This is a genomic window from Spirochaetae bacterium HGW-Spirochaetae-1 (assembly GCA_002839375.1).
GTDB lineage: Bacteria > Spirochaetota > UBA4802 > UBA4802 > UBA5550 > PGXY01.
Map to the genome: position 1 here is coordinate 173,015 of PGXY01000011.1, position 57,671 is coordinate 230,685.

The 57,671-nt window shown below is 48.6% G+C and carries 50 protein-coding genes (2 of these 50 running past the window's edge); 28 read left to right on the forward strand and 22 right to left on the reverse strand.

The genetic code is table 11. The features are described 5' to 3' along the window. Positions 1–1,043 carry the start of a hypothetical protein gene (locus tag CVV44_21505; protein PKL35386.1) on the reverse strand. It extends 1,441 nt beyond the left edge of the window, so only the first 1,043 of its 2,484 coding nucleotides appear in the window; the start codon lies at positions 1,041–1,043; its stop codon lies beyond the left edge, outside the window. 322 nt (positions 1,044–1,365) lie between these two features. On the opposite strand from CVV44_21505, the gene CVV44_21510 reads away from it, so the two are divergent. From CVV44_21510 to CVV44_21520, 3 genes are all read left to right on the forward strand, one after another. Continuing rightward, positions 1,366–3,156, forward strand: coding sequence for a hypothetical protein (locus tag CVV44_21510; GenBank protein PKL35387.1), 1,791 nt, complete (start codon positions 1,366–1,368; stop codon positions 3,154–3,156). 86 nt (positions 3,157–3,242) lie between these two features. Further along, positions 3,243–3,758, forward strand: a complete 516-nt coding sequence (locus CVV44_21515) for a cupin fold metalloprotein, WbuC family (protein PKL35388.1) — start codon at positions 3,243–3,245, stop codon at positions 3,756–3,758. Continuing rightward, the gene (locus CVV44_21520) at positions 3,616–4,611 is read left to right on the forward strand and encodes a DUF72 domain-containing protein (GenBank protein PKL35389.1); all 996 of its coding nucleotides are present in this window, start codon (positions 3,616–3,618) and stop codon (positions 4,609–4,611) included. The genes CVV44_21515 and CVV44_21520 overlap by 143 nt, the downstream gene beginning before the upstream one ends. Before the next feature lie 29 nt (positions 4,612–4,640). Here CVV44_21520 and CVV44_21525 read toward each other — a convergent pair whose 3' ends face one another. After that, on the reverse strand, positions 4,641–5,183 hold the full coding sequence (locus CVV44_21525; protein PKL35390.1) for a hypothetical protein: 543 nt from the start codon (positions 5,181–5,183) through the stop codon (positions 4,641–4,643). A gap of 156 nt (positions 5,184–5,339) precedes the next feature. Next, entirely contained in the window at positions 5,340–6,977 is a 1,638-nt protein-coding gene (locus CVV44_21530; protein ID PKL35391.1) for a hypothetical protein, read from the reverse strand. A gap of 588 nt (positions 6,978–7,565) precedes the next feature. Between CVV44_21530 and CVV44_21535 the strand changes: the two genes are divergently transcribed. From CVV44_21535 to CVV44_21550, 4 genes are all read left to right on the forward strand, one after another. Continuing rightward, positions 7,566–11,873 (forward strand): hypothetical protein, encoded by a 4,308-nt coding sequence (locus tag CVV44_21535; GenBank protein PKL35392.1) that lies wholly within the window; start codon positions 7,566–7,568, stop codon positions 11,871–11,873. A gap of 66 nt (positions 11,874–11,939) precedes the next feature. After that, the gene (locus CVV44_21540) at positions 11,940–12,137 is read left to right on the forward strand and encodes a hypothetical protein (protein ID PKL35393.1); all 198 of its coding nucleotides are present in this window, start codon (positions 11,940–11,942) and stop codon (positions 12,135–12,137) included. A gap of 183 nt (positions 12,138–12,320) precedes the next feature. Continuing rightward, positions 12,321–17,498, forward strand: a complete 5,178-nt coding sequence (locus CVV44_21545) for a hypothetical protein (protein ID PKL35394.1) — start codon at positions 12,321–12,323, stop codon at positions 17,496–17,498. 122 nt (positions 17,499–17,620) lie between these two features. Beyond that, positions 17,621–19,009: a hypothetical protein gene (locus CVV44_21550; protein PKL35395.1), complete on the forward strand. Its 1,389-nt coding sequence runs from the start codon at positions 17,621–17,623 to the stop codon at positions 19,007–19,009. Between the two features lie 467 nt (positions 19,010–19,476). On the opposite strand, the gene CVV44_21555 is transcribed toward CVV44_21550, so the two are convergent. The 3 genes from CVV44_21555 to CVV44_21565 all read right to left on the reverse strand — a co-directional run bounded on the left by CVV44_21555 (position 19,477) and on the right by CVV44_21565 (position 22,281). Then, a complete protein-coding gene (locus CVV44_21555) occupies positions 19,477–20,070 on the reverse strand; it encodes a hypothetical protein (GenBank protein PKL35396.1) in 594 nt (197 codons plus the stop codon). Between the two features lie 128 nt (positions 20,071–20,198). Continuing rightward, positions 20,199–21,266, reverse strand: a complete 1,068-nt coding sequence (locus tag CVV44_21560) for a hypothetical protein (protein ID PKL35397.1) — start codon at positions 21,264–21,266, stop codon at positions 20,199–20,201. A gap of 187 nt (positions 21,267–21,453) precedes the next feature. Next, positions 21,454–22,281 carry a hypothetical protein gene (locus CVV44_21565; GenBank protein PKL35398.1) on the reverse strand — a complete coding sequence of 276 codons (828 nt, stop codon included), beginning with the start codon at positions 22,279–22,281 and terminating at the stop codon, positions 21,454–21,456. A 336-nt stretch (positions 22,282–22,617) separates the two neighbouring features. Here CVV44_21565 and CVV44_21570 point away from each other — a divergent pair, with 336 nt between their 5' ends. The 4 genes from CVV44_21570 to CVV44_21585 are packed head-to-tail and all read left to right on the forward strand — an operon-like array spanning position 22,618 to position 26,609. Next, positions 22,618–24,681: an HD family phosphohydrolase gene (locus tag CVV44_21570; protein ID PKL35399.1), complete on the forward strand. Its 2,064-nt coding sequence runs from the start codon at positions 22,618–22,620 to the stop codon at positions 24,679–24,681. After that, on the forward strand, positions 24,659–25,606 hold the full coding sequence (locus CVV44_21575; protein ID PKL35400.1) for a hypothetical protein: 948 nt from the start codon (positions 24,659–24,661) through the stop codon (positions 25,604–25,606). The genes CVV44_21570 and CVV44_21575 overlap by 23 nt, the downstream gene beginning before the upstream one ends. A 1-nt stretch (position 25,607) precedes the next feature. Further along, on the forward strand, positions 25,608–26,087 hold the full coding sequence (locus tag CVV44_21580; GenBank protein ID PKL35401.1) for a hypothetical protein: 480 nt from the start codon (positions 25,608–25,610) through the stop codon (positions 26,085–26,087). Between the two features lie 12 nt (positions 26,088–26,099). Then, positions 26,100–26,609: a hypothetical protein gene (locus CVV44_21585; GenBank protein PKL35402.1), complete on the forward strand. Its 510-nt coding sequence runs from the start codon at positions 26,100–26,102 to the stop codon at positions 26,607–26,609. A 14-nt stretch (positions 26,610–26,623) separates the two neighbouring features. Here CVV44_21585 and CVV44_21590 read toward each other — a convergent pair whose 3' ends face one another. After that, positions 26,624–27,754: a hypothetical protein gene (locus tag CVV44_21590; protein PKL35403.1), complete on the reverse strand. Its 1,131-nt coding sequence runs from the start codon at positions 27,752–27,754 to the stop codon at positions 26,624–26,626. On the opposite strand from CVV44_21590, the gene CVV44_21595 reads away from it, so the two are divergent. After that, entirely contained in the window at positions 27,734–28,948 is a 1,215-nt protein-coding gene (locus tag CVV44_21595; protein PKL35404.1) for an isocitrate dehydrogenase (NADP(+)), read from the forward strand. The genes CVV44_21590 and CVV44_21595 overlap by 21 nt on opposite strands. Positions 28,949–29,174: 226 nt before the next feature. Here CVV44_21595 and CVV44_21600 read toward each other — a convergent pair whose 3' ends face one another. Further along, positions 29,175–30,116 carry an RNA pseudouridine synthase gene (locus CVV44_21600; protein ID PKL35405.1) on the reverse strand — a complete coding sequence of 314 codons (942 nt, stop codon included), beginning with the start codon at positions 30,114–30,116 and terminating at the stop codon, positions 29,175–29,177. 405 nt (positions 30,117–30,521) lie between these two features. Between CVV44_21600 and CVV44_21605 the strand changes: the two genes are divergently transcribed. The 3 genes from CVV44_21605 (at position 30,522) to CVV44_21615 (ending at position 33,692) form a co-directional block, all read left to right on the forward strand. Next, on the forward strand, positions 30,522–30,959 hold the full coding sequence (locus CVV44_21605; GenBank protein ID PKL35406.1) for a hypothetical protein: 438 nt from the start codon (positions 30,522–30,524) through the stop codon (positions 30,957–30,959). Positions 30,960–31,068: 109 nt separating this feature from the next. Further along, entirely contained in the window at positions 31,069–32,238 is a 1,170-nt protein-coding gene (locus tag CVV44_21610) for a hypothetical protein (protein ID PKL35407.1), read from the forward strand. A gap of 14 nt (positions 32,239–32,252) precedes the next feature. Continuing rightward, positions 32,253–33,692 carry a hypothetical protein gene (locus tag CVV44_21615; GenBank protein ID PKL35408.1) on the forward strand — a complete coding sequence of 480 codons (1,440 nt, stop codon included), beginning with the start codon at positions 32,253–32,255 and terminating at the stop codon, positions 33,690–33,692. A gap of 6 nt (positions 33,693–33,698) precedes the next feature. Here the strand turns inward: CVV44_21615 and trpS are convergent, their stop codons facing one another. Further along, on the reverse strand, positions 33,699–34,670 hold the full coding sequence (gene trpS, locus CVV44_21620; GenBank protein PKL35409.1) for a tryptophan--tRNA ligase: 972 nt from the start codon (positions 34,668–34,670) through the stop codon (positions 33,699–33,701). Positions 34,671–34,822: 152 nt separating this feature from the next. Here trpS and CVV44_21625 point away from each other — a divergent pair, with 152 nt between their 5' ends. Next, a complete protein-coding gene (locus tag CVV44_21625) occupies positions 34,823–35,065 on the forward strand; it encodes a DUF2892 domain-containing protein (protein PKL35410.1) in 243 nt (80 codons plus the stop codon). 192 nt (positions 35,066–35,257) lie between these two features. After that, positions 35,258–35,518, forward strand: coding sequence for a hypothetical protein (locus CVV44_21630; GenBank protein PKL35411.1), 261 nt, complete (start codon positions 35,258–35,260; stop codon positions 35,516–35,518). Between the two features lies 1 nt (position 35,519). On the opposite strand, the gene CVV44_21635 is transcribed toward CVV44_21630, so the two are convergent. From CVV44_21635 to CVV44_21645, 3 genes are all read right to left on the reverse strand, one after another. Continuing rightward, positions 35,520–36,122 carry a hypothetical protein gene (locus tag CVV44_21635; GenBank protein PKL35412.1) on the reverse strand — a complete coding sequence of 201 codons (603 nt, stop codon included), beginning with the start codon at positions 36,120–36,122 and terminating at the stop codon, positions 35,520–35,522. Between the two features lie 42 nt (positions 36,123–36,164). Beyond that, positions 36,165–36,626, reverse strand: coding sequence for a glycoside hydrolase (locus CVV44_21640; GenBank protein ID PKL35413.1), 462 nt, complete (start codon positions 36,624–36,626; stop codon positions 36,165–36,167). 102 nt (positions 36,627–36,728) lie between these two features. Then, the gene (locus CVV44_21645) at positions 36,729–37,181 is read right to left on the reverse strand and encodes a thioredoxin-dependent thiol peroxidase (GenBank protein ID PKL35414.1); all 453 of its coding nucleotides are present in this window, start codon (positions 37,179–37,181) and stop codon (positions 36,729–36,731) included. A gap of 237 nt (positions 37,182–37,418) precedes the next feature. Between CVV44_21645 and CVV44_21650 the strand changes: the two genes are divergently transcribed. Together CVV44_21650 and CVV44_21655 are read left to right on the forward strand one after the other, a co-directional pair. Next, positions 37,419–38,270 carry a hypothetical protein gene (locus tag CVV44_21650; protein ID PKL35415.1) on the forward strand — a complete coding sequence of 284 codons (852 nt, stop codon included), beginning with the start codon at positions 37,419–37,421 and terminating at the stop codon, positions 38,268–38,270. 68 nt (positions 38,271–38,338) lie between these two features. Beyond that, positions 38,339–38,857 carry a hypothetical protein gene (locus CVV44_21655; GenBank protein PKL35416.1) on the forward strand — a complete coding sequence of 173 codons (519 nt, stop codon included), beginning with the start codon at positions 38,339–38,341 and terminating at the stop codon, positions 38,855–38,857. 80 nt (positions 38,858–38,937) lie between these two features. Here the strand turns inward: CVV44_21655 and CVV44_21660 are convergent, their stop codons facing one another. From CVV44_21660 to CVV44_21670, 3 genes are all read right to left on the reverse strand, one after another. Further along, on the reverse strand, positions 38,938–40,311 hold the full coding sequence (locus CVV44_21660) for a flagellar hook protein FlgE (protein ID PKL35417.1): 1,374 nt from the start codon (positions 40,309–40,311) through the stop codon (positions 38,938–38,940). A 67-nt stretch (positions 40,312–40,378) separates the two neighbouring features. Then, positions 40,379–40,828: a flagellar hook assembly protein FlgD gene (locus tag CVV44_21665; protein PKL35579.1), complete on the reverse strand. Its 450-nt coding sequence runs from the start codon at positions 40,826–40,828 to the stop codon at positions 40,379–40,381. 24 nt (positions 40,829–40,852) lie between these two features. Further along, complete coding sequence (locus CVV44_21670; GenBank protein PKL35418.1) at positions 40,853–42,283, reverse strand: hypothetical protein; 1,431 nt, start codon at positions 42,281–42,283, stop codon at positions 40,853–40,855. Between the two features lie 229 nt (positions 42,284–42,512). Here CVV44_21670 and CVV44_21675 point away from each other — a divergent pair, with 229 nt between their 5' ends. The 4 genes from CVV44_21675 to nifS all read left to right on the forward strand — a co-directional run bounded on the left by CVV44_21675 (position 42,513) and on the right by nifS (position 45,791). Next, a complete protein-coding gene (locus CVV44_21675) occupies positions 42,513–42,743 on the forward strand; it encodes a hypothetical protein (GenBank protein PKL35419.1) in 231 nt (76 codons plus the stop codon). Positions 42,744–42,898: 155 nt separating this feature from the next. Continuing rightward, positions 42,899–43,453 (forward strand): RNA methyltransferase, encoded by a 555-nt coding sequence (locus CVV44_21680; protein ID PKL35420.1) that lies wholly within the window; start codon positions 42,899–42,901, stop codon positions 43,451–43,453. Positions 43,454–43,727: 274 nt separating this feature from the next. Continuing rightward, positions 43,728–44,573 (forward strand): Fe-S cluster assembly protein NifU, encoded by an 846-nt coding sequence (gene nifU / locus CVV44_21685; protein PKL35580.1) that lies wholly within the window; start codon positions 43,728–43,730, stop codon positions 44,571–44,573. A 27-nt stretch (positions 44,574–44,600) separates the two neighbouring features. Beyond that, complete coding sequence (gene nifS, locus CVV44_21690) at positions 44,601–45,791, forward strand: cysteine desulfurase NifS (protein ID PKL35421.1); 1,191 nt, start codon at positions 44,601–44,603, stop codon at positions 45,789–45,791. A gap of 60 nt (positions 45,792–45,851) precedes the next feature. On the opposite strand, the gene CVV44_21695 is transcribed toward nifS, so the two are convergent. The 6 genes from CVV44_21695 to CVV44_21720 all read right to left on the reverse strand — a co-directional run bounded on the left by CVV44_21695 (position 45,852) and on the right by CVV44_21720 (position 51,859). Then, on the reverse strand, positions 45,852–46,430 hold the full coding sequence (locus CVV44_21695) for a tRNA CCA-pyrophosphorylase (protein PKL35422.1): 579 nt from the start codon (positions 46,428–46,430) through the stop codon (positions 45,852–45,854). 174 nt (positions 46,431–46,604) lie between these two features. Further along, a complete protein-coding gene (locus CVV44_21700) occupies positions 46,605–46,958 on the reverse strand; it encodes a hypothetical protein (GenBank protein PKL35423.1) in 354 nt (117 codons plus the stop codon). A 14-nt stretch (positions 46,959–46,972) separates the two neighbouring features. Then, positions 46,973–48,328, reverse strand: a complete 1,356-nt coding sequence (locus CVV44_21705; protein PKL35424.1) for a hypothetical protein — start codon at positions 48,326–48,328, stop codon at positions 46,973–46,975. A gap of 2 nt (positions 48,329–48,330) precedes the next feature. Next, positions 48,331–49,677: a hypothetical protein gene (locus CVV44_21710; protein PKL35425.1), complete on the reverse strand. Its 1,347-nt coding sequence runs from the start codon at positions 49,675–49,677 to the stop codon at positions 48,331–48,333. A 36-nt stretch (positions 49,678–49,713) separates the two neighbouring features. Then, positions 49,714–50,682, reverse strand: coding sequence for a methyltransferase (locus tag CVV44_21715; protein PKL35426.1), 969 nt, complete (start codon positions 50,680–50,682; stop codon positions 49,714–49,716). Further along, positions 50,561–51,859, reverse strand: a complete 1,299-nt coding sequence (locus tag CVV44_21720; GenBank protein ID PKL35427.1) for a hypothetical protein — start codon at positions 51,857–51,859, stop codon at positions 50,561–50,563. Before CVV44_21720 ends, CVV44_21715 begins: the two co-directional genes overlap by 122 nt. A 465-nt stretch (positions 51,860–52,324) precedes the next feature. Here CVV44_21720 and CVV44_21725 point away from each other — a divergent pair, with 465 nt between their 5' ends. Genes CVV44_21725 through CVV44_21745 form a run of 5 tightly spaced genes read left to right on the forward strand, consistent with a single transcriptional unit; the run spans position 52,325 to position 57,241 of the window. Beyond that, the gene (locus CVV44_21725) at positions 52,325–53,290 is read left to right on the forward strand and encodes a 3-oxoacyl-ACP synthase (protein PKL35428.1); all 966 of its coding nucleotides are present in this window, start codon (positions 52,325–52,327) and stop codon (positions 53,288–53,290) included. Position 53,291: 1 nt separating this feature from the next. Continuing rightward, positions 53,292–54,182: a hypothetical protein gene (locus tag CVV44_21730; protein PKL35429.1), complete on the forward strand. Its 891-nt coding sequence runs from the start codon at positions 53,292–53,294 to the stop codon at positions 54,180–54,182. A 49-nt stretch (positions 54,183–54,231) separates the two neighbouring features. Then, entirely contained in the window at positions 54,232–54,543 is a 312-nt protein-coding gene (locus tag CVV44_21735; GenBank protein PKL35430.1) for a hypothetical protein, read from the forward strand. Between the two features lie 15 nt (positions 54,544–54,558). Continuing rightward, positions 54,559–55,590 carry a dehydrogenase gene (locus tag CVV44_21740; GenBank protein ID PKL35431.1) on the forward strand — a complete coding sequence of 344 codons (1,032 nt, stop codon included), beginning with the start codon at positions 54,559–54,561 and terminating at the stop codon, positions 55,588–55,590. Beyond that, positions 55,568–57,241, forward strand: coding sequence for a peptide synthase (locus CVV44_21745; GenBank protein ID PKL35432.1), 1,674 nt, complete (start codon positions 55,568–55,570; stop codon positions 57,239–57,241). Before CVV44_21740 ends, CVV44_21745 begins: the two co-directional genes overlap by 23 nt. A gap of 25 nt (positions 57,242–57,266) precedes the next feature. On the opposite strand, the gene CVV44_21750 is transcribed toward CVV44_21745, so the two are convergent. Further along, positions 57,267–57,671, reverse strand: partial view of a hypothetical protein gene (locus tag CVV44_21750; protein PKL35433.1) — the final stretch only. The gene runs 438 nt beyond the window's last position; only the last 405 of its 843 coding nucleotides appear in the window; its start codon lies off the right edge, out of view — the gene reads right to left on this strand; its stop codon occupies positions 57,267–57,269.

Sequence of the window (57,671 nt, forward strand, 5' to 3'; positions counted from 1 at the left end):
GTGCCGGCTGATGTGGAAAGGTGAGATAGCTCCGCGCCGCTTGCCGGTTCCATGCTGCCGATGAGGGAGCGGAAGTACCCAAGTATGCCGATAAGACCGCCCATCATATCGTTGTCAACGTCAAGGACATTTTCGCCGTTCTCGTCTATGGTCTGATAGCCGTCAATATATGTAGCCAGGTCATCGTAGGTCAGCATGGTATAGTCTTCCCCGCTCAGGAGGGGCACTATCATGATGGAAAAACTTTCACCGGAATACTTCCGCAGTTCTTCAGAAAGGAGAGTGTACCTTTGTACCATATCGTCAAGGGTTGACGGAATGACCTGGGAGCTTATATTGCCGTTCAGGGCCATCTGAAGGGTGTATATTGAGGATTCAAGGTCTGATATGATGCCCTGGATGCTGTCGTCGGCGGCAAAGAACTTGGAAAGGTTGTAAGTCGTAAAACTGCCGATGGAATTCAGGGTGGTGATGATATTGTTTATATTCTCAATCTGCTTGATAATATTGAGTAGACCATCCAGGTTCGACCGTATTTCAGTATTGTAGTCTACCAGCTCCTCCATGTCCATTACATTGCCGAAAATGGCGGCAAAGTTATTGACATAGGTAATGAACTCTTCCATGGCCTGGTCCGCAGCACCGTCGCCGTTGAGGTCAAGGAAATTGAGGCTCTTTAGCGCAATATAAGTGTTCAAGTAATCGTGAATTTTAAGCAGATATCTGGATATGTCAAAAACCATAGTCCTGGTCAGGTCATTCTCTTCCATTTCATGGGTTGCCTGATAGAAGATTTCAGAAATGGCAGTGCGCAGGGCCTGGTCGAGTTGATCTTCTATGACAGCGGGGTCATTGCTGGTGGGGTTCCCGGCTATGGTAGCCAGTTCCTCCAGGGATTTCTCTATCTGTTGCGTGGTCGTTGCTTCCCGTTCGGAGGCATTATTCACACTGTCACTGCCACAGTGAATATTCAGGGTGAAAATCAGCAGGACGAATATTACGGTGGATATGCCTTTTCGGCTCAACTTTAGAAGATGTTTCATGTTATGTGTCCCCACTGGTATAAAGATAGATTACTACAAAAGTACGTCCGGACGGAATTTTTGTCAAGTGGCTATTGACAAAAAGTGCTAAAAAGAGTATCTATATAGTAGGATTTTAGATACAAGAATGGACATCGGACTGGTTGGTGTATATAAAAAAAGCAAGTAAAATGGGAAAAATATAAAATGTGATAAAGTAATCTTATTTTGTATTTTTTTTAAACAAAATGTAATTTATGTATTTACAAAAAGAATGAAATTAAACAGTCTGATCAGCCGGTTATAAAAAAGCCTTTACAGGCGGTACCGGCAGCCTGAATAGATGTATCAGCTCATATGTGTTTTGCCTATGTTAATGAAAGTCACCTATAAGACAATGCTCTTCCTTGCCTGCGCCGTAATTCTTTCATGCGGGGTGAAGGACGAGGATATTCACCTCACGGGGAAAGTGAGCATTCCCGAAGAGGCCGGCGATCTCACCACGCCGCGCTTTGTTGCCGTGGCCCGTAGCGAGGATTTCAGCCGCATATTCACGGACCCCCTGAACAGCATACTCGAGGTCATCCAGCTTGAGGAAAATTCCGAGGATTTCAGCATAGATCTCTCCGATAAGGGGCTTGAAGACGGTTCCGGCGTAATGATCCTTGCCTACACCGACAGGGATTTTACCAACTCCGTCCCCTTTCCGCAGAAGGACGACTACCTGGGCATCTATGTGAAGGAATCGTCCCTGGATATGTTCTACCAGCTCAGTAAGGGTGATAACTACGTGGAGATGGACCTGGACCGGCGTGTTTATGATTTTGACGCGAAAGTGACGGGAACCATAGCGGGCAATGAGAGCGGCGATGTGATTTTGGCCGCATACACCGGTGAACTCACGTCAATAAATTTCAGCGATCTCAACGCATCGAATATTATCGCCTATCAAGTGGAGAAGAAAACCAGCGCGCCGCTATCCTACACGCTCTCCATACTTCCCTATGGCCATAATGTGCCCATAAGCGATGTCTTTGTCTGCGCCATCCTGGACCGGAACAAAAACGGCGTTCCCGATGCGGGGGACCTCCTGGGATTCCATTCCGCCAATTCCTTCGGAACGCCCACGACAGTCACCGTAGATGAGGGAACGCTGGAAGGTATCGATATAAGTTTCGCCGCCGAAATCGGTGAAAGCGTCCCTGAAGACAAGCCCGCCATGTCCATACAGGGCAGTTTCACACCTCCTGCCGAGTACACTGCCGGAACGGGTGCCGTGTATATATTCGTTTCAAAGGCCGATACGGGATCGGCGGTATTCAGCAATGTTTTTGACGGCCTCCAGTATTTTGAAAGGCTCCCTGCCGGCGTGAGCAGCTTCGATATAGACCTGGCGGACACTTCTCTTATACCCGGCGACGCCGTAACGGTCTTCGCCATCTGGGACAAGAACAATACGGGCGGTTTCGTGGAGCCCGGTGCCGGAGACAAGGTGGGTGTGTATCAGAATAAATCCGACTTTTCCATGGCTAAGACCCTGGCGGAAGGGGGGAACACTCTGTCGCTGTCGAGCGGCTGGTCATTCAACCTCGACCGCACCATCTATGACCACAACATGGGTATCTCCTTCAAAATTGAAGCCGGGGATCTGGAGAAATATGATGTCCAGGCTCAACCCGTGACGGTCTTTGCCGTGGCCCGGAGTGGTGTGGATGATGACTGGAGCTTTACAATCGCTGACTGGCCGGATCTTCTTCCCGATTATGGAATCAACGACATGGACAAGATCCTGGGCATGGCTAATATTGTCGTGACGGATTTTTACAGATATTATACATTGAATTTTTTCTCCTTTATCAGCGATTCGCTTGTAAAGGATTCGCTTAATCCCACCAGGGAGTTTGATCCCGTCGCCATGACCATGGACAGCATTTACATTTTTGCCGTGCTGGATTCCAACAACAACGGTCTGCCCGATAACAACGAACGTCTGGGGTATTATTACAAGACGGTATGGCAGAATGTCAAGTATGTCTATTACCCCCAGTTTTACGGCATACCGGCTTATCCGCTCCTAAATGAAATAACCGAGCTTGATGACAAGGCCGTTCGCTTTTCCTCCGAGGAATACTGATACAGTCGCAGCGCATTGCTTGAAATTCCATCTCCTCTCCCAATATTGGATTGACATACACGCCGTTTCTGCTGCAAAATTATCCCATGAAACAGGAACAGCCATACCGGATTGTAAGCCTTGAGGAACTCCGTGAGCTCTCGACACTGGCCGCTTCCCTGCCGCGTCTCAGGAAAAACCTGAACCTTCATAAGCCTGAAGACCGCGTGCAGCGCTTTTTCAATGCCCTGGAGCCCGGAACCTATGTGCGGCCCCACCGCCACCTGGACCCACCCAAAGTAGAAACATTTGTCATTATTTCGGGATCTTTCCTGACCGTCATTTTTGACGATGATGGAAGTGTCACCGATGTATACCGAATCGATCGTGACGGCGGGGCTATTGCGATAGACATCCTTCCCGGGACCTGGCACAGCGTTGTCTGTGAACGCCCCGGCACGGTGTACTTCGAGGTGAAGGATGGTCCTTACGTCGCTCTTACCGATAAGGATTTTGCCCCCTGGGCCCCGGCAGAAGGAAGCGACGGAGCGCCGTCATATCTGGCCCGCCTGGAGCGTGAAGCCTTATTGTTTCTGGAGAGGGAAGGGCATGGCGGCGGATAATCTCTACCTGGGAACCTGCAGTTGGAAGTATCCCTCGTGGCATGGCCTGGTCTATTCGGCGCCGGAGCCGGAAAACTACCTGGAGGAATACGCCCGGGTATACAATACCGTGGAGGTGGACCAGTGGTTCTGGTCCCTCTTCCCCGGCGCGAAAATAAAGCTGCCCGAAGAAAAAACCGTGCATGAGTACGCCGAATCGGTGCCGGAAGATTTCCGCTTTACCGTCAAGGTGCCCAACAGTATTACGCTGACGCACTACTATCAGCGTCACAAGGGGGAAGGGCTCGAGGAAAATCCCCAATTTCTTTCGCCTGAGCTTTTTGCCCGGTTCATGGAAACAATGGATCCCCTGAAAGGTAAAATAGGGGCGCTGATATTTCAGTTCGAGTATCTCAACAAGGCAAAAATGGCAGGGCTTCCGGCCTTCCTGGAAAAGATGGAACGGTTTTTCGACGCCGTTCCTCGCGATGTGGCCTGTCTCGTGGAAACAAGAAACCAGAATTATTTAAGGGACGAATATTTTTCATTCCTGAACCGCATGGACCTGGGCCATGTTTTTCTCCAGGGATATTACATGCCCGATATCACGGAAACCTACCTGTCATTCCAGGGCCTGATACGGAAAATGACCATGCTGCGCCTCCATGGCTATGAGCGCGACGACATGGAAAAGAGGACCGGGAAAAAATGGGACCGTATCATTGAAAACCGCGATGATGATCTGAAAAATATCGCCGCCATGGTGCGGGATCTCCTGGGCAGAAAGATAGTCACCTATCTCAATGTGAATAATCACTACGAGGGGTCGGCGCCCCTTACCATTAAAAAGCTCGAGGCACTGCTGGCCGGGTAGACTGCAGTTTCATGCTGCAGTCAATAATTTCACCGGCAGGTCTGATCGACCACGATGAGCTTGTCGGTATTGAATCCCTTTTCCCGGGCTGACCGGACCAGCATCTCATAAGTTTCCTTTCCCATGGTCCGCTCCCGGCCCAGAATCCAGAGATATTTCCGCGAGGGAAGGCCCACTAGGGCGTAGTTGTAATCCCTGGTGTCCAGGTCGATTATCCAGTAATCACTTGAAAAGGGACGGAAAAAGGAAACCTTCAGTTTTCCCGGTTCTGCCGGATCGGGCGTCCAGGCCCTGCCGCGGGCCGTTTTCGGCGTGCTCCTATCATCCTCCCTGATGCCTCTATTAAGTACTGTTATGACGCTATTATCGATTGAGTAGGTAGCCGTTATACAAACGAGACCCTTCTCGAAGGAGTTAGGAAGCCTGGCTATTTCATACCAGGTGCCCAGGTATCTCTCCAGGTTCACGTTTTTCTCCACTGAGAGCGGCGGGACCGGTTCAGGGGATACACAGGCGATGCTGCAGGCGTTTATCATAACAATGGCAAAAAATAGAAGGGGGTGTTTTCTCATATTATTCCTCCGCTAGAGAGCGTTTCAGCACTGTGGAATATTATAGAGGGGATATCTTCGGTTGTCAATAAAGGAAGCTCTGTATTTATATGTAGCCTGAAATAAAAAAGGGGTGACCCTTTCGGGACACCCCCTGTTGTTCAGTTACTCTTCATGTTACGCTGTGGCCTGCAGCCTTTTTTTGTTATATAAGGATACGGCCATGATGGCGCCTACCAGCAGCACCAGAATCCCCGAGAGCATCATACGGTTGCCCGTTGTTGTTCTGAGGAGGTATGCCGTCAGCGTGGAATCGGCAACTCTTTTTAGCTTGATGGATTTGATGTTTATGTTGGCGTCATATTCATTTTCCAGGTAGCTGTCATTGATCCAGGTAAGATAGATGGTGGCGTTCCCTTCGGGAAGAACTATAGTCGTGGAGCCCTTCATCCATTTTACATCGTGGGCTGGAATCATGACCGTTTCCGATGCGTTGTCGGAGTTCACTTCCAGTTTGAATTCCTTGTACTCAGGTGCCAGACCAAGGGAAGACTTGTTTTTGGCTGTCACGATGAGTTCGTATTTTCCGCCCTTGAGGTTGTTGAAATTGTATCCGATAGTCTGGTCGGCCCAGGCTGTCCATGCCGTTCCCTTTTCAAAGAACCATCGGCCGTCTACATAAGCGTACTGGTCTCCTTTGCGGATAGTTTTTTTCAGCATTTTAGGCTCTTTTACTTTTGTAAGCAGGACCTGTTTGATTTGTACATTGGCGTCATAGGTGACATTGCCTTCTTGTTTGTAAAAGTCATTGGTCCAGAGAATATCAAGGGTTTTCCCTTGCGCCTTGTCCAGTTTAAATACCAGGCGGCCGCGGTTGTAAGCGGTGTCAGAGGCTTTGACTGACAGGGTTCCCAGCATTTTTTCATCGCTCATATCCAGGACGGTAAAGCTGAATTTATCATAGGATGCGGGTATTTTACCCTGGTTCTTGGCCACTATGACCAGCTTATACCAGCCCTCTTCTCCGCCGGTGATGTTGAGACGGAGACTCTGGTTTGCCCATGCGGTGTAAATACCGCTCTGTACGCGTCCACCTTCACCGATCTGGTCGCGAAGTGATGCGATTTCTTCACGCAGGTCCCGTATTTTATCCTGTGCCGCTTCAATGTCAAAGGCTGTCTTGTCGGCTTTTCCTTTATCTTCGGATTTGCCTTTTTCTTCATTGTCTTTCAGGGCTTTTTTTACATCGGCGCTGATTTCTTTGATCTCTTTGTCAAGCTCTTTGATCTTCGCCTGTACGGCCTTTTCAGTGTCCTGAGAGAAGAGTTCCTTTTCCGGGACTGTCATCCATCGGCCCTGCGTGGAGTCGATGGTGTAGGCGAGGTCAGTCTGTACCGGCGTATCGGCTGTATCGGTTTCTTCTGTTGTTGCTGCAACTTCTTCAATTGTTTCTTCCGGTTCTGCTACAGATTCATCATCGGTCGATGCAGTTTCAGATACGGTAGTATCCGTTGCAGCTGAAGATGTTGAAGTATCTTCACTGACAACCGGTTCTTCCGGTACGGGGATCACGGCGTTGTCGACTATGTCGCTCGCCTGTTCGACGGCGGCATTTTGTTCCGCTGCTTCGTCCGTACCGGTTGTAGAGCTGAGAATGCTCTCCAGGTTGGCATTATTGATCACCTGTGCCGCCGCATCCAGAAGGTCCTCGGGTGATTCACCGGGTCCCCCCAGCTGGTCGGTATTGGCTCCTCCGCAGCTTATGACGAGCAAGGCTGCGAACATAAGAGATAAAAATAATTTAATAATTTTCATATAGTTCCCCCTTTTTTAAGTTATTTCATTATAGGCTGGTTTTAAAAATATTCAATATTTATTTTCAGCCTTTTGGCCGTAAATTTAATTAGGGAACCTCTATAAATCATTATATGGATGTTCCCGCAAACATAATGCTGTGATTTACGCTGAATCCAGCCACTGCTCAGAGTATTTTTGACATTATGTAATGAATACAGATTAATAATAGTAACATATGATAAATACGTCAAGCAAAAAAGCCCGCACAGGCGGGCTTTTTTGTAAAAACATTTATTTGTTGGTATCTTCTTTATTAAATGAAGCTTTTTTTACTCTGAGCAAGGTTAAAAGGTTAATCTGCGAGCAGAAAATTTACTCTGAGCAAAGGGGAGAGCAAAGTTGACCAGGGAATAAATTTACTCTGAGCAACATTTTATAAGTAGATTTTACCGGATTCTCTGGATTTTACTCTGAGCAAGAAATTCAGTGTATTGCCGACCATGTAAGAGAAAGTATTACACAATATGAAGGGAAAAACAGGTATAGTATATACTTTTTGTATAGGTTGTTTCATTAATAGCTTGCCAGGATAGACAAAAATATGTTATGTTCATAAAAAGCCCGTCAAGGCGGATTAATGAATTGACGATCGATGAAATTTTTAGTATTTTTTTAGGAGTTGTCAAAAAAACCCAACCGGACGGGTTATATGACAAAAAAAGAAAAATGGATAGATTTTACGCAGTCATAAAATTTTTAAGGAGCGGCACCATGTTGAAACGACTTTACCTTATTATTGCGGTTTCATTCATTTTCGGTTTTTCGGCATGCTCACAATCTGACCTGGGTGTATTCCAAGACAACAATTCTACACCGGATTTTACGATTTTTACCTTGGTGGACGATTATGAGGCCCTGGGAGAAGCATGGGATTCCATCGATGGTGAAGCGGTAAACAGTGCGCTCACTGATGCCATTAAAAGTAATACCGATGAATTCGTTAATTTCTCTCAGCTCATGAGCGAAGTATTCGGTACTGAAGACATAGACGGCAGAAACCCCCTTCAGAACATCCTGGGTGAACTGGGTATAGTTCTGGAATGGATGCAGAGCAGAGATGATTTATATTATAACAATGAAGATATAGGTTCCTATTACTCCACGGCCGGCGGCAATGATTACATGACCGGTTTTTACAGCTTCATGGATACGATTTCCGACGGCTCTTCAGATGATGATTCCGATACGGTTATGGAAATTGCCCGGACTATTATGAACTACATCGTCAACAACTATGACGGAAAGGACCTGCGCAATGTCATGGACTCCCTTGTAAGCTCGCTGGAAGATCCTGACTTTCAGGAGGATTTCACGGATATCGCCAAGACGCTGAGCAAACTGCTTATGAGGGCCGATTATCCTATGTGGATTGACGAGGACGGGAATCTCGCCACCGATTATGATGATATGGGCTCCAGTCCTTACAGCAATTCGGGCATGGGTAATGCCGTACAGGGCGTGGCTAACCTTATTCTCGGCCTCAACGGTCTTTTTGCCGATGAGGATACGCAGAACCTCGTTTTTGACATGATCAGGGAAATGGGAGATATTTTTAATGCCACAGCGAACGGCAAGGATATGCCAAATGTTATGAAAGACCTCATATGTAATGTTGAGGATTATTTTACTGTTGGCGGATCAGTATATGCCGCCAATAGCGATTATAATGCCAATAACGCCACTACCTATATCAATTCAGATATCAAAACATCGTTGAGGGAGTTGTGGCCGGCCCTGCAGCAGCTTTTCATTAAAACCGGCAAATCCGGTTCCATACTTCATGATAGCGATGGTGATGATTCCCCAATCGATGTGATTATAAAATCACTGGGCCAGTTGAAGAATGACGGTATTGATTTCAGCGAATATGATATCAGGGGTTCTCTTGACAGGATGATCCGCTACGACGCTAATGGGAAAGAAAGGACTGTTGATGGGTCTAACATGTCCTATCTCGATCATCTTATTTTTGTCTTAATGGCATCGGGTACTGTTGGATATAAAGATGGCGGCGATACCGGTGAGGGCAATTATGACCACGGTCATGGCGCTGCTACGGGAGGCGTTTTAACTGTCAATGATTGTCTCTTCAGCATGACATCGGGTGAGACCTGTGGAATGAATACTTACACTTTATGTCTTGATTCACCTGATGGAGCTAATATACACAGGAGTAAAACACCCTTCAGTTCAGCTGCCAGAGCTTCATACAGATACTATATGTATTCCAATCATCCCGCAAACCTGCTTCTGAGTGGCAACTGTGTGGGTGATGCCGCCATACCGAACGGCGGCGTCGGTCTGGGGACTGTTGACCATTATGTCACGTACTGGCCCAAAGATCCCATCGGTGTGGGTGAACTCAACACTGGACGTTGGGTTCTTGGATGGTTGGCTCGGGTGGTCTGGTCTGGAGAAGGCCCTTACTATTATTCTCCGGAGAAGGCTGGCGGAGAGCCTGAAACTATTGAATTCGATATCGATAACAGCGGCACCAGTGAAACGTGCAACATATATCGCAGGGCCGACGGCAGGATATATGCCTACATTTATAAGCCGGGTGAAGATCCTGCTGCCTGGACCTATTATTATCCCCTCGATGGTGAGAACGATGCCGATGAAAACAGCGACGGCCAGCGAGACAACCGATATATGGAAACTTGGAATACCGATTATTATATGATCTGGAACAAGTATGGATTTCTGGGAGGAGACAATGGATATTTTGTTCCCGGTAATATGAGTGGAAGTGCCACTAACGCCGCATGTTATCAGATAACTGAAAAAATACCGGAAAAGTCAGCCTCACGCGAATGTTTAAGCCAAGAGGAGGCCATGTTTAAGAATTATCAGTGGCTGGCAAATGAGAAGCGCTTTACCTATGTCATGCCATTGAAAATAGCCGCTCTCGGGCTGGATTATGCGACGGCATTTATTAGAATTCAGGGCAACGGACTTCAGGGGTTGGCCAATGCGCGGAAAGGAGCCTCCAATGGAGCTTGGTGTCGTGGTTCAAATAACAATGCCGGTGATGTACCAGCGGCGGGAAGGGTGGCTGTTGAACTGAAGGCGGGAACAATCGTAACGTCCAGTTTGGTATGGGACACAATCCTCGGTGGAGGTTATGTGCTTCCTGATATCGCCGGTGCGAACTTCGGGCCAGTTCAGCGGATGGGTTTTATTGTTGAGAACATGATCGCCTCGGCTGATGCGGGAGTTGACGGTCCCTACTGGGAAAACAGGAGCAAAATACTGCCCGTCATGGCGGCTCTTATGGGAGAACTTCGCAAGCATACCTATTATGAAAAACCGGCAAGCAGCACCAATTATGCCTTTAATGATTCAGAAGATAACCGTTATCCGTTCAAGACCATCACCGACGGGCTTCTATCTGCCCTGGCCAAGCCCATGTATTATTACCAGAAGAACAGCGGTGACTATCCGCGCAACTGCTGGAAGCCCCGCGTTAACTCAACAACTTCCTATCTGAATCCGGATGATGACGATCCTGGCACTCGAATTGATCCCGAATTCGCACCGAAACAGAACAGGACTCTTCTCAGTCTGCTCAGCGAGAACAGTTATAAATCTCTGGACGGCATGATACCACTGCTTACGGGAACGGAACTGGTTCCGAAGCTGTTTACATTCCTGCAGGATCTGGGCGACAGTACCAATGATGATCCGGTCGATTTTGATATAAATGATACGGCAACCTGGGGGCTGAGACGGAAAATGAGTTACGGCCTGGAACAGATCGTGACTACTGTTAAAACAACAAAGACTGACGCGATGACCAGCGGTTACATTTCTACAAATGCCTACGAACCATGGCAGTTCGCCACGGGCCAGAGTGCCGACGCAGCCGGCGAGTATCAGAGCTATACCGGCGTGCGCGATGTTGATCTTGTTCTTGACGAGGGCCTCTATGCATTGGTGGGGCATAATTATGTAAGTGACCTGTTTCCCGGCAAAGGACTGGCCGCCTATCCCGACAACGGGCAGCGCGTCATTGACGAGCGGCTTCAGACCACCGGTGTGGTGGTGAATGAGGAGCTTTCATGCACGGCTGTCGTGAATGGAACACTCAGTGTGAAGGCCGACGGTGTGGCTATTAACGTCGCTGATTCCGGCGGGGTCATCAGCGGCACTGACGTGAACGGCACCGGTACGCTGGACTATAACACCGGGGAAATATCCTTCATATTGAACGGCATCCATGAAGGCAAGACCATAACATGCTCCTATACTTTCAATCAGGACTGGGTTGCCTTTAATGATGCCATATCGACGCTGGGGGATTTCCTCAGTCCCACCGGTGAGGCCACTATTCTTGAGGATGTGATAGATATTATGAAAACATCGCTGGCCGGAATCACCCTCACGGAAGATGAGGTCAAGGGATTCATCTATACCGTGGGTAAACTTCTTGCCCGTTATGAAGAAGGGACGGGCTGGATATATGCCGGAGAGACGGATTATGACAGCCTGTATAAAATCCTGGCCGTATATCTGCCGGAGATGCATCACATCATCAGGGATGTGGACGGTAAAAATTACGGTGACCTCCTGACCCTTATATCTGATATGATGAAAGAGGGCGGTATGGTGGATGCCGTTATTGATTCAGCCCAATGTTCGGCGGATCTCGAGCAGATCCTTGACGAGACCAGGACTCTGCTGGGTGAAATGAACGATCCTGATTCACGGTTCAATTCCGGTGATCAGACACTCTGGGATGTTCTTGGCAATCTGCTCGAGGACATGGCGCGGACCATTCAGGAAACCAATGACGGCGGGGAAGATGCATTGAGGCAGCTGTATACTGATTATGGATTTCAGTATAACGGTTGATTATAAAAAGGGATATCCGGCGCATCGTCCGGATATCCCGCTTGTTTTCCCTGTTCAGGATGAATTATGAAATTAAATGTTAACAAAAAAAGAGAAGAAAACAGGCAAATACAGAGAGTAAAGAGGGTTTTATTTTCCGCTTCTGGGTATATCGGTTTATCAAAGTTGATTGAACCGGTACCGGTCAATATGATTCACGATAGCGGTACCGTGTTCATTTCGTTGAATCATTTTATGAATAATTTTATCTATTATTTTGAGTAGGATAGGAGTACATTTTAAAAAAGTATTGCCATGGGGAGGTGTTTGTCTAGAATAGAAAAAACCGAACGGTCAGACTTATTTTTATTGACGAATAGTCAGGCGATGATTATTTTTTGATGTAGAATAAAAAACCGTCCGGATGGTTGAATTTATTTTAGATAACACTGTATCAGGAGTGTCGTTATGATGAGAAAAATTATTACACTAATATTTCCCTTTCTTCTGCTCCTTTCCGCCTGCTCGGAATCCCAACTGGGTACATTTCAGCAAAATGAACCGGATCCTGATTTTGTTCTCTTAACCATGATGGAAGACTACGGAAGTCTGCAGGAGATTTTCGACACGGTCCTGAGCAAGGACGTAAATAAAAAACTTTCGGAAACCATTAAAGCCAATTCCGATGAATTTGTCGATTTTCTGGCAATGACCAGAGATATTCTTGGTATCGTCGATGAGGAAAATGACAGAAGACTTATTGACAGTGTTCTTATCGAACTGGAACAGCTCATGGGATACCTTGTGGACAGTTCGCCCCGCCATTACAATAATACCGCTATAGATTCCTATTATTCACAGAACGGTTCGGGCAGTGATTATCTCCTGGGTTTCTATCACTTCCTTGACAAACTTTCGCAGAGTGACGCAAATATCGGCGGTGACGCTTTGGCCGTAGGGCACGCAGCGATGCAGTATATCCTCGATAATAATGAAAATATAGAGGTACAGAATACGGTGCAGGGACTTATCGATATCGTAACCGATGACGACCCTGAAGACGGTTTTAAGGCCGACCTCGTCGATATCTCCGAGACGTTGAGCAAGCTCCTCATCCGCGGCGACTATCCCATGTGGGTCGAGTCTGATGGAGATCTCATAACCGATTATGACGAAATGGTTTCCGGCACCAATACGGGGCTTGGTAATATGGTGAAGGGACTGGTCTCCCTTGTTCAGGGTCTTTCCAAAGTCATGATGTATGATCCCGTGGCGAAGGAATATCTTTTCGATATAATCCGCGAAGGCGCGTCCCTGGTTTCGGAAAACAACGCCGTAAAACTGGAGAAGCTTGCATGCAACCTGGAAAGCCACTTTACCAAAGGCGGTGACATTTACGAAAGCAGTGACTATAATAATCCCAACGAAGACGGCGACGGAATTTATGTCAATGCTGAACTGGGCAATACCCTGCGGGAGATGTGGCCCGGTCTGCTGAAGCTTTTTATCAGCGCCGATAAGGATGAGTACTCGATCTATAAAAATGACAGCGGCGTATCTCCACTGGAATACATAGTACAGAAAATCGGATATCTGAAAGAAATCGGTATTGATTTCTCCTCGGCCGATTACGCCAACGGTGAACTGGAGCAGTCTGTGCTCGATATGTTTACCAGGGACGGCATGGGACGTCTTCGCAAGACCGATTCCGAAGCCTATGATGTTTCATATATCGATCATCTCCTCTTCGCCCTTGTTGCCTCGTATAATTTCGGTTACCTGGCCTCCGACAGCGATGATGATGATCCTGTTTCCAACCACGGATTCGGCCACGGGGAAGTCACGGATGGGATTATAACGACCAATGACTGCATGTATTCCCTGGGTAACGGCTATCTTCTGCTGGAGGATATGACCAACGCGTATGAACTGGCCCTGGCGAAACGGATCGATCAGTCCGGTCATATCGGACGGAGCCACAGTTCTTTCAGGTCTCCGGGAGAAGACGAGGAAATGTCAAGAAAATTCTATATGGGTGCTGATTATCCTCCCATGCTCCTTCTTCCCCCTACCTGCGCCGGCGATTCCGGTATACCAAACGGAGGAAATTCCGGTATAATCCCCACTTCCGATGAGACCGTTGTGGGAGGGGATAACGATTATCGAACCTATTATCCCCGTACCGGCAATGGTACGGGCGAACTGAATACGGCCCGCTGGGTCATGGGTTGGATAGCCCGGGCCTGCTGGGAAGGTGAAGGTCCCTATTATTATGCTCCCGAAAAGGCCGGAAACTCCGCGCCGACCCTGACCTATGATTACGACCGGGACGGCACAGCCGAGCTCTTCCGCCTGTATAATAAAGCCAACGGCGACGTTTATGCCATGGTCCACAAACCGGACCCCAGCGACGCCTCTACCTGGGTATATCTCTATCCCACGAACGACTCTGACGGTGAGGAAGTGGGTGATTATTATGCCGATGAAAACGATATTTCCAATAAAGGAAAGGTGCTGGCAGAGGAAGTGGCAATTAACGGAACAACGGTATCTCACCGGCTGTATAATACTCCCGTGGTACCCGGTTCGGTGAAGATCGAGCGCACGGAGAAAAATACGCACGACTTTAATTCCGGTGACATTACCTGGACGAACAACGGAGAGGGGAACAGGTCTGTGCTTATAGACAGCCAGTTGTCAAATCATCCGGTGATAGAGGGCAGTATCAATCGTATCCGTGTTAAAGAGGCTTATAATCTTTTTAATCTTTATAACGATTCCGCTGACATTTATTTCAAAGTGAATGCCGATGGTACCCTGACACAGACCTATGAAAACGGCACAGCCGTTTCTTCAGCTCACAATTGCATTGCGGCATCCGGTTTTAATTATGCGACCGGCGAATTCTACCTGCTGCTTTCAAATCCCTACTCCTGGGCTGATGAAAATGGAGACGGTCTCATCGAAGAAGACGAAAAGGAATATCTAAATTATAAAGTAACTCATGCCGAGACCTGGTACGAATCCACAAGCGCCAGCGCCGTCGATGATGGAAGCGGTAATATAACCGGAACCGCCTTTTCCGGGACCGGGCATATCGATTACGGAACGGGCAGGATAACCGGTACCCTGACCTCAACTGCACTGGTTTACTGTGATTATTCCATTGCAACGATATCGGCTCCAGGTATGGCCTTCGACGGTAAACGGCAGCGTACAAACCGCTACAGGGCCACCTGGAAAAGCGATTATTATCTGCTGGAAGAAGGAACTAAAGGGAATTACTGTCGGCCTCCTATGACGGAGAACGGCTCTCGATATGTTGAGGGAACAAGCGGTGATGACAAGTATCTGCTTCTTCCCGGTGAACAGCGGGCCAGCCGATTTACCTTTACGGAAAAAATTGCCGAGAATGACGACGTGCGGGAATGTTCTTCCCAGGAAGAGGCCATGGTCCGTAACTTCCAGTGGCTCATGCTGGAGAAGAAGTACACTTTTATCATCCCCATGTGGGTATATGCTTTAAATATGATCCACTCGGGGGCCTTCATTGTAATTGAAGGTAACGGCGTGCTTGGACTGTCCAATGCGAAACCGGGCGACTGGACCGGTAAGTGGCTCTATGACCGGGCCAATGACGGGGAAGGCTCCAGGGAAACGGGAAGATCTCCTGAATACTATGAGTCGGATGTGCCCGGAGACGCCAGGATTATCGTCCTGATGCGGGAGCATAATCTCATCGATATGTTGGGCCTGGCTGTAGGGATGAATCTCGATGTTATCTGGAACAACATTCTTGGCCGCGGTCATGTGCTTCCCGACGCCGTCGCTTCCAATATCCCTCCAATTCCGCGTATGGCCTTTTTACAGGAAAAACTCGTGCCCTCCGATGCGACAGGGAATGAAGTTGAAACCTATTACAATGCTTATGATGAAGATGCGGGGACGTGGCAAAGCGGATCATGGGGCGAGGCATGGTCTCACAGAAGCAGGCTCTTCCCGGCTATTGTTGCCCTGGCCGGGTCGTTGCATGAAACCACCTATTATGAGCCCGCGGCGACCGGTCATGATTATAACTGGGGAGGAAATCATAAATATCCTTTTAAAGATCTTCTTGGAAGCCTGGTGCCGCCGCTGGCGAAACCCATGATGCGCTACCTTGATGTTGAAGGCGGACGCTGGGTCGGACGGATCAATCAGGGGTATGACTCCGGTACGGAGGAAGGTGCACTGGAATATCTGACGCCGATCTGCACCGCTCCCGGCCTTTCAGGCCAGTCGAATGTGGATCCTATCGACATCGACCATCGTCCCCGGCGCGGCCTGCGGATGCTTACCAGCTTCCTGGCCGAAAACGAGACGAAGCAGTGCGACGGGCTGGTGCCGGCCATGGCGGAGAAATCAATTGTGACGAAACTTCTGGCTATGCTTCAGCGCATGGGTGACAGCAGTCTGCTCAACGGTCTCTACAGCAATGCCGACGGTAAAAAACATGCCACCCATGACCTTTTCAGCGGTCTTGAACAACTGGCGACTGCCGTCAAGACCACTAAGGGTGAAGTTATCGAGAAAGAATGGAATGACCAGGGTTTCAATGACAATAAGTGGAAATGGATGTTTGCCGAGGGTGAGGACCTTAATGACGAAGGTGAATACGATAATTTCAGCGGTGTTCGCGATGTTGATATAGTGCTGGATGATCTGATCTATGCTCTGGTGGGTCATGATTATGTCGACGGTTCCGGGTATGAAGGCAAGGGCCTGGCTGCGCTTCCCGATGACGGTCAGAGAGAGCTGGATGAACGCCTTGCTCTTAATGGATTTGTAGTCCAGGACAGTCTGGCCAATGATCCGGTTCCGGGAACTCTGTCTATTACAGTCGAAGGTGTCGGAACTGCTACGGATAACGGAAGCGGCGTTATCACCGGTGATTTTCTGTCGAGCAACGGCACAGTCGATTATGATACCGGTGATATCTATTTCGTTCTGGATAGCAATGTGGTGGGTGATGATGCTTCCGTTCTTAAAGTGAGGTGTGCCTATACTTTTAACAGGAACTGGAATGATTTCTATGAGGATGTGGCCGATATGGAGGAATTCCTCTCAGCCGACGGAAAATACGCCATAGTGGAAAATCTTATCAATGTCCTCGATGGCGCTCTCGCCATCAACGAGGAATTTACCGATAAGGAAGTGGCCGGTTTACTGTATACCGTGGGTAAGCTTTTGGCTCAGTATGATGGCGATTCGGGGAAATGGATATACCACGGAGAGGAGGGCTTTGATTACCTCTATACGATTCTGCACGATTACCTGCCCGTGATACATGAGACGATTAAAGATCCGACGGGCCACAATTACGGTGCAATGATGACGCTCCTGGCGGACATGCTGAAGCCCGGCGGACTTATGGGAGCGGTTATGGATTCGGCTTATAGTTCAGCTGAATATGAAGAGATATTTGATGATCTGCACAATTTTCTCATTGAGGCCTCAACGCCGGGAACCTCGATAAATAGAAATATCTGGCCTGTACTGGTTGACCTTCTGGAGGATCTTGGGAAGGTGGTGCAGGAGACTAATGAGGGCGGCGAAGAAGCCGTTAAAGAAGTATTTGAAAGCTACGGTTTTCAATATAACGGTTAATTTATGCGACTTTTTTTGAGAAATATGAGAAGGACATACAGAAGCAAAAACTATGGGAGACACCTGGAGGAGTAATGAATTACAGGTTTAGAAGAGTAACAGTTAGTTTGGTTGCCATTGTCATGGCTTTTACCGGTCATGTATTTGCCAGCAGTTTCGCCGATACACACGGCTATTCAGCAAAGGGTATCGGGATGGGGAATGCTATGACCGCCATTGTGGATGACTGGTCATCTGTTTATTATAATATGGCCGGTTTGGGAAAAACGAAGCAACTGAAGGGTTCCGCTGACGGACAAAAAGGTGGATCTGACAGCGGTATGGGACTCAAGAAAAAGGGAGCAAAAGAGGCTACATCTGCTGTTTCCAGTGAAAGCAAGGCCCTTCTTAACGAGGTCTATCTGGGTTTCATGTATACCCTGCCCATGCTCTCTATCAATGAAAACAAGAGTATTTCGACTCTTGATGTAGTGGGAGATAAGGACCTTGGATATAGCATCATTACCCTGGGTGTGGCCCTTGATCTGAATATCTTTGTTTCCATGCCGTCATTTATCTCGTCGGCTCGGCTTGGTATCGGGCTGGGAACACCCGCCGATGGCAGTGTGGCTAAGGTTAATGATATAAATCTGGATACACATGATTTTATACGATATGGCCGTGAGGCCCAGATGGCCAAGATAATGGTGGGACTGGGATTCGGTTTCCTTGACGATCTTTTCGGTGTTGGAGTGGGAGTGAACGCTTCATTCGCCGGAAAGGGATCTATGATAATGGGTGATGTCAATATAACAAATGATGAGCAGACTCCGCTTGCTGAAACCAAAATGGATCTGGCTATCAGTCCAAGTATGGTCGCCGGTGTTTATGTCAATCCCGGAAAACTCTTAAGCATTTTGCAAGGACTGGAGTTCGGAGCGTCATATCGGCAGGAGACCGCGATGGAAATTAAACCATTTAACGCTGCCGCGGTAGTCCCTGCGACAATGAATATGAGCCTGAGTCTTGCGATATCTGATTATTACGCACCGCATACGGTAACTGCCGGTGTGGCATATAATATCCTCGGCATGGTCCTTGTATCGGCTGATGTGGAAGTACAGCTCTGGAAATATTACAAGGTATCGCCTGTTATGAATTACCTGTACGCGTCACAGCTTCCTGATGCCAACAATGTTATCATGCCTAAACTGGGAGTGAAGTATGATCCTCTGAGCTGGCTATCCGTTATGGCCGGTGCTTCGTATCGCACTGCAATATTCGATGCCAAAGAAATGAGCGGTGATGTCGATTTGCTTGACGGTCCGACAATTTCAGCTTCCGTCGGTCTTGGATTCAAACTTCCCAGTCTTCCCGGTCTGAAAGGGAATGTTGATATTATTGTTGCATATCAGTACCAGTATATGCTTGAAACATCTGTTAAGAAAGATACCGAGGAAGCGCTGGAACCTAATTATACTTTTGGCGGCATGTGTCATGCCGTTTCTATGGGGTTGTCACTGCACATATAACAGCAGGGATATCTGGATAATTAGCCTCGGGAGGATTCCAATAGTTACATCAAGCTCAGAGTATCTGAATGATACTCTGAGCTTTTCGTTTTAAGTTCGATTTGAACATTATCTTGTAATTTTTTAGAGGAGGGTGCATTGAAACGCAGGCTCCTTTTTTCGTTCCTTAATCATTTATAGCTCATGCTCAGAGTAAGGTGCTTTTGCTCTGCTTTTGCTCAGAGTAAATTTACGGAACAGTAAATTTACTCTGAGCAAAAGCAGAGCAAAATATTTTTCCAAACAGGAGTATCCAGAATTAAAACATATAATTAAGATAACACTGAAGGCAGTATCCAAGTAAATCGAAGGTATTGTTGCAGAGATAAATGGACATATCGATTAATTTTATAATAGTGCATCAAATATGATTGCTACTGCAATAATATTTTTTCATTTAGAGAAGTACTGAAGCGGCATTACAATTGTCACAAAAAATTCAGGCACAGCCTTTTTCTGTATATATCCTCATACTCGAGAAATATCTTTGATCTTTCATGAAATGTTTTTCCCAACTTAAGAAAATATTCATGGTGGGTAATTTTTACCGGTGGTCTGTAGTTTTCATCAAGATAGGAAAGAATACTGCAATATGCATACTTTCTTGGATCATTGACTTTATGTGCACGTACACTATTGTATCCCATATACCAGTTTAACCAGTGAAAATAAAATTCCGGATCTTCAGTTAACTCAATTATTACATCACCAAATCGTTCATTCCAGAAGGAGCCGGTTCTGTTGGCAATTTTGTTATATCGTCGGGCAAATTGAGCTTTGATGAATTGCATAATGCGGGAAATTGTTGGTCCATCGGTGAGAGTCCTGATCAAGAAATGGAAATGATTATCCATTATAGCAAAGGATATTAGTTCAAAATTATATTTCTCCAGGGCAAGATTTAAAACATCAAACATTAATACTTTCATTTTATCCGGTTGAAGGTAATGCTGTCGATCATGACAGCGAGAAAATGTGTGGTAAGTGGAGTTTGGTATACAAATTCGTTTTCTATTGGACATGTAATCCTCTCATCGTTTGGGGCTTTGCTTATAATACGAATGAGAGGGGTGATTAAGAAAAAAATTTTACTCTGAGCAACGAAGTTTAAGCAGAGTAAAAATTACTCTGAGCAAGGGAAGTTTCTAGGTTACTTGATTGATACATCTCCAGCAAACAGTTCGTCAAAAAAATATATCATATATTTCAATTCATTATACAGTCCGGAAACCGTTGTTTTATTCTGGCTATGTTCGAACAATTCCGTTCCAAGAAAATTTACATCAGCGCCCTTTTCCTTTAATGAATCAGAGAGAGCACGACCTTCCGAGAATGGAATTATACTGTCGTTTCGTGAGTGCATGATATGGAATTTGGTCTTTGAGAATTTTGCCAGGGCAGTGGATTGCTTTATATCCAGAATCTGAAAATCCTTTGGATTAAACTGAACTATTGATATATTTTTAAACAAGCCAGCGCCCAGGATTTGTTTCATTTTTGATTCATCGGTTCGTCCTGGTTTTGATGACATCATTGCTTTCTGGATCAGTGACTTTTCTTTTTCAGAATATATATCCATATTGGACGATATTACCAGTTTGACAATGAAATCAATATCAGATGAATTTTCATCCTTAAAAAAGGAGTTAAGTTCTTTCCCGTCATTATACGGTCCAAAGAGAAATAGTTTTTCCGGCATTATATCGGCAGGAACATCACGAAATGAAGAAACCAGAAATGTAGCTCCAAGGCAAGCTCCAAAGGCGCGATATTTCCCAGGATATTTCTGTGCAAGTGTTGTATATATAACACCAATTTCTTTGTTTATTTCTTGAAAATTTTTTCGATCCTTCTTGAAATATGATGGTATATAGGGAATAAACACATTAACGCCTGTTGCGTCACATAACGAAGCAGCCATGAGATGTATTTTTTCGTGTTTGTGGGCCTGGGGGGCAAAGCCATGGATCAGAACATAATAAACGTCAGATTTTACTTTAGGATGATGATAGAACATGACCGGTATGGTTGTATCGTCAATATTTACGGATATTTCCTGCTGAATATAATCCGTTGCTTTAAAATAACCCGCCTGATCCAGGATAAAAGTCAAAGCAGCTTTGTGTGAATGATAGTATGATATACTCACTACAATTAAAACTGCAAAAGCAATAAGCACAAAAAGAACTATTCCCCGGAGCAATTTTTTTATATTCATTTATATTCTAACCTGCTCTAATTGAATATTGTAACTTTCTTATTCTCCCGCACAATCAATGAAATTGTCCAAGAGAAAATATATTTGAGTTGCTCAGAGTAAATGGATCAGGTATCAATTAAGATATCGTTGCTCAGAGCAAATCTTTAACATAAATCTTTAAAAACTGGATGATATAATTTGACGATTACTTCTTGAGGGTTACTATCTCTTTTTTCATTTCATTGAATTTTTTCAGATACAAATCATAAATCTCCGCGGGGGACATGAGTTTCAGCTTGCCATCTACATTAGTCAACTGCTTGGAGAGTTTCTTTTTTTTCAGTAGAAGATACACGGCTTCAAGTATCCCCAGGGACTGGCATGCCCTCATGGTGATATTCTGATAGGTATACCGGGAATATCCGAACCCCTGGAGACCCAGGCTTTCCAGTACGGCTGCATCCTGATTATCCTCTCCCGTATTCATCTTTTTTTCATAATAGTAATCGATGAGAAAATAGTATGTGGGCCTCATGGCGTTGAGAATTTCCATCGATTTGTTGTAAAAATTCTCCAGATTTTTTACTTCAGCATACTCCGGATCGGCGTCTTCAATGAAGTGTTCCTTGACGAGTTGTACGTTCTCTATCTGGTTGACAAAGCTGCCCGCACCGGGATAATATTTATCAAGCATTTTCGTATACCTGTCGAATGAGTGGAGAAATTCCTGATATGCCTTGTTACGCTTCAGAAAATTTTTCCATACGCTGCCGAGCCACTTGAATACTTCAGGGGTCAGCTGCAGCTCCGATTTTGTTTTCAGGTTATAAATTATATTGGAAATATAGAAGAGGACATAATTGCTCCCCACGGACTTGAAGTATTCTTCGCATTGCTTCAGGTTGTCCTGGTCGGTGAGCAGTGTATCGATGAGATCGATTACATTATCAATTTCTTTAACGGGGTAGCATTCATAGCTTATGGAAGCCAGTACTGTTTTCCCTATCCTGTCAAGGCTTTGCTGTATATCCATGTAAAACCCTCTGGAGAAAAATCTATAATACTGAAATATTCAGTCAAGTATAATAAGCCTTCATGGTTCTTGTGGATAAATAATTATTGACCGTATGTTATTATCAGGCTACAGTGCTGTCAAGAAATATAAAAAATAGACTAAACATATAGGTTCTCGTGTAAAATTATCAATAAATCGTTTTCAGAGAGTGACACTATGTTAATATTTTTATATTTTTAATAGATGTCCCGTTGGAATTGTTTGCTCAGAGTAAATAATTTTCTGATTGTTGCTCAGAGTAAACTGTTTGTTGAAGAAAAGCACTTTTTGTACCGATGTCAATGACAGAAGATCATGAAAAGAACAATTGTTTTATCAAAGAAAAGTGAAGCGTATATCGGGACATGTCCGGAGAGTGATTACGCCGTTGTGAGGACCGATGACCCGGCTGAGGAAATCGGCCAATTCCTATCCTCTCCCGAAAGAGAAATGGTGCTGGTCCTTTTCTTTATTCACGTCAGCGAGTACGAGAAGCTGTTTAAGACCCTCAGGAAAATCACAGAGAACAGTCTGTTCTATACCATGGTTGTCTTCGGATCGGTGCAGGATATGCAGTCGGACCGGTTCAGCAAGCTCCATCATATTTCTGAATTCAGAAGCACGGCCCTTGTCCCCGAAGAGATTGGATTCATAATCGAGAAATCTTTTTCCATAGCTGATGCCTACTGCAATGACCGCCAGGTGCAGGACGAATATTTCGCCAAGCTCGTCGATACCAAGCAGGACCAGGATGATCTCATCAATATTGGCAGATCGCTTTCCAGCGAAAAAGACCCGGAGAAGCTCCTCTTCCTGATTCTATTCCTGAGCAAGAAAATCACCGGTGCCGATGCCGGCAGCATATATCTTGTTGAAACCGATGAAAAGGGGAAAAAAAGGATGCGTTTTAAGACCTCGCACACCTTTTCACGGGAGATTCCCCTGAACGAGTTTGTCATGGATCTGGACAAGAAGTCAATAGCAGGATATGTGGCTGTCACGGGCGAGGTTTTGAATATCCCCGATGTCTACAAGCTTCCGGAACAGGAGGCCTTTTCCTTTACCCACAATTCATCGTTCGACAGAACCCACAGCTATTATACGCGGTCCATGCTCGTGGTTCCCATGCGGAATTATCAGGATGAAATTATCGGTGTTATCCAGCTCATCAACAGCAAGGAGGATCTGCATAACCGGGAGAATACGGGGAACGAGGCTTTTACGCTAAAACTCGAGACTATGGATGATTTTGACCAGTATGTCGTTCCCTTTGACGACAAGTACGATAGTCTCCTGGAGGCCATTGCGGGGCAGGCGGCTATCGCCATTGAGAATAACCGCATGATAAAGCAGATTCAGAATCAGTTTGAGGAGTTTGTCAGGGCGTCGGTAACAGCCATAGAATCCAGGGACCCGGCCACGTCGGGTCATTCATTCCGGGTCGCTGAAATATGCAAGGCCATGGTCCTGGCCATCAATGATATCCAGGAAGGATACCTGAAGGACTTCCATTTCTCCGAGACGGCGATCCGGGAGATAGAGTTTGCCGCGCTGCTTCATGACTTCGGCAAGGTCTATGTGGACCTCAACATATTCAAAAAGGAGAAAAAGCTCTATCCGAAAGACCTGGAAAATCTCATGATACGACTTGATTATCTCTTCAGGTTCGTCGAACTACAGTACAATCTCAGGGAAAGCAGAATACTGCAGGAGATAAATGAGACAGGGAATACGGCACTTCGCAGGGAGTATGTGGACGTGGCCCTGGAAAAGGAAAGGATGCTTATCAAGATCAAGGAGATCAAGGAAAGGGTACGGGTACTCAATGAGCCCACTATAATGGAAAGAAATCCCGTAGAGACCGTTGACACCATAATGAATGACATCAACAGCATTCACTGTATCGACATTGACGGCAACATTATGGATATCATCACCGATTATGACAGGACCAATCTCATTATACAGCGGGGCAGTCTGAATCCCGTTGAGCGAAAGGAAATAGAGAGTCATGTGGTGCACACCTATAATTTTGTCAGTAAAATCCCCTGGCCGCCGGAATATAAAAATATTCCGGAAATAGCGCTGCGCCATCACGAAAAGATAAACGGGACCGGATATCCCGACGGACTGAAAGGCCGGGAGAGCACCCTCATCCAGGCCAGGATCATGGCCATTGCCGACATATATGATGCCCTGGCAGCCCCTGACCGTCCATATAAAAAAGCCGTTCCCCGCGACAAGGTGCTTTCTATTCTCCAGGAAGAAGTGGAGCGTGGAGTGCTTGACAAAGATCTCGTCGATGTATTTATTGAAAAAAGGATATTTGAAAAAGTTAATATGGATTTATTTCGATATGAAGTCACTCCTCCAGCTTAAAAAGAACATGCTGCTGCTCATGGCATTACTGGCGGTATTCATGGTTCCCATGGATATATCTGCCCGTGAGTTGGTCACCATCGTTTACACCAATTCGCTCAACGGCTATCTCGATTACTGTCAGTGCAGGGAGGAGCCCAAGGGCGGACTGGTGAAACGCGCAACGGCGCTGCGCGGACTGCGAACTAAATATCCCGGCATGGTGCTGGTTGATACGGGCGATTTTCTCACCTTCGAGGAGGATGCGCTGCTGGCTGAATACGTCGTCAGGGCCTACGGATATATGAAGTACGACGCCATCGCCCCGGGTGACCAGGAGTTTTCCGGCGGGATTGACCTGTACCTGGATGTGCAAAAGCGCCTTCCCCTGGTCTGTGATAATCTCATGATTAAAGGAAATGCAAAGGCGGGACGGGCCGCGGTTCGATATAATATAGTAAAACGAAACGGCCTTTCCATCGGTATAATAGGCACCATGTCTCCCGAAGCGTTCAGGTATTACCCGCAGACCCTTACGAAAAAAATATCCCTGACAGACCAGGCAGCTGAAATACAAAAAGATATTGATTATCTAAAGAAACAGGGTGTGGCAATTGTTATCCTTCTGTCTCATTCGGGATATGACCGCGACGTGGAACTTGCCGGGATGCTCCCCGATATAGACGTTATCGTGGGAGGACATTCCCAGACACTGTTGAAAAAACCCCGTATAAAGGGAAGAACGGTGATAGTTCAGGCCGGTGCCAATGGTGCACATATCGGGATCCTTGAGATCAGCGTCGACAAGGGGAAGGTTGCTGTAATAAGTAATAATTTTCAGCTTCCCGACGACCGTCACCCTGAAGACGATCCCGTTATACGAAAGCTTATCAAGGAGTATGAAGCCGAAGTGCAGAAGAAATATCGAAAACTGAGGTTGAAATAGAATGAATCCGATAAGGTCCATAATAAAACAGGCCTTCATAATTGTCATTTTTTCATTTCTTACAGGTATGCTTATCAATGCCTTTCATCCGAAGGGGTATGTCATGGTTGGCGCTTCACGGATGAAGGAAAAGAAAATTGTTTATATTACGGCCGACGAGGCAAAGATCAAGTATGACGGGGGGAGCGTTCTCTTCGTGGATTCCCGGAGTCCCGGGGAATACAATGAAGGGCATGCTGCCGGAGCGGTGAATATTCCCTCGCACCCTGCGTCGGCCATGATGCGCGGTATCGAGGAGAACATGCCTTTTATAAACGGGCCGCGTGAGCTGGTTATTTACTGCTCGGCTCATTCCTGCGATTCATCGGACGTTCTGGCAGCAGAAATATCAGGACTCGGTTATTCCCGAAATATTTATATAATTGAAAAGGGATTTCCCGAGTGGAGCGGGTCGGGATTTCCCGTATCGTCATCGAAGTGAAAAGAGGTCCCTATGGAAGAAGATAGAAGCGGAATGCTGAAACGTATATTGTACGGAAATTATATTACAGCTGTTATACGAATATTCATGGGGTGTCTCCTTATATTTTCAGGATTTTTCAAGGTCCTGGACATTGAGTCTTTTGGAAACGTCATCGGCATGTATGACCTGGCGCCGCAGTGGGCCATCCCCTATGCTGCCGTCACGCTTCCAGTCCTGGAGATCGTTATCGGCACGTTTATCGCCCTGGGGATCAGAATCCAGGCATCATCGTTGCTGGCAGCCGGTCTCATGGTTGTATTCGCCGGTATTATCGCCATCAGTGTTGCGCGGGGCCAGACCTTTGAATGCGGCTGTTTTGAACTGAACCGCCTGGGCATCGGCATCGATGAGCGTGTCAGTCTTTCTCTGGTGGCGAGAGATCTCGTTTTTGCCGCGCTGTATCTGGTGATTATGATGGCGAAAAACAACCTGTTGTCCCTGGAACGGTTCTTTGAACGTTTGAGGCTGAGGTATCTCTGATTGGCCTGCAAAGGTCAGTCTGCGGGATAGCGCAGAAAAGCTATGCTTCCTTCTGAAAGTGTCGTCATCGCAGAAACGGGACTGCATTTTACCTTGAAAAGAAAATAGAGATGTGTCGATTTACCCGTATAATACTGCAGATTTTCACCGAAGAGAGTCTCGAAATTTCCCTGGCCCTTTAAAATAATCAGATCAGCTCCGGAGAAGGCGTGGAGAAATTCATCGGAAGACCGGGAAAAAACAATTCCCGGTGTACTGTCGCCCGTGTCGATCACCCGGGCAAGGGTGTCAATTCCTGCCAGGCGGGCATCCTCGCGGGTTGCGTCGTTGATAATGGGAAGGCCACGCACAGCGTATGTAACGGATTTTTCCCGCATCTGTTCTATGAGAAAACGATCAAAGACTATCTCTCCGGCGTTATCGCCGACAACCAGTATCTGCCGTGAATGTGAAAGTTCTTTTTTAAAGGCGCCATACAGTGCTTCATCCAGGGGCGTATCAAGGGCATGAAGCAGGGATTTTTTTATATCGACCCTATCGCTGCTTCCCGGTGCGCCATAATCTATAATGTTGCCGCTTATGGATATCTGCAGGGCTGTCTTCAGCGGATCTTTGCTTTGAGCTAAAATATTTTTTATTTCCGGTACCAGGGAAAGGGCCGCATCATTACTCTTTTTTTTCTGTTCAGCATAGGGATCACTGTCGTTTATAAGTTTTTTAAGAAGAGTATGGATCTCCCTTCCATAATTGGGAGGCGGCAGTTCCGGATCCATGGATGATGCACAGGCTATAATTTCACGGAGTATGGCGGTCTTTCTGATCCGTGGCAGATCCATGCCGTTGAGTAGTTTTTCCATCTGGCATATGAGACAGCCGTAGCAGGTCATTTCAAGCTTCATTTCTGTACTCCTCGAGGTAACATTATGCCGATGAAACGGTTGATCCCCATAGGGGGAAATCCCGGTGTCAAAAATATGTGATATTTTCAATAGGATTTGACAAAAATTATTACCGATTTGATATTTGTCAAATAACATTGACGTAATTGTTAAAATCGGCGCAGATATGACGTTGTTATGCGCCTTTTTTAGAATCACTATATCAATTATTATAAAGGAGTTTTTATGAGCGGCAGCAAAATTCAATACAGCAATGGAAAAATTACCGTACCGGAAAATCCCATAATTCTCTTTATAGAGGGCGACGGCACCGGTCCCGATATCTGGAGGGCCACCAGAATCGCCCTCGATGCGGCAGTGGAAAAAACATATAAAGGTCAGCGGAAAATTCACTGGAAAGAGGTCCTGGCGGGAGAAAAGGCCTTTAATCAGACCGGGGAATGGCTCCCGCAGGAAACGCTCGACGCCATAAAGGAATACAAGGTGGCCATCAAAGGTCCTCTCACCACGCCTGTGGGAGGCGGCATCCGAAGTATCAATGTGGCGCTGCGGCAGATGCTCGGCCTCTACGCCTGTGTCAGGCCCGTCAGGTATTTTCTTGGAGTACCGTCGCCGGTGAAGCAGCCCGAAAAAGTGGACATGATTATTTATCGCGAGAACATGGAGGACCTCTATGCCGGTATTGAATGGAAGGAGGGCTCCGATGATGTTCTCCGTGTTATACGGTTCCTGAATAAAGAGATGGGCCGTGACATCCCGGAAGATTCCGGTATCGGTATTAAACCCATCAGCATTACCAATACCAAGAAGCTGGTGCGCCGGGCCATTCAGTACGCCATCGACAATAAAAGGAAAAGCGTGACCCTGGTTCACAAGGGCAACATCATGAAGTTCACCGAAGGGGCCTTCAAAGAATGGGGATATGATCTGGCCAAGGAGGAGTTCCGTGGTTTCATTGTAACCGAGGATGAGCTCTGGGACCAGTACAACGGCAAACAGCCCGAAGGGAAGATTCTCATCAAGGACCGCATTGCCGATGCCATGTTCCAGCAGATCCTGCTCAGGCCCGACGAATACGATATCCTTGCCACACCCAATCTTAACGGTGACTTTATCTCCGACGCCCTGGCTGCACAGGTCGGCGGTCTGGGCATGGCTCCCGGCGCCAATATCGGCGACAACGAAGCGGTCTTCGAGGCCACGCACGGCACTGCCCCGAAATACGCCGACCTCGACAAGGTTAATCCCGGGTCCCTTATCCTTTCCGGTGAGATGATGCTCCGTTTCCTGGGATGGACCGAGGCGGCAGACCGGCTCATCGAGGGACTGCAGAAGACAATCGGTCAGAAGAAGGTCACCTATGATCTGGAACGCCAGATGGAAGGTGCGACGCTTCTCAAATGTTCCGAATTCGGAAAGGCCGTGGCGGATAATATTTAATTATTTTTAGAATTTCCCAGGAAGGCGCAAAGAGAAAACCCCGGCGAAGATATTAAAACCGGGCATACATGGACGGTCGCCACCCCTGGGAGGGGTTTTAAAATAATCTCGATCCTTTTAAACTACTCTCGGGTAATTAAGGGAGTCCCAGGCCCCCTTGAGGGGGCGGCGAGAGCCGATATCGGTATTCAATTAATATTTCCGCCGGGGGGGCTTACTTTTCCTTTTATTGTGCCTGCTGGTCAAGTTTATCTACGAAGGCCTTCATGTGCTCCGGGAGGTTTATGCTGAAGCTCATTGTCTTGCCCGTTTCGGGATGCGTGAAGGACAGGGTTGTAGAGGCCAGGAGCAGGTAGGGGACTTTATGCCGTTCCCATTTTTTCGAGTAGATAGGGTCTCCCACGATGGGCATGCTCTCCGAAGAAAGATGAACGCGGATCTGGTGTGTGCGGCCCGTATGGATTTTTATGTCCAGGAGCGAAAAGAGCTGGGTCCCCGTGTTCCACATCCGCTTCAGGGTATATTCCGTGATGGCCTCCTTTCCGTCTTCGACCACGGTCATTTTATGCCGATACTTCCGGTGCCGTGCCAGGGGCTTGCTGATCACATCGTGTTCCTTTCCGGGTCTTCCCGTCACAATTGCCGTATAACCCTTGAAAACGGTACGACCGGCGAATGCCTCAACGAGATTCCGGTGGGCGATGTCATTCTTGGCGATGATCATGAGGCCCGTGGTGTCTTTGTCCAGGCGATGGACTATACCGGGCCGTATAGCCCCTCCTATGGATGAGAGATCATGACAGTGGAAAAGCAGGGCGTTCACCAGGGTCCTGTTCCAATTGCCGGGGCCCGGGTGTACTACCAGTCCCGGTTGTTTGTTTATGACGGCCAGGGACGAATCCTCGTAGACAATGTCGAGGGGGATATCTTCGGGCTCGAGGGCCAGTTCTTCCGGTTCCGGCACGGTGATGAGTATGGAATCGTCGAGCTTTACCTTATAATTGGCCCGTATATCATCGCCGTTAACTTTTATATCGCCGTTTTTTATCAGTTTCTGGATATAACTGCGGGAAAAGTCCAGCTCCAGGGCGTGGACAAGGAATTTATCGATCCTTTCAAGGTGATATTCTTCCGGTACGGCCAGTTCTATGATGCTTCCATGTTCCATGCGTTACTTTATATCTCCTTTGGGGGGAGAGAATCAATATAAGGATGAAATCATTATTAATGCAACCACAGAGGCACAGAGACACGGGGGAAGAGAGAGCGTTGATGATATTATAGTATCCACTATTAATGATAAAAATTGGATAATGAATACCAAAAAACCATCATAGAAAAGATGTTGTACAATCAATACGTTTTTGTGTTCGACTAACTCTCTGCGCCCCTGTGTCTCTGTGGTTGCCTTTTTCCTTATTTATGCTTAAAATAGATTCTTTCCCACGATATTAACACTCTCCCGGGGAAAGATGTAATTGACAAGAAATAAATTTATTTTTAATCTATCGGGTAATCTGCGGCACGGTGCCGTTGTAACAATTGAGAGGTCCGGTGATACGTATAACATGAAATGCATGTGTTATTTTCCCGAATTCCCATGATGCCAGAAAAATGGAACATTGATCACCTGAAAGAGCATATCCCCCTCGTTGCTCCCTATCTTGTCACGCTATATTATTTTGAGATCATATTCATCATGCCCGTCATGTATTTCGTCGTCGGAAAGGCCGGCGCTGTTCTGACAGGGCTGACCCTGGCAATTCTTCTTACGCTGCAGGTCCTGGCGCTCTACTTTAAAAAAGAGATAAACCGGCGTATACAGCTCATTATAACCGATATCCATTTTGCCTATGTCCTGGCGACCCTGGTTAATTTCGGCATGCATGATTTCGACGGGCATACCATAGACATCGCCATGTACGGCATCCGGTTTATAACCATTCTCGCCGATATCCCCCTTATCTGGTTTCTCACCGATGAGAAAGTGAAACTGGACTATTCGGCGTAAAAACCAAAAAAATTATTAAAATCAGTCCTGCGCGACTTATTGTGTTTGAAAAATAATGCCCCACGGTCAATAAAAGGGTGCGGAAATTTGACATGGAGAAGGGATACCTATGATTAAAAAATCTGTGTGCCTGGTTATGATATTGTTTTTTGTGCCAGTGACACTGCTCGCCGCCGCGAGGTCTCTGGAGAAAAAACCCCGCGTGGAGTCTCTTACTGTCCGCTTTAACGGTGATTATCTTAAGGCGTTGTATCTCTATCTCGATGCCCGTACTCCCGAAGAAAAAAACGAGGATGAAAAAAATAAACGGCTTAAGGGACCGGTCATAGTATTTTTTCACGGACATAGCCAGCGACCCGGCGACGGGTATAATTTTACCAGGGAACTGGCCCTGCGTTCCCGTTCCGGCATTGTCATTGTTCCCGTATGCGATACGCCCTTCGGCAGGGATGGAAAGTTTCGCGGCGATGAAGGAAAGGATGTCATTCTCATGGAGGTGGTGAGGCGCCTTCTTGAAAAAAATGCCATATCCATTGATGGCTATGCCACTGATACAGCCATGCCTGTTATTATTGATCCCTGTACAAAGGAGAAAGAGGGGCAGGATATAACCGCGGCGAAACTTGTCGTCGTGGGATGGTCCCACGGGGCCCTCCTGGCACGGCGCATAGCCGGCCGTTATCCCGGAGCAATAATAGCCCTGGGGCAGATGGCCCCGGCGGGTTTTCGGGAATGGGGAGGATACAACTGTGTTGCTCCCGGATGCCTCCTGGCCAGTTTTTCCTGGGAGGGGATGCGCGTCGGCACCGGTATATTCCGCGGTGAGGCCGGTCACATCTGGGATTCAGGATCGGGCATAATCAAGGGACAGGCCGGGGATAACTTTCGTTCCTGTTCTTCGTGCATAAGCGGTAATTTCCATGTCGGCAAGGCCTTCAGAGCCTACAGGGATCTGCAGGAATGTACACGGTATGCCACTGATGCTGATCGCCCAGTCGGGGGCGTGCGGAGTATCGTGGTGATTTTTGGTGACAATGATTCTCTCTTCCGGTATGATAAACTTGCCGGTGTGAAAAAATCGGGGAACGTGACCACGGAAGAGCAGGAGGCCTTTTTCGCGAAGTTTTATCCCGGTTCCGTGAAAGCCGGGGCCCGCTGCCGTCTCCTGGTGCTTCCCGGCAACCATATTGGGCCCCTTGTGCATAATGAGAAATGGGTGGAGGCCGTTCTGGACGGGATTGACCGGAACGGGAACACAGGGGAAGTGCTGGAAAAATAAAAAGGAGGCATCCCATGCCAGAAAAAGTGATCATCCGAAGCATTATAAGTCCTCACCAGAGGGAGTCCTTTACGCAGTTTATCCCTCTGAGTCCTGACATGACGCGCGAGATAGGCAGAACCGTAAAGGAAATCTTTGACAGCCTGGGAGGGGCCGCTCTTCTCAAGTCGAGCCGAGATGTGTATGTGAAGCCCAACGGCATCGATGCCAAGGCGTACTGCTATACCAGGCCCGAGGTAGTGCGGGCCGTCATCGAATACTGGCAGAGTGCCGGGGCACGCCAGGTCTATCTCATGGAAAATTCAACCCAGGCCAATTATACCCGGGTTGTCTTCGAGGTAAACGGGTATCGCGACATATGCCGCGATACCGGCGCCATTCCCCTGTATCTCGACGAGGAGAAAACCATCGGTTTTGAATTTACCGGGAGAAAGAGCATCTATGACGGCGATCCGCGGGGCTATGACCGCAGCCATTGTGAGATGCCCGTAACCGTGACGGAGAAACTGATCCGCCGTAGGGATGAAAACCTCTATGTGAACGTACCCAAACTCAAGACGCATTCCATGGCGGGAGTTACGCTGGGCATAAAAAACCAGTGGGGTTTTCCGGTCCACACCAGCCGCGGTCATGATCACAATTATAATCTTCCCTACAAGCTGACCGATGTGCTCTCCCTGCTGCGGCCCGACGTGACCCTTATCGAGGGGATTGAAGGCACCGTGTACGGCCACTATCCCGTAACCGCCCTGGCGGACCGCTGCGTGAAACCCTTCCGCGTCCTTATCGGAAGCCTGAATGTTGCCGCCGCCGACCTGGCCGGTGCGAAAATCCTGGGCCTGGACAGGGCCGATGTGGCCCATCTTGATCAGGCTATTAAACGTAATCTCACCGGCGGCGTCACGGGTCTCGATGACATTGAACTGGAAGGGGACTTTTCCACCCTGGAAAATATAGACATACTGGGAGACAAACCTTCGTCAGGCAAATATCCTGCCGATCTTTTTGACTTTTTTCCCTGGGATGTGAAGGTCTTGAAAGGTAAGGAGCTGGCCTGCCGCGAGGGATGCGTCAACAATCCCCTGACGCTCCTGCAGGTTCTCTTTCACGATCACAACGGCCGGGGCGGATGGACCCTGGTCATGGGAAAGGGATTTGATCCCGATGAAATAGACGAGATACAGGGCCGGGTCCTGGTGGCGGGACATTGCGCGATAGAAGAGGTTGCTGAAAGGCTCGTGAAGCGCCTGGGAAAAAAGAAGGTGTATCTCAGCGGCGAATGCAATGACCTGGCAGCCACGGCCGAGGCCATGTTTCATCTCATGAAGGTAAATCCCGTGAGCTTCCTGCCGCGCCGGAGAGGTGCGGCGGTGCTGGCCTTTCTCATGGCCAGGCTTCACGGTTCAAAGTCACGGGTTCCCAACCCGCTGTCGCACCTGATAAAGATGGTGTGACAGCGGTCAGTTGTATTTCAGGCCCACGGCCGTCTTGATTTTATCCAGGGTCACGGCTGCCACGACGCGTGTCTTGTCCGCGCCCTTTTTCAGTATGTTGAAAACCTCGCCGGGGTCGCCGGCATAGCGCTGCCGCTGCTCGCGGAAGGGTGCGAAGAATTCCCAGATCATGCCGTTGAGTTCCTTCTTGACCTCACCGTATCCGATGCCGCCCTTCAGGTAGCGTTCCTTCAGTTCGGCGGTTTTCTCCGGTTCGGCAAAGAGTTTATACAGGGCGAAGAGGTTGCAGGTTTCGGGATTTTTCGGTTCCTCCACGGGAGTTGAATCGGTTACGATGCGCATCACCTTTTTTTTCAGGGACTTTTCATCCTCGAAGATGTTTATGGTGTTGTCGTAGCTTTTGGACATTTTTTGCCCGTCGACGCCGGGGATAACGGCCAGGTCCTCGGAGATGAGCGGCTCGGGTATGGTGAAAATATCGCCGTAGGTGTTGTTGAAGCGCAGGGCCACGTCGCGGGTGATCTCCAGGTGCTGCTTCTGGTCTTTTCCCACGGGCACTATCTGGGCGTTATAGAGCAGGATATCGGCGGCCATGAGAATTGGATAGGTGTAGAGACCGGCACTGGGAGTGATGCCCTTGGCCACCTTATCCTTGTAGCTGTGACTTCTTTCCAGCAGCCCCAGGGAGGTATGGCAGGAGAGTATCCAGGTCAGCTCAGTCACCTCGGGTACGTCGGACTGCACCCAGAAGTGGCACTTGTCGGGATCGAGACCCAGGGCAAGGAAATCAATGGCTGCCTCCAGGGTGTTCTTCCTGAGGTAGTCACCGTCCTCCACGCTGGTCATGGCATGGTAATTGACAATAAAACAGAAGAGTTCATGATTTCTCTGGAACTCTATCATGGGCTTCATCATGGCGAAGTAGTTGCCTATGTGCAGGGTGCCCGAGGGCTGTATTCCCGAAAGTATGCGTGACATAATCATCCTCGAATTTAATGGTATTTTTGTTTACATCAAATCACCAAAAAAAATAGTCAATACAAAAATTCTACTTGCAGATTAAATCCCGCATTTAATAATTACAGGCAGATTCATGTAATCATGAAAAGTCACGATAAAGAGGTTTTGTTATGCAACAGAATGTGGGAAGAGCCGACAGCTACATCAGGTTCATGCTGGGCCTGGCATTTTTACTCAATATCTACATCCTCTCACCGGGCGCGATCGGAACGATCATAGCCCTTGCCATTGGAGTATCGATGTGGGTTTCCTCCTGGACCCATTATTGTCCGCTGTATACACTGCTGAAAATAAGCACAGTGGAAGACGGCGGTCCGAAAGAACCGGCGGAACCCGTTTCTCATTCACATTGATGCCGCATATGCCGCTCCTTACGGGATGAAAGGAATTTCGCCCCATAAGGAGCGATCCCTTCCACTGCCTGCAGTAAAAAGAAAATCAGCCGTCATAAATATACTGGACATTTTTTCTTTCAGGCTTTTCCCTGACCGCCATTGACCCTTTCGGGTCAGGTACTGTTATCGTATAATAAGCAGGATAATCATATGCCTTTCAACTTCACTGAAATTATAGGCCTTGCGGCCGGAATCGCCACAACGGCATCTTTTGTGCCCCAGGCATACCGCGTGTATAAAACAAAGAAAACAGGAGATCTTTCGGCGGGGATGTTCATGCTGCTGAACTGCGGGCTCTGTTTATGGATCGTCTACGGCATTCAGAGTATGTCCATTTCCATTATCCTGGCAAACTGCGTTACGCTTGTCCTGGCCCTGTATATCCTGGTGATGAAAATCAGGCACGGGTAGGTTAGCCTTTTACATCGTATGTATTGATCACCGCATTATAAATGGTGGCCAGGGCAATGTCTCCCGGCCCCTTAATATCCGTATTTTTCAGCACGTCGGAGCGGTTCCGGTCGAACCAGGTGTAGAGCCTGCGCATGCCGTCCTTCTCGTCGCCGGCAACGTGGCACAGGGCAACGATTTTTTTAAACTCGTCGCGGGAGAAGAAATTACGCTCCGTTCCCACGACAATGATGAAATGGCTGCCGTCCTTTCCTTCTACGAATTCTATTTTTTCTTTTTCCAGGGCCGGAAGCTGGAATTCTTTGGCCGTCATGGTCCGGTGCTCATAGGTCACCGATTCCGTAGTCTCCTTCAGCCTTTTCCTTATCTGTTTGTTTTTTGCGAATACCTGGGCCTGCTTGATCAGGAAGGCCACCTCTTCATTATCAAGCTGCTTTGCCAGTTCCAGCAGGTTCTTTGTCAGCGGTGAGGGGGCCGATTTTTTTGAGGGTGTCTTTTTTGCCGCGCTTTTGGGAGGGACGGTTTTTTTCGCTGCCTTTTTTGCGGGTGATCCCTTTTTCGATGATTTTTTTGCGGTGCTTTTACCTGTTTTTTTAACGGCCATTGTATTCCTCCCTCCTGTTGATTTTAAATAGTATCACGGTTTTCATTCGTTAAAATAGGATACGACTCCGGCAAAACGGTCTTTCCAGTAAGGGGCCTTCAACGAACTCACCATTACCTTCTTGCCGGAACTGGGGGCGTGGATGAATGTATCATCACCAAGGTATATTCCCACGTGCGAGATGCGGTTTTTCCGGATATTGAAAAATACAAGGTCGCCCGGTCTGGCTCTGTCAATGGGTACTTCGGTTCCATTTTTAAATTGTCCCGTTGTTGTTCGCGCCAGGCTGATTCCGTGAAGGCTGAAAACATGCATGGTAAAACCGGAACAATCGAATCCCCGGGAGCCCGTATCGCCGTAACGATACGCCGTGCCCAGGTATTCACGGGCGGTCCTGATAATTTCTTCGCGCAACGCTGCACTGTCGGAAGCGCTTGTAGTTTGCAGCGGGAGCATGATCGTGCACATGAGAGTTGCAAGGAATGCCCTGGTTCGGTTTTTCATATGCTATTTGCCAATATCATAAAAACACACTGCCGCATCATGCGGCAAAATCAAGAGAATATACAATAAAACAGGAGCAACGTCAAGCCGGTTTTTATTTCCTTAAATAATTGCCAGCACTTCTATGGCATGCTCGTCCGGTTTCACTTTCGGGAAAACCTTGATGACCTTTCCATCTTCATCGATTATGAAGGTGGACCTGATCAGGCCTTCCGATGTTTTACCGTACATCTTTTTCTCGCCCCAGGCGCCGTATTTTTCCGCAATCTTGTGATCTTTATCAACGAGGAGGTAGAAGGGGAGGCCGAACTTCAGTTTGAATTTCTGGTGCGATTCGGCCGAATCGGTGCTTATACCCATTACCACGGCTCCCCGCGCCATGATCTCATCATAGACATCACGGAAACCGCAGGCCTCCTTCGTGCATCCCGGCGTATTGTCGCGGGGATAGAAATACAGCACAACTTTTTTCCCTTTAAAATCGGAGAGTTTGATGCTGCTGCCCGTGTCGTCCTTAAGGGTGAATTGAGGTGCTTTTGATCCTTCTTTTATCATGATAGTCCTACCGTTTCCAGAGTATATATTTAGAAATGATATTCTTCTATTATGGCATTTTCATTGTATGCTGTTACAGTGGAAAGGAAAAGCAAAATATGTAAAACTCTCATAAAATACACAGAATTTCTTGACACGAACATTTCCATGCGTATTGTTAATCATCCTTAATTTTTCACAGCAGGATATTGTCCCGGTACGGGAAGGTTCCGTATATGAAGGGAATATTTGGGGGTGATGAAACAAGTGAAGCTGCAGGACGCCGTCATTTGCATAACCGGGGCCTCTTCGGGAATAGGATGGGCGGCGGCGAAGGCCTTTGACAGGGCTGGAGCCCGGCTGTCCCTTGTTGCACGCCGGAAGGAGCGTCTGGCTGAACTGGCCTCGGAGCTTCGTGATGCCATAATAATTCCCGCCGATATGAGTGACGCATCCCGCGCGGCCTCAATGATCGAGGAAACGGTGAGGCATTTCGGCAGGATCGACATCCTTGTTAACAATGCTGCGGCTATTATCGTCTCCCGTGCCGATGAAACCGGTCCTGATGATCTGCACCGGTCTTTTGCCACTAACCTTGTGGGTCCCCTTGTGGCGGTGAATACGGCTCTGCCCTATATGCGGCGGCAGGGATACGGTCATATCATCAATGTCGGTTCGCCGGGGTTCCTCATCGGTGTTCCCTGCTATACATCCTATGTGTGTTCCAAGGCCGCCATGTCGGCCTGGACACGCACGATACAGGCCGAATGGGCCGATACGGGTATTGTGGTGAGTGAATATTTTCCCGGTTATATCAAAACGGATTCTCCGCCGGAATCGCGGTATACCGGTGTGGAACAATCCCTGGTCATCGATCCCGATGCCAATGCGGTGACCCGTTTTTTTACCCGGCCTAAAAGCGCCGACGATGTGGCCGGGCAGCTGGTAAAGCTGGCGCAAAGGCCCCGCCTCCTGAAGCATTCAGGCATCTTTGTTCCCCTGGGCGCTGTGTTGTCACTGATTCCCCGTATACGGCTGTCCATAGCCAGGGATATGGCCGTATCCGTGAGAAAGCGCCTCGGACTTTCCATTTTCAGCACAGAAGAATGATTCTTGCAAACGGTCCGTGATAAACGTGATTGTTTAGAGATAAAACTTGATGTAAAGGGAGCGAGCGTATGAGACAGGTTATACCGTTGAAAAAAAGACCCATTGACATTGTGCTTCTCATTTTCTTTTTTATCAATATTTCCTTCATTACCTATATCGTGGATGTGGAGCAGCTGGTAATTGCCGACCCGAATAATTTTCAATATCCGTTGTGGCCGCTGCCCTTTCTGGTGGACCTGGTTCACTGGTGGGGGAGGACCTTTGACCCTGTTCTTCTGGCCCGGCCGGCCTGGTGGAAGGCGACGATCTGGCTTGATTCGATCCTTTTCGGCCCCTATTATATTGCGGCCATCTATGCCTTCATCAAGGGGAAGGAATGGATACGCATTCCCAGCATTATTTTTGCCTCTATCCTGTTCACCAATGTCTTTATAATACTCAGCGAGGAACTTTTCGGCATTCACAAAACACCCGAGACAGGGATGGTGCTTCTGGCCAACGTGCCGTGGCTGATATTTCCTTTCATCATCATTTACCGTATGTGGCGCAGCGAGCATCCATTTACTGAAGATAGTACGGAAAATTGAAGTGCTTATGTGAAAAAAAAGCGTTTAACCTATGTTAAACGCTTTTTCAGTATATAGTCAGGATGCAATCATTTTAGTGCTTAACGTTTGAGATTGATAAGCTCCTGGAGCATCTGGTCCGATGTCGTGATTGTTCTTGAATTGGCCTGGAAACCGCGCTGTGTTACGATCATGTCTGTGAACTGCTCGGAAAGGTCAACGTTTGACATCTCCAGAGATCCTGCCACGATCTTGCCGCGGCCTGCCTGTCCCGCAGGGCCGATATTGGCCATTCCCGAGTTATTGGAAACCTCGAAAAGATTATCGCCCACGGCCGTGAGTCCCTGGGGATTGGTGAAAACTGCCGTGGATACCTGTCCGACGAACTGTTTTGTTCCGTTGGAATACACGCCGGTGATCATGCCGGAATTGTCTATGTTAAAAGATTCCATGTATCCCATGGTATACCCATCCTGCTCCACGGCCTTGGTCGTCGATTCCGATGAGAACTGCGTAATGCCCGTCATGAGATTGGATTTTCCCAGGTTGAGGGCGATGGTCCGTACATTGGGATCTCCTGCAACGCGGTAGTTGGCGTTCACCATTAAATCTCCCTGGTTCAGTTCGTCCGGTGAAGATTCGTCGGCTACGGAAACGAGTCGTCCGTCAGGGGAGAATCTAAGGTTGATTTTTGCACTGGGATTGCTCTGGTTTGTCTGTCCGCCGCCTGCCGGAACATCCAGTGTCATGGCGGTATTCGTGTCGGCTATGGCGGCCGATGCGGTCCACTGGTTTGGTTCTGTTTTCCAGAATATCATAGTGAGACGGTGGGCATTTCCCTGCTTGTCATAGACGTCTATGTTGGTCGTGACACCGGCCGAGGCTCTCATTCTTCCTGTTGCGTTGGGCGGAACAACTGAACTGCGGGAGTCCAGGTTGCATTTATATCGTATGTTATTCGTTTCACGTGCTTCTATCTTTCCGAATATGGGGACAATAATGTCTTCCGTTGATCCGCTGGGATTGACTACCATCTGGCCCGATTCATTACGTGTGGCCATCCATCCCTGGACCTTGAGGCCGTTTCCGGGGTTTACCAGCATGCCGTCTTTGTCGAGTCCGAAAGCACCGGCGCGCGTATAAAACTTTTTGTCCCCGTCGGCCACAACGAAAAATCCGTCGCCGGACATGGCCAGGTCGGTCTGGTTTCCCGTGGTCTGAAGGCTGCCCTGTGTGAAAATCCTGTCAATGGAAGCAATGGTCATACCAAGTCCGACCTGTTTCGGGTTGACGCCGCCCTTGTTCTCTTCAGGCTTTGCTGCTCCGGCTATCGTCTGTGAAAGCATATCCTGGAAGGAAACCCTGCTGTATTTGAAGCCATAGGTGTTGACATTGGATATATTGTTACCAACAACATCCATCCTGGTCTGATGGTTTTTTAAGCCCGAAACGCCGGCAAACAATGATCGCATCATAGTGGTATAACTCCTGAATTTTAATTGCTATAGTATTAATATCGAGTATTATCCGATTCTCTTTAGATTAATTATTCTCTTTCTCCGCCGGATTTCGCACGGCATGAACGGCATTGATTGATATTTCATTTGCCCCTATTTTGAGTTTGATCTGCTCATCGGCATAGAAGACCGATGATACGGGACCGGAAATACGAGTATTGGTTACCGGATCAAGAGCGTCCACTACCTTGCCGAGCATATTGAAGGCCTGGGTTGATTCGGAACTTCTGATGAGTGAATGTATTTCCTTGTTAAGATTTGTAATTTGTTCCAGGGATGAGAACTGAGCCATCTGGGCTACAAATTCCTTGTCTTCCATGGGCCTTGTGGGGTCCTGGTGGCGCAGTTCCGTGACAAGCAGTTTCAGAAAGGAATCCTTGCTCATCTGGTTTTTTTCACCCTCGAAATTGACGCCGATTTTTTTATTCGCCTCGTTTACCTGTATCTTCGCTCTGCTCAACTCCGTGGAGTTCATCATAAATTCACTCATGTTTTTCTCCTATATGACTATATTCAAGGCGCCGTTGTGCATTGCCGATGAATTCACTGCATATGAACCGCTCATCTCTTCCGCTTCCTGGGGAAGATAGACAAGGTTTCCGTTGTTCTTTTGGCTTTCGCCGGTGTTCTCTTTATTGTCTCGTACGTTGACCTGGAATTCGCCCACGCTTATACCGGCGTTTTCAAGCTGCTCCTTTACAAATGAGAGGTTTTCCAGAAGAAGCTGTTTCGCTTCATTGGTTTCGACAAGGAAGCGGCCGTTGATGGTTCCCTGATCGAGGCCGAGATGCACGTTTACATTTCCCAGCTCCTTGGGGTTCAGTTTTATATCAAAAGTGCCATTGCGGCTGTCCCTGACCGTTACTTTCGCTTTATCGATGACATCCTGGAGCTGTTCCCGGAAAAGGTTGTTCCGTTGAGCCGCTGCATGGTTGTGCGGGGACTGCAGGGATTGAGGGCTGCTGCTCCTGTCAAATTGAAAATCCAGGCCCGTACGTGAATCGGAGGATACGGTTATTTTTATCCCCTCGTTGTGCTTGTCCGTATTGTTTAGCACGGCATTTTCCGCGGTATCGGGACGTTGATTATTTTTCTTGTCAAGAGATGCCGTCTCTACGGTGTGATGCGGGGCGGAATTGTTTCTGCCTTCGGATTTTTTTGCCATTCCCTGGAGAAGCTTTTCAAAATCGGCAACGAGGTTTTTCAGGTCCGGTTTCTGCGCCTTCAGTTTCTCATCGAGGCTGTTAAGAAGCGACTTCAGGTGAGCCAGGAGCTGTGTCTGGACATCCTTCTTGTTATGCTGTTCATTGCCGAGAGATATATCCTTAAGCTGTTTTCCAAGTTCTTTCAGCGATGACTTCAACGCATCAGTTTCCTGTTTTCCCGCCAGGTTCATGGTGCCGAGTATGGCTGTCAGGGCAGCTAATTTATCCAGGAGTTTTTTGGATTCACTTATGGTGTTACCGATAGAAGTCTTGATATCCTGATTCTTGTCGTGAATAAATACCGGTGTTGGTTTCTGTGCCAGTCCCAGGTTGTCTTTCTGTACTTTCTTTTCAGCAGTGGTAACTGGTGCGGATTTACGGGTATCATCGGTTTTTTTCGTATTATTGCCGGCTTGGATCGTGTCATTTTCATTTTTCTGCGGGAGTCTGTCCGCGCCGGATGTAGGGGGCTGACTATCATTGCCGACGCGGCTGTCCTGGACGGGCCTGCTCAGGGCGGCATTGTCTGTAGATTGTCTGTCCGGAACGGGATTGTCTGTCCGGAGCTGGTTGTTGAATGAATCATCCACATTCCTGATCTGGTTGTTCAGGATGTTGTCGAATGTACCGGGATCCATGCTCCGTTCACTGTTATTGAGCAGTGTCTGCCCCATGGGCATATCAATGCTTCTTTTTAGTTCATGTATTATTGCAGGATTCATCATAGCTCATCCCTGAATTTGAAAATACGTGCCGAAACTCCATTTTACATTTATTAGTATCGTGCGATTTATCATTTTACTGAATGGAAATTTACATTAATTCTTATGTGAAAAAATTATAATGGATGTACAGTGTTAAAAATAACATATATAAAATAATATTTTTTTCTTGACCAGTTGCCGGTACAGTTATATTTTATGTTTGCTCTAAAGTATATTTGAGAGGTAGTGTATGAAAAAGGGTATTGTAGTATTAACTTCATGTATTTTTCTTTTTGCCGCCGTTTCACTGTTTGCCAACGGCAAGCTCATGACAGCCCACAAGAACTATAAGGGCTTCAAAGTCATAGCAAAGTGCACGGATTGTCATAACACAACAACAAAGCTGGAAAAGAAAAAAGGGCAGGATTTTAAAGCGCTTTTAAAAACTGCAAACTGCGCGGGAGCCGGCTGCCACAAGTAAGATAAAAGCCTCCGGTACGACCGGAGGCTTTTTTTATGGTTTTTACACTTGCCGCATACATCCACACGGCATTTCTCCTCGTTTTAAGGGGCTCTGACCCTCATTTAGCTGAAATGTATTTGACATTGATTATCCGCCTTGCATGAGTTATTCCCATGGCTGAACAAATCGTTAAACTGACCCATGAGGAGATAAAATCTGCTCGTCCCGCCCTGGAGGACCTGAAACTCCTGGAACGGCTTCCCGTGTCGGTCATAGCCGAGAATATAAGGAGTCTTTATAACGTGGGGTCTCTCTTCAGAACCTCGGACGGGGCCGGCGTGGAGCACCTCTATCTCACGGGCTATACGGGGTATCCTCCCAGGAAGGAGATAGATAAAACGGCCCTGGGGAGCGTTGAAAGCGTTCCCTGGACGCATTGTCCCGATACAGCCGGGTCAATTCTCAATCTGAGGGCACAGGGATATCAAATTGTAACACTTGAACATACGGACAGGAGCGTTCCCTATACCGAGGCTCCATACCGCTTTCCTCTCTGCCTTGTCCTGGGAAATGAGGTATCGGGTATAACCGATGATATAGTAGCAAAAAGTGATCTCTCCGTGGAAATTCCCATGTTTGGTGTCAAACAATCGCTCAATGTTTCTGTCGCCTACGGGATAGTTGTTTATCACCTGGTGCAGGAGTATAAGGGAATCTCTAATAACTAAATTTGGGAAGCTCCCTTGTGGGCACAAATAGCAGAAAAACCAGGTTTAATCCCCACTAACTCCCCCTATTAGGGGGAGAATGAAAGAGGGGGTTGTAAAACCTGGTTTTTAGAGATGCCCATAAAAAAGTTGCTCTGAGCAGGTAAAATTGATTTTTTTGTTGTTGCAATGAAACAATTTAATGATTTTAGTGTACATTAAAATAACTGATGTTTAAGTACAGTGATCAGGGTCTGAAATCACCGGTGTTATGGTGAAAGAATGGAGGCAGGATATGTGGGATTATACTGATAAAGTAAAGGAATTATATATACACCCCAAAAACGTTGGGAAAATTGATAACGCCGATGCTGTTGCCGAGGTGGGAAGCATTGTCTGCGGAGATGCCCTGAAGCTGTATCTTAAAATAGATGCGAATCATGTGATCACCGAAGCTAAATTCGAAACCTTCGGGTGCGGCAGTGCCATTGCCTCGTCCTCGGCCCTCACTGAGATGGTTGTCGGCAAGACCGTGGAAGAGGCGGAAAAAATTACCAATCAGGATATCGCCAAATTTCTTGGGGGACTTCCCGAGGAGAAAATGCATTGCTCGGTCATGGGCAATGAGGCGCTGGAAAAGGCCATCAAGTCATGGCGGGGCGAGGATATTTCCCACGATGAAGACGTGGAGGGTGAGATCGTATGCCAGTGTTTCGGCGTAACCGATCCTCTCATAAGAAAGGTCATCCGGGAAAATAATCTGAAGTCCATCGAGGATGTGACGCACTATACCAAGGCCGGCGGTGCCTGCGGTGCCTGTATCCATAAGATCGAGGATATTCTCAATGAAGAACTGGACCAGGCAGCTGTCACGGCTAAAAAACCCGATTCACGCAAGCCCCTGACGAATATCAAGCGGATGCAGCTCGTCGAGGAAACCATAACGGATGTTATACGCCCCGAACTTCAGAAAGACGGCGGCGATATTGAGCTGGTGGACATGGACGGGAAAAAGGTTTTTGTTGCTCTCAGGGGGAGCTGCTCCAACTGTGTGGTGTCCAGCGTGACACTGAAGAACCTGGTGGAAGCGAAACTCCGCGAGTTCGTCGAAGAAGATATTGAAGTGATAGAGACGCGGTAACCGGGCATATCCGGCAAGGAGACATAGATGGAAAAGGTCGTGTATCTGGATAACAACGCAACAACCATGGTTGACCCGGAAGTGGTCGATGCCATGCTCCCCTTTCTCTCGAAGAGATATGGCAATCCCTCAAGTATGCACAGCTTCGGCGGAGATGTGGGAAGGGATGTCGTCAGGGCCAGGGAACAGGTGGCCCGCCTGCTTGGTGCCGAGCATGATTATGAAATTGTGTTTACCGGCACGGGTACCGAGAGTGATAATTATGCCATCATGGGAACTATTTCCTTCTATAGGGACAGGCGTCATATCATAACCTCCCGCGTCGAGCATCCGGCCATACTCTCGCTTTGTAAAAAGCTGGAGCGTGATGGATACCGCATAACCTATGTACCCGTGGACAGGGAGGGGAACCTGGACGTTCAATTTCTGAAATCATCCGTTGATGACGATACGGCCATTGTGTCGATTATGTACGCCAACAATGAAACCGGAGTCATTTTTCCCGTGGAGGAGATCGGTGCATTTTTGAAAGAGAGGGGCGTCCCCTTTCATATAGACGCCGTTCAGGCAGCGGGAAAGATTCCTATCGACGTCAATAAAATCAACTGTGATCTCCTCTCCATTTCCGGACATAAATTTCACGCGCCCAAGGGAATCGGCGCACTGTATGTGCGCAGGGGGACCAGGATGCGGCCTATGATGTACGGTGGCCACCAGGAAAAGGGGAGGCGTCCCGGAACGGAAAATGTACCGGGAATAATAGCCCTGGGCAAGGCCGCGGAGCTTGCCATGGAGCACCTGAAAGATGACAGGGAGATGCAGCGTCTCCGCGACAAGCTCGAGAAGGGACTGCTGGCGAAATTCGGCAACTCACATCTCAACGGAAACCGCGACAGGAGAGTTCCCAATACAACGAACATCGGATTTGAATATATCGAAGGCGAGGCAATTTTGCTGCTCATGAACGAGTTTGGTATCGCCGCTTCCTCAGGCTCGGCCTGCTCATCGGGGTCTCTGGAGCCTTCCCATGTGCTTCGTGCCATGGGCGTTCCTTTTACTTCCGCACACGGCTCCATCCGCTTCAGCCTGAGCCGCTTCAGCGTTGAAGAGGAGATAGATCATGTCCTGTCAGTCATGCCGGAAGTAGTCAACCGCCTGCTGGAAATTTCACCCTACTGGGACAATGAAAAGAAACAGGGTCTGCCCATCAATCTCTGACGCGAATTGAGTCGTATCCTCAGGCTTTGGAGAAATGCCGGTGGCGAGAGGCCTTAATTTTCAGCTGATGGCGAGGCGGAGATACGGTGTATCTCCATCGCAGCTCCGGCACCGGCTGCCGTCTTTTGTCGGGTATGCCTCGCCGCAATCGGGGCACAGTGCAACGGGTCCCATTTTTTTTCGGCGTAATTTTTCCGGTTCAACGCGCACTTTCTGTATGCTGAGAAGGTCATGGCCGGCCTGCTTTATCTGACCCATCAGAAGATCGTAATCCTGCTCCTTTTTCGTTTTCAGCTTGAGGAACCAGCTGTTCACCTCGGGCCAGTTTTTCAGCTTGTCCATATCAAGATATACCCGTATTCCTTCACCGCTGTTCTTTTCGAACAGGGTCACAGCGAATTTTCCGAAGCCGAGGACGGTGAGCCAGCCGTTACCGATGGTGCATGGCGTGAGCAGCTGAATGGCGTCGGGGAGACATACGGGCGTTTCGCATATGGCATCGAAGAAATCGCCCTCTGGAAGGTTTTTAAGGGCCAGGTCCACCATGAATCCGCCGATGATGAGGCCCGGGGCGGCACTGCCGTGAAAAGATGTGACGATTCTGACATACTCTTCATAGGAATAGGTGCCTATATTCATAAATTAAAACTCCTTTTTAGTTAATACACCAGGGACAGCCGGGGTTCCCTCGCTGCTCTGGCCATTGGGGCATCCGATACCGGGCGACTCACGGTCTGCTTCATCCAGTCCGTGTCAATCTTACCCTGGACAATGCGAAGTATTTCATCGGCCAGATACAGTGCCTCATTAATGTCATGTGTGACATATATGATGGTAACAGCCCTTGCTGTCCACTTCGGAGTAAACCGCCGACAGGGCGCAGAATGACGCATCTACGAATTCACTCGAGGCATACTGAAAGGACCGTGCTATATCCTGTGCGGTAACCAGCGTGATGTCGGTATTTTTTCCGAATTGTGCAGCCAGTTCTTTAAAGGGCCTGATAAAATTGGTTGCCGAGGGTATGCTTATTTTTTCCTGTGCAGGGGAAGCAGGGTGATCAGTAAGAACAGCTATGGCAAGTAGGAATTGCCACATTCTAAACGGTTTGTTCATGTCTTCTTGCTTCGCTTTCATTGATATAATTACATATGCCAAAAATAACATAATAAATAATTATGTCAATAATTAATCAATTCACTCCGGTGCCGGTGAAGGGCATGCTGTATTTCAGGACTCATGAACTTCCTCATCATGGGGCCCGACAGGTGAGTGTGGACATCGATGCCTTCCTTTCGCGTTGAATCGGGCATGAAAAGCAAGGACCAGGGGACGGGATAGGTGCCGATGGTGATCCAGAAGGGAGCGCCGCTCCCGAAGTCGGCGCCATAGCCATTATACGGAGCATCGCTGGAGATGAAGAGGTCGTCCCTGAAGGGATCATAGTCGGCGAATACCCTGAGAAGCTCACCCTTGCGGAAGCGGTGACGGAGCCAGGCCATCTGTTCGTTGATGGCGCCCTGGTCTATGGCATTCACCTGCTTTCTGCTGATAGCGGCGACCTGCGAAAGGGGCGCCCGTACCAGGGTTTCGTGGTCCAGGTCCAGGATCATGTGGAGTGATGCATTGCCGAAAAAATGTTCCGGAAGCGGGGGATGGCATTTTTTCCGTATATTGGCCACGAAGAGCAGCCTGCGGCGGTCTTTGTCTTTGTCCTTTAACGAGGCCATGACCTGCCAGAGATGGCCGCAGAGCGCGTCGTTGGTGGAAATCCGCTGCGTTTCGCCCGTATCTGACCGGGATGCTGCCTTTTTCATATTATCAAGTTCCCCTCGCGTGAAATGAATTATTTCACTGTGTATGCTTCTCTTGCTGCGGAGAAACTGCACGGCCGAGCGCAGCATGCCGCTCCGGGAGAGGACACGGAATCCGCGGTGATGCCGGGGATAATTCTCCAGGGCCATTTCATTTTCAAGAAGCATGCGGTCATGGCAGGGCGGCTCAAAGGGCAGTCCCCGATGGGTCCGTGCCCAGGAGTCTATAAAGTGGAAGTAGCTTTCTCCGTCGGCGATGCTGTGGAGAATGCTCACGCCCAGTACGGAGCCTCCTCCCTGCATGTGTGTCAGTTTGATTGTAGCCAGGGGATAGTTCCTGTTTTTTACCTTCCAGGGGACAATATCATCGATGAAACGGCGGGATATATCCTTGGCGTGATTGGCTGGACCGTAATCTGCCATGGGCATGACGGAATGAGCTACGGTGAAGCGAAGGCCGTGGTCATTGCAATGGACATACTGTTGCCCTTTTCTTTTATCGTTCCGGAGTCTTCCCGTGAGCACGGGGAATTCCTTCAGTGTTTTCACAAGGGACGCCTTCAGGGATTTCTCATCCAGGCTGTTCCGGAAAAAAAAGGCGAAGCCTATGGCGTATATTCCTTCGTATATGTCAAGAGAGGTCAGAGGGACAATTCCTTTGTCGTCCGTATCTCCTCGTATCAATTCGACCACTGTTTTCATTGACGTCTTCCCGGTGACCATGATCAATCGATAGTATTCAAGATGAGAGACACAGCATGGTCGGCGATGCTTTCCAGGTGTTTTCTTGAGTAGAGCGGGTCAGTGGCGACAAAGTTCCAGGTCATGCAACGGTCCGTCATTGCAATGATGGAATAGATCATTCCCGAGGCCCGGCTCGACGAGGCGAAGCCCAGGCTCTCGATATTCAGATTGCTTCGTGTTGTCCCCATGTCGATCCTCCCCATGTTACTCACAATGGTCATTTTCTGTTTGAAACCGGCATAGAAACGGTCCAGCGACCGGGCCGCGAAATTGTCGTGGCCTATCCAGCGTATGATGCCGTCGTAGAGGTTCAGGCCCAGGAGATGGAGCATGGGCTCTCGGGCCTCAATGCTTTCCAGAAGGTCACTCCGGTGTTCACGGGCCAGTTCCCAGAGGCTGCCACGGATATCGACACGGTGAACCGTGTTGCATGAGCCGGCAAAGTTGCCCATATCACCGTCTGCCGCTCCGGAGAGTATGTTGCGCAGGTTTACTGCCGACATGAGGGCCATGGAAACGGGTTTCCGGTGGTCAAGGTCGTGGGCAAGGGCCATGAGGTGCGCTGCCGTGAGCGCGCTGTTAACGGTTGTGCCTTCACTTCTGGCTTTTTCTGAAAGTTTTTTCACCGTTGTACCGTCAATCTGACGTGGGACTATCTGTATCCATCGTTCATGGAGGGGAGCCTGGCCGTCATACTCCGGCATTATGGAACCGCCTGATTCTCTGAGATGCTTCATGTAATGGTGGTTGATTTTCATATAAGCCAGAGCTCCCGGGATACCTCTTGTTTTCCGGGGGAAATAGGCCTCCATCTTTTTTTTGAGTATCAGGGGCTGGATATCCATGATTGTTTCATCATTAATGAAAGCAAGGAGATCGCGCATCATGCCGGCACCCGCCATGCCGTCGCCTATGGTATGGGAATAGGTGATCAGTATTGTTGACCTGCTATTGCCATGTGTCGCAAGGACACAGCGGAGCAGGGGGCCCCGGTCAATGGGAAGGGGTGTGTTCAGTTCACTTTCCGCGACGGTATGCCAGGATTCCTCGGGCAGGGATATTACTCTCAGCGGTATCGCGGGCACGCCGCCGCTCATAAACCGTGGTCCTGAACGCCGCCTGTCGATTCTGACCGTCATGAGGGGGTGCCGTTTCTGCAGCAGGTCCAGGGGCCGGCGGAGCATATCCTCCGTGATGTGACCGGCCACCCGGGCATGGACCACAACATTGGTGTGGAGAAAATTCTGGAGCATGAGATGGTACCGTTCGAGTCCCCCGAGCTTTCTCGCGACAGTTTCTTTTGTTTCCGTAGCGTTTTTTCCATTCATGGTGCGTTTCCCTTCCGGTGCAGGACCGCCGGTGTTTCACCTGCGGGCGTATAGATTATAGGTGGGTGATTTGATCACTTCGCACCAGTGCGGTTGTTCGGCAACTACATGGGCAAAGCCCTTCTTTTTCAGCAGATCCGATACCGCTGCGAGCCGGCCGTCAATATCATGCACTTCCATGACTATCTGCCGGATTTTCGGCCAGTCGCCGTCGGCGATTCCCCTCAGGATGTCCAGTTCGGCGCCTTCAGTGTCAATTTTCAGGAGATCTATGGTTGTTACGGAAAATTCCCGCATAACCGATGAAAGGGAAGTAAGGGGACATTTCACTTCACGCGCCGCCAGGGACTTTTCAATTTTATTCCGTATGAGCCATCGTCGTGCGGGGTAGAGAATCATGAGAAGAAAGTAAACGGCGGGATTGGTCTCTTTCAGCAGATGCAGTACATCATCGGGATCGGTGTCATGGTACATTTTTTCTTTTTCAGCCCTGTTCATGGTGGAATTGCCGCTCATGGCGGTATAGCAGGTAAAGACCGCTTCACGGGGCCCATCGAGGCGGGTCAGTCCCATGTTGAATAATTTGATGCGGCCTCTGTGATCCAGGGCGTCAATATTTTTTTTAAGAATTGAAAATGTCTCGGGTATGGGCTCAAAGGCGTACATGGAGATGTCATTACCGCATTCACGGGAGGCAAAAAGGGAAAACATGCCTATATTGGCCCCGGCGTCGAAGACCGTATCGCCGTGTTTCAGGGTGATGCCGTGGCGCAGGTATTCTTTTTTAATGAAAATCTCATCATATATGAAACGTGCTTCCTCGATGGTGTGAAAATAAATCTTTCCCTGGTCCGGGAATATAAGGTAATTTTTTTTATTCATTTTACAATCCTCTGGAAAGGGATATTTCGTTGTCAGGTTTTTCATGGTGGAACAAGAACCGGTTATTGGATAAGCGGGCGTTGATAATTTCGGCGGCAATGGCGGCGCCGTTATTTTCAGCATGCATGGTTTCTCCCAGGGCCCTGGCCCTGACAGCCATGCCGCTGTCGTTGAGTATCCGCCGTATGCCCGCGGCGAGCAGCCGGGACGAGAACTTTTTACGGTCCATAGATCGCGGTGCCACACCTATATCCTCCAGCACCCTTCCGTAATATTTCTGATCGGCAATGTGATGGACCACCAGTGACGGAACGCCGGCCCTGCATGCCGCGTAGGACGTACCTGCGCCGCCGTGATGAACAACCATCCTGACATTTTTAAACAGATAATCATGGGGGACATAGTCGACAAAATGGACATTGTCGGGACACGACGCTGCTTCGATCATGCCCCAGCCGCGTTGTATTACGGCGCTGATGCCCGTATCGGCGATTGCCTCGAGGAATATTTTCGCAACGATATCCCCATCCTCGCCGCCCATGGAGCCAAACGTGAAGGCTGCCTCGGGCTTGCGTGTCCTGATAAAATGTTCAAGATTTTCGTCGATCACCGGGGATTCGCCTTCACGCAACCAGGGACCAGTGGGAATGAACGAGGCCGGCAGGTCGGGATAGACTTTACCCAGGTAGCGGGATCCGGCTATGAAATTGAGATCCGGAGAGTAATTGCCGAATACGCTTGATTTTCTTTTTCTGCCGTCGAGTCCGCAAAGGAAGCTGCTCACATGCCGGTCCAGGGGCGCCATGCTTTTCTGCGCCACTTTCCATAACAGGGAGTTTACCACGGTTCCCATATCGGGGATGTCCATGGGGCCGTGGTATTTTGTGGGGATCATGCCGGGGCAGAGAATGACCGACGCCCAGGGCAGGTTGTTTGCCGTCACGGCATGCTGTCCTGTCACGTCGAAGGTGTGACAGACGGCGAAGTCGGCTCCCCGTGACGCCTGTACGCAGTCATGATAGCGTTTTTCCCCGTCGGCAAGTATCACCTCGTTAACGATGTGCCGGTACTGTCGGATCCGGTTCATGTGCCTGGTTCTCTCCATGAGGCTGCGGATCTTATCCAGGTCCAGGGGATCGCCGGCGGCATGGAAGGGAATGCCCCGGGATTCAAAGAGATGCCGATATATGTGGCCCGATATTACTTTTACCTCGTGACCTTCTCTGAGGAGTTCCCGGGCAAGTGGAATGAAGGGCTCCACGTCTCCGGTGCTGCCCACTGTTGTAATTGCTATTTTCATGAAGAATATGCCCCGGCTGCAGGTTTTTGTCCAACTGGTTTTATTTACTCGTTTAGCGCTAAATTCAGATACCTTTTTTATGCATAGCCACTATCTGTCAAGTTTTATGTTGTATCATGGAGTTTATGTGAGTTATAAATCACTAATTTATACTATTTTTCGTAAAAAATCATTGACGTTATTAGTGCATAATATACTTCAGTCAACCTGACATAAAGAAAATTGAGTTGGAAAAATTTATATAAATAAATATACTAAATTGCACATAAAAATTCATACAACCTTCTCCTGAAAATTCAACTGATACAACTGTTACATAGCAATATGATGGCAGTCTCCTGAAGGTAGTATTTTCTGCGCACTTTAAAACAAACCGGAGGGACGTCTTTGAACAGAGCACGAATTGAGAGTATCGGTTTATATCTGCCCGAGACCGTGGTCTCCACAGAGGAATTGGTATCGAGGATGAATACCAAGCCAATTTTTGATCTTGAAAAAATCACGGGCATCAAAAATCGTCGGTTCCGCAGCGACAGCAAGGGTGAAGATACCAGCACCCTGGCCCTCAACGCGGCCAGGGACTGCCTGGAGAGATCGGGCTATGATGCGGCAGATATGGACATTATAATAAATGCTTCAATTTCGAAATACAACGGCAGCCATGTCTGCTATTTTGAACCGACACTGAGCCATTTTGTCAAAAACGGGCTGGGAGCCCATAACGCCATCAACTTCGATATAGCCAACGCCTGCGCCGGCATGAATACGGGCGCCATGATTTTAAACAACATGATCCGGTCCGGTGCGGTCAGGCGGGGCATGGTGGTGAGCGGGGAATGCATCACGCCTATCGCCGACACTGCCATTAAAGAAATCAGCGAGCCCATGGACGACCAGTTTGCCTCACTCACCGTGGGGGACTCCGGGGCGGCCTTCATAATGGACGAGTCGCCCGACGGGAAAGAGGGTTTTGATTTTATCGATTTCACCACCGTGGCCCATTACGCGGAGCTCTGTTTCGGAATGCCCAGTGAAAAGAATCCCGGCATCGCCATGTATACCAGGAGCAAGGAAATGCACAACAAGGACCTGGTGAACACATGGCCCCGACTCCTGGCAGACCATTTTGAAAAAAAGGGGACGATGTTCAATCCTCTGGACTACGATTACATCATCACCCATCAGGTGACTGTAGGGGCCATCAAGACATATCTGAAGGCCGGGAAAGAGTATTTTGACACCGATATGCCGGCCACTCTGACCAGCGTGGAAGAGTATGGCAACACCTCCACCACCACGCACTGGGTTGTGATATACAACGCCCTGAAGGAGAAAAAAATCAAACCGGGAGACCGTATTCTTCTTCTGTCATCGGCATCGGGTATTGCAATCGGTTTTCTTTCTTTCACAATCGGGAACATTGAGGTTTAACATGGGAACAGTAATACGATCGACATTTGTCAGTATGGATAAAAATATACACAGCTCCATAGAACACGCGACCTGTGCAGCCCGGGAGTGTATTTCCGGTGCCGGAATAGATAAGGATGATATCCAGCTCATCATAAACACCGGCGTGTACCGCGACCATAACATTGTGGAACCCGCCATTGCGGCCCTGATACAACAGAGACTGGGCATCAACCCGGAGTTTAAAAACGGGAAGAAAACTTTCGGCTTTGATCTCATCAACGGGTCCTGCGGTTTTCTCAACGCCGCGCAGATTGTGAAATCAATGTTCGACAACGGGGATATCCGATATGCCCTGGTTGTCTCGGGCGACGTGCATCCCTCGAAGCAGGAAACGGAAGAATTTCCTTTTACCCACAGCGGTTCCGCCGTGCTTTTCGAGAACACCGGCGATGAAAAGGGGTTTCAGGATTTCATGTTCAGGACGACTCAGGATATATACGAGGGATTTAAATCAGTCGTGGATGTACGGATCTACGGCAGCCAGGGAAGAGGAAATATTGCTTTTGATATAGACAAAGACTATCCCGATCACCTTGCCGCTTTCACCGGTGAGTCCCTGCAGCGTTTTTATGACGAAAACAGCCGGCTCAGGGAGATCGATCGTGCCGCGGTCAAGCTTGTCACATCACAGCCAGTGAAAGGATTTGGAGAAAAGATTCTTGCCGGGGCAGGGATTGATTCCATTTCCGCCATCTGTGTCCATGATAAGTACGGAGACTCTCACAGTTCCAGTCTGCCCCTGGCCTATCATGAGGGCAGGGAGAACGGATTCATCGGTGATGACAACAGGATCATGTTCGTCGGGGCCGGAGCGGGGCTTACCGTTGGGCTGGGTTATTATATCTCGTGAGGAGATCAGGATCGGGGCGGAGCCACATTGCTTCAAAAACGGGAATCATATGAATAAAAAAAACAATAGTAACGATGAAAATGCAGACAAGGGCAGGAAAAGAATTTTTGCTTATTCCTCCATGGCCGTGGCCCTCCTTCTTCTGCCCGCCGGGATGTATGGTATCGCAGTGATTTCGGGCCGGCCCCTTTGGGGACTATCGGCCTTTCTCGTGACCCTGGCCCTTCATCTTCCACAGCTTCCCGGGGCCTATAGGATAGGCAGGAAAAAAAATCTTTCCACGGCAAGGATAGTGTTCATGACGGTATTTTTCGGCGCTTCGTGGTGGAAACCACTTGAAAAAGGGATCATAGACAGATAGAGCGGGGCTGATGAAATGAAAGTTTTGATCACCGGTGCAAGCGGATTTCTTGGAAGCCACATTGTCGATGCCTGTATCGAACGGGGCGACATGGTTCGCGTCCTGGTCCGTGCATCCAGCGATATATCCTACCTTAAGAAATACGACAATATTGAATATGTCCCGGGAAGTGTTGAGGATGGCTCTTCGCTGCGAAAGGCTGTAGATGGCATTGAGGCCGTGTACCATTCCGCAGCCCGATCCGCTGACTGGGGGACCCGCAGCCAGTTTTACGAAGCTAATTACCTCGGGACGAAAAACATGCTGGATGCCTGCAGGGCCGGCCGTGTGAAACGGCTGGTATACGTGAGCAGCCCCAGTGTCGTTTTCGATTATCACGATGAAAACTTTATAGACGAGGCGCAGCCGTATCCGCGCCGGTATGCCAATGTCTATTCCGAGACCAAGGGCGAGGCGGAAAAACTTGTCCTGACGGAAAACGGCGCAGGTGGGCTTACCACCGTGGCACTTCGTCCCCATGCCATATGGGGCCCCCGGGATCGCATAGGTTTTTTCCCGCAGATTCTTTCACAGATACGGGCCGGGAAATTCAAGGACCTCTCGGGCGGCCGTAAGATACTCGTTGATCTTTGTTACGTCAAGAACGCCGCCCGGGCCTGTATCCTGGCCGCCGAATCATCGCGTGCCGAAGGCAGAGTCTATTTTATTACCGATAACGAGCCGCAGGGCATCAGGGAATTCGCTGCCCGGGTCTGCGCCCTTTTTGATCTGCCCGAACCGGTTGGTTCCGTCAGCCCCCGAACAGCCATGGTTGCGGCTCGTCTCATAGAAACAATCTGGAGGCTTCCTGGCCTGGCCGGGAAAAAACGGCCTCCCTTCACGCGCTATTCCGTAGGAATACTCACCTGTTCCACGACATATTCCATCGAAGCGGCGCAGCGTGACCTGGGATACAATCCCGTTATAGATGTATCAACGGGATTACGCATTCTGAAGGAGTGGATAGATGAAACGGGAGGTGTTGATGAGTTCCTTAAATATACCTGATGTTCGCGAGATCGTCAATATATCGGTTCATCTGAAAAAACATGCCGCCACGGACCCAAACCGGAAGGCCATAATCGTGCCGATGCTGCGCGGCGGCGACGGACGTCGTTCCTATGATCATTACACTTTCGCATGGCTCGACGGGAAGTCAGATAATTATGCCCGGGGTTTTATCTCGGCAGGAATACATCGCGGTACAAAAACCATAGTCATGGTACGCCCCGGCATCGATTTCATTGCCATTACATTTGCACTCTTCAAGATCGGTTCCATACCGGTATTTGTTGATCCCGGCATGGGAATAAGGCGCATGCTCCACTGTTTTAACGAGACCGGGGCCCAGGCCTTTATCGGTATTCCCATTGCCCATGTCATACGTGTTCTGGGCAGGGGATATTTCCGAACCCTGAAGTCATGGATCACTGTGGGCCGGCGTTGGTTCTGGGGCGGATTTACGCTGGAAGATATGGACATAGATGAAAAGGATGAGTTTGTCATTGCTGAAAGCGATCCAGACGAACTGGCCGCCATTTCCTTTACTACGGGAAGCACCGGTCCGGCCAAGGGGGTTTCCTATACCTGGAAAAACATGGACGCTATGCTCAGGCAGCTTAAGGAACAATTCAATCCCGGACCGGGTGATATAGACTGTCCCACGTTTCCGCTCTTTGCCCTGTTTGACGCAGCATCGGGCTGTACCGCGCTTCTTCCCGACATGGATCCACAGAAGCCGGCCCAGGTCAATCCCGATAATATAATTGAAGCAGTCCGTGACTACAGGGTGTCCATGATGTTTGCTTCACCGGCCCTGCTCAACCGTGTGGGGCGCTATTGCAGGGATCGGGACATATCACTTCCCTCCCTGCGCACCGTTATCTCGGGCGGTGCTCCTGTCTCGGGTGCTATCATGCGCTGTTTCAAATCAGTCATGGCCGATGAAGGGGAGCTCTATGCCACATACGGCGCCACGGAATGCCTGCCTATATCATCCATCGGCAGCCGCGAGCGTCTTGAGCCTGCCATGGACTCTATGACAAACAGCGGTATGGGAACCTGCGTAGGACTCCCCTGCGGGCTCGATGTAAAGATAATCGCCATTACCGATCTGCCCGTGGACTCGTTATCTGAGGATATCCTTGTGCAGGGGAGGGGTATCGGGGAGATAATAATTTCCGGAGATCACGTGAGTCCCTGTTACTATGAGAGGGCCGCCGACGATGCACTGGCAAAAATTTATGACCGCAACAAAACCTGGCACCGCACCGGTGATCTGGGGTGGATTGATGCCCAGGGGCGCATCTGGTTCTGCGGCAGGAAAAAACATCGTGTCGTCACGGACGGGGGAACCCTCTACAGTATTCCCTGCGAGGCCGTATTCAATACACATCCCGCTGTTTTCAGGAGCGCCCTGGTGGGAGTCCCCCGGGACGGATACCAGAAACCGGTCATGTGCATAGAACTGGAAAAAGCACACCGGGAGATGAATACCGACAGACTTGAGAGAGAGCTGCTGCAGATAGCACGGAGAAAAGAGATCACGAAGAATATCGATACGATACTATTTCATCCGTCATTTCCCGTGGACATCCGCCACAACGCCAAGATATTCCGTGAGAAGCTGGCACTGTGGGCCGCGGCACGGCTGAAGTAGTCTGAAAGACGGGGATCACGGTTTCTCAGAAATGATACCGGGCGGCCCATATCATTCCGTCCGGACCAGCCGTTACTACCGCATCAATGGCACCGTAATAATCATGAGAGCGCGGGGTGAATATCCAGTATGCAAGGTTGCCAATCACCATACCTACCAGGGAACCTGTCAGTACATCGGTAAAATAGTGTTTATGGTTGCGTACACGAGCAAAGGCTGTCAGGGCTGCCATTCCGTAGAGTGCCGTACCGGGCATTATATATCCTGCCATTATCCTGACCGGGGCAGACGATGAACGCAACGGTCCCGTCGAGAGCACGTCTCCAGCATAACCTGTGAGGAAAGAGGCGCAGTAAAAACCCGAGGATGCATGGCCTGAAAAAAATGAAGCGTTGTCAGAGCCGTCGGGCCTGGGCCTTTGAACCGATAT

What these genes read in the sequence shown, in the direction of transcription:
- CVV44_21510 (PKL35387.1), top strand. Translation starts at nt 1,366, where the DNA reads ATGTATCAGCTCATATGTGTTTTGCCTATGTTAATGAAAGTCACCTAT.
- CVV44_21515 (PKL35388.1), top strand. Translation starts at nt 3,243, where the DNA reads ATGAAACAGGAACAGCCATACCGGATTGTAAGCCTTGAGGAACTCCGT.
- CVV44_21520 (PKL35389.1), top strand. Translation starts at nt 3,616, where the DNA reads ATGGTCCTTACGTCGCTCTTACCGATAAGGATTTTGCCCCCTGGGCCC.
- CVV44_21525 (PKL35390.1), bottom strand. Translation starts at nt 5,183, where the DNA reads ATGAGAAAACACCCCCTTCTATTTTTTGCCATTGTTATGATAAACGCC.
- CVV44_21530 (PKL35391.1), bottom strand. Translation starts at nt 6,977, where the DNA reads ATGAAAATTATTAAATTATTTTTATCTCTTATGTTCGCAGCCTTGCTC.
- CVV44_21535 (PKL35392.1), top strand. Translation starts at nt 7,566, where the DNA reads ATGTTCATAAAAAGCCCGTCAAGGCGGATTAATGAATTGACGATCGAT.
- CVV44_21540 (PKL35393.1), top strand. Translation starts at nt 11,940, where the DNA reads ATGAAATTAAATGTTAACAAAAAAAGAGAAGAAAACAGGCAAATACAG.
- CVV44_21545 (PKL35394.1), top strand. Translation starts at nt 12,321, where the DNA reads ATGATGAGAAAAATTATTACACTAATATTTCCCTTTCTTCTGCTCCTT.
- CVV44_21550 (PKL35395.1), top strand. Translation starts at nt 17,621, where the DNA reads ATGGCTTTTACCGGTCATGTATTTGCCAGCAGTTTCGCCGATACACAC.
- CVV44_21555 (PKL35396.1), bottom strand. Translation starts at nt 20,070, where the DNA reads ATGTCCAATAGAAAACGAATTTGTATACCAAACTCCACTTACCACACA.
- CVV44_21560 (PKL35397.1), bottom strand. Translation starts at nt 21,266, where the DNA reads ATGAATATAAAAAAATTGCTCCGGGGAATAGTTCTTTTTGTGCTTATT.
- CVV44_21565 (PKL35398.1), bottom strand. Translation starts at nt 22,281, where the DNA reads ATGGATATACAGCAAAGCCTTGACAGGATAGGGAAAACAGTACTGGCT.
- CVV44_21570 (PKL35399.1), top strand. Translation starts at nt 22,618, where the DNA reads ATGAAAAGAACAATTGTTTTATCAAAGAAAAGTGAAGCGTATATCGGG.
- CVV44_21575 (PKL35400.1), top strand. Translation starts at nt 24,659, where the DNA reads ATGAAGTCACTCCTCCAGCTTAAAAAGAACATGCTGCTGCTCATGGCA.
- CVV44_21580 (PKL35401.1), top strand. Translation starts at nt 25,608, where the DNA reads ATGAATCCGATAAGGTCCATAATAAAACAGGCCTTCATAATTGTCATT.
- CVV44_21585 (PKL35402.1), top strand. Translation starts at nt 26,100, where the DNA reads ATGGAAGAAGATAGAAGCGGAATGCTGAAACGTATATTGTACGGAAAT.
- CVV44_21595 (PKL35404.1), top strand. Translation starts at nt 27,734, where the DNA reads ATGAGCGGCAGCAAAATTCAATACAGCAATGGAAAAATTACCGTACCG.
- CVV44_21600 (PKL35405.1), bottom strand. Translation starts at nt 30,116, where the DNA reads ATGGAACATGGAAGCATCATAGAACTGGCCGTACCGGAAGAATATCAC.
- CVV44_21605 (PKL35406.1), top strand. Translation starts at nt 30,522, where the DNA reads ATGCATGTGTTATTTTCCCGAATTCCCATGATGCCAGAAAAATGGAAC.
- CVV44_21610 (PKL35407.1), top strand. Translation starts at nt 31,069, where the DNA reads ATGATTAAAAAATCTGTGTGCCTGGTTATGATATTGTTTTTTGTGCCA.
- CVV44_21615 (PKL35408.1), top strand. Translation starts at nt 32,253, where the DNA reads ATGCCAGAAAAAGTGATCATCCGAAGCATTATAAGTCCTCACCAGAGG.
- trpS (PKL35409.1), bottom strand. Translation starts at nt 34,670, where the DNA reads ATGTCACGCATACTTTCGGGAATACAGCCCTCGGGCACCCTGCACATA.
- CVV44_21625 (PKL35410.1), top strand. Translation starts at nt 34,823, where the DNA reads ATGCAACAGAATGTGGGAAGAGCCGACAGCTACATCAGGTTCATGCTG.
- CVV44_21630 (PKL35411.1), top strand. Translation starts at nt 35,258, where the DNA reads ATGCCTTTCAACTTCACTGAAATTATAGGCCTTGCGGCCGGAATCGCC.
- CVV44_21635 (PKL35412.1), bottom strand. Translation starts at nt 36,122, where the DNA reads ATGGCCGTTAAAAAAACAGGTAAAAGCACCGCAAAAAAATCATCGAAA.
- CVV44_21640 (PKL35413.1), bottom strand. Translation starts at nt 36,626, where the DNA reads ATGAAAAACCGAACCAGGGCATTCCTTGCAACTCTCATGTGCACGATC.
- CVV44_21645 (PKL35414.1), bottom strand. Translation starts at nt 37,181, where the DNA reads ATGATAAAAGAAGGATCAAAAGCACCTCAATTCACCCTTAAGGACGAC.
- CVV44_21650 (PKL35415.1), top strand. Translation starts at nt 37,419, where the DNA reads ATGAAACAAGTGAAGCTGCAGGACGCCGTCATTTGCATAACCGGGGCC.
- CVV44_21655 (PKL35416.1), top strand. Translation starts at nt 38,339, where the DNA reads ATGAGACAGGTTATACCGTTGAAAAAAAGACCCATTGACATTGTGCTT.
- CVV44_21660 (PKL35417.1), bottom strand. Translation starts at nt 40,311, where the DNA reads ATGATGCGATCATTGTTTGCCGGCGTTTCGGGCTTAAAAAACCATCAG.
- CVV44_21665 (PKL35579.1), bottom strand. Translation starts at nt 40,828, where the DNA reads ATGAACTCCACGGAGTTGAGCAGAGCGAAGATACAGGTAAACGAGGCG.
- CVV44_21670 (PKL35418.1), bottom strand. Translation starts at nt 42,283, where the DNA reads ATGATGAATCCTGCAATAATACATGAACTAAAAAGAAGCATTGATATG.
- CVV44_21675 (PKL35419.1), top strand. Translation starts at nt 42,513, where the DNA reads ATGAAAAAGGGTATTGTAGTATTAACTTCATGTATTTTTCTTTTTGCC.
- CVV44_21680 (PKL35420.1), top strand. Translation starts at nt 42,899, where the DNA reads ATGGCTGAACAAATCGTTAAACTGACCCATGAGGAGATAAAATCTGCT.
- nifU (PKL35580.1), top strand. Translation starts at nt 43,728, where the DNA reads ATGTGGGATTATACTGATAAAGTAAAGGAATTATATATACACCCCAAA.
- nifS (PKL35421.1), top strand. Translation starts at nt 44,601, where the DNA reads ATGGAAAAGGTCGTGTATCTGGATAACAACGCAACAACCATGGTTGAC.
- CVV44_21695 (PKL35422.1), bottom strand. Translation starts at nt 46,430, where the DNA reads ATGAATATAGGCACCTATTCCTATGAAGAGTATGTCAGAATCGTCACA.
- CVV44_21700 (PKL35423.1), bottom strand. Translation starts at nt 46,958, where the DNA reads ATGTTATTTTTGGCATATGTAATTATATCAATGAAAGCGAAGCAAGAA.
- CVV44_21705 (PKL35424.1), bottom strand. Translation starts at nt 48,328, where the DNA reads ATGGTCACCGGGAAGACGTCAATGAAAACAGTGGTCGAATTGATACGA.
- CVV44_21710 (PKL35425.1), bottom strand. Translation starts at nt 49,677, where the DNA reads ATGAATGGAAAAAACGCTACGGAAACAAAAGAAACTGTCGCGAGAAAG.
- CVV44_21715 (PKL35426.1), bottom strand. Translation starts at nt 50,682, where the DNA reads ATGCTGAAAATAACGGCGCCGCCATTGCCGCCGAAATTATCAACGCCC.
- CVV44_21720 (PKL35427.1), bottom strand. Translation starts at nt 51,859, where the DNA reads ATGAAAATAGCAATTACAACAGTGGGCAGCACCGGAGACGTGGAGCCC.
- CVV44_21725 (PKL35428.1), top strand. Translation starts at nt 52,325, where the DNA reads ATGAATACCAAGCCAATTTTTGATCTTGAAAAAATCACGGGCATCAAA.
- CVV44_21730 (PKL35429.1), top strand. Translation starts at nt 53,292, where the DNA reads ATGGGAACAGTAATACGATCGACATTTGTCAGTATGGATAAAAATATA.
- CVV44_21735 (PKL35430.1), top strand. Translation starts at nt 54,232, where the DNA reads ATGAATAAAAAAAACAATAGTAACGATGAAAATGCAGACAAGGGCAGG.
- CVV44_21740 (PKL35431.1), top strand. Translation starts at nt 54,559, where the DNA reads ATGAAAGTTTTGATCACCGGTGCAAGCGGATTTCTTGGAAGCCACATT.
- CVV44_21745 (PKL35432.1), top strand. Translation starts at nt 55,568, where the DNA reads ATGAGTTCCTTAAATATACCTGATGTTCGCGAGATCGTCAATATATCG.